The following is a 57671-nucleotide window of genomic DNA, read 5'->3' as shown; positions in this document are numbered from 1 at the left end:
TTTCTCCTTCGAGGTAAAACAACAGCTCCGGCCATTGCTCAAGCTTGAGTTGGTTGCAGGGGATACCTTCTGCCAGCATTTGCTGCACCTTGGAAAGCTCATGGATAAAGGGCTCCAGCACAGAGGCAGCGTCAGGGTGAAGACGGTAAAGGCTCTGCAGCAAGCGCTTGAACAGACTCTCGGGCAGGCAGATGAGTGAAGCGCCCGAGTCCAGAATGGCGTTACTCGACCCTCTCTGTTCCAGCTTGCTGTCGGTGGGAGGAAGAGGAATGGCATCCTCACCGTGCCAGCCGACGGCTTTGAGGTTGAGGTTATAGTAGCGGTCATGGACGACCTTGATATCGATAAATTGGCCATCGTAGAGATGGGTCTGCTCTTCGCCGCCGCCGAGTATCAGTATTCCTTGATTGAGACTGTCGTCTTTTAAGCTTGCCTGCCTTGTTTCGGCACAGGCATGGTGAATACTGGATCTATGACAGAGTAGGGCAAACCTGTTGGCGCACAGACCATGTTGTTCCATCAGGGTAAAGCAACTGGGAATATCCTGCTCTGGTGCCTGCGAGATTAAGGCCTTAAAGTGCTGCAGCTGCCTTTGATCAAGCACTTGTGCTTGATCACCAAAGGGCCAGGGAAAGGTGTATTTCTGCCGCTGATGTTGCAGAGCGAGATAATGACTCAGATCATAGCTGCGATTGAGGGGGTGATAGGCCAGTCCCCAGATACCGTCAGCCTCCAGGAATGTGTGCCGGGTTTCCTTGTGTACCAAGGCCAGTGGCGTATCTGTTAACTTCAGCTGCGCCGCCTGAACCTGAGTGTGAATGACAGAGCCCAGCCAGCCTCCCTGGCCATAGCAAATCTCCTGTGCCAAGGCCGTTGGCTTGAGTGACATATCCTGTTCAGGCTGATAGCGCCTGTGCAGCACAGCCATGGTGGAACTGCCGCTATCTATGATGAGGTTAACCTCACACTCTTCACTGCCGAGTTTGAAAGGTGCGGTATAAACGCCGTCTGCCAACAGGTTGTTGAGTGGCAGCAAAGTGCCGTTGACCAAGGTCGCTCTCTGGGTCATAAGAATAACGTTTGTTAATTTTTTGTTATATTATAAGCCCTTTGAGCGACTGACAAGTGACAGATATTATGCATGTGGTTGTTTGCCCTTATCCCGGGTCAGCCACAAGCTGCCCAATACACTGATCAGCAGGATAGCGGCGATGACCGCCAGTGCCAGCATGATAGGCAGATGATAGATATCCAGCAGAAGCATCTTGGTACCGATAAACATCAGGATCAGCGCCAGGCCATATTTGAGCAGCACAAAACGTTCGGCGGCGCCCGCCAGCAGAAAGTACATGGCCCTGAGTCCCATGATGGCAAAGATGTTGGAGGTCAGTACGATAAAGGGATCTGTCGTGACCGCGAAGATGGCCGGAATACTGTCCACCGCGAAGATGATGTCGCTGATCTCTACCAAAATCAGCGCCAGTAGCAGGGGCGTGGCAAATAACATGCCGCGGCGACGCACCACGAAGTGTTCACCCTGAAGCTTTTTCACCACCCTCAGGTGTTTTCTGAGCCAGTCGAGCAGTTTGCTGTTTGAGAGATCGGTTTCATTCTCTTCCTTGGCAAACAGCATCTTGGCACCGGTAAACAGCAAAAAGGCCCCGAATAGATACAACACCCAGTGGAACTGATTAATCAGCCAGGTGCCGCCAAATACCATGGCGGTACGCATGACTATGGCGCCCAGCACTCCGTAGAGCAGCACCCGCCTTTGCAGCTCGGCGGGGATGGCGAAATAGCTAAACAGCATCAACCAGACAAATACATTGTCCACGGCCAGGGCTTTTTCGATGAGATAGGCGGTGAGAAACTCCAGCCCCTGCTGATTGGCGACTTCGAGGCCTGCGGTCTGTTTCAGATAGAACCAGACTCCCAAGTTGAACAGCATGGCGACGCTTATCCACACCAGGGTCCAGATCCCCGCCTCTTTGACCGAGACTTTATGGCTGTGACCACCGCCGACAAACTTAAGATCTATCCAAAGGATCCCCAGTACTATTACCAGAAATCCGCTCCACAACCACCAGGTACCCATTTCGTTATCTCCAAATACAACAAAGCCTGCCACCGACGGCAGGCCAGCTGAAGGAGCACGGATCTTGCCTGTCGGCAAGGTCTCACTTACAAAGCACAGCTCAGTGGCTTTGCCCGGTTGCCGGGTGCGCAAACACCGTAATGACGACAAGCCGGCGAGAAGTTACTCCCCTTGGAATATTCCTCAATTTAACAATATGTTGCCCCGATAGCCAGCGCTGGAAGATGAAATTATCTTAATCTTGCCAACCCTCTGCCCTGGGCGCAAACGGAATGAAAAAAGGGCAGTCAATTGACTGCCCTTGATTGCCTCTACTTGTTAGCTTATGCGGATTTACTGTCAGGCTTCCAGTTTGGCCAGCTCGGCTTGCTGCTCTTTGAGCTTGTCCATATCGCGCTTGAGATCAGCCATCTTGCTGCGCTCTTTGTCGATAACGGCTGCCGGTGCCTTGGCAACAAAGCCTTCATTGAACAGCTTGCCTTCAATGCGGGCCACTTCGCCACTCAGCTTCTCCAGCTGTTTGTCGATACGAGCCATTTCGGCGGCTACGTCGATAAGCCCTGCCATAGGGATCAACAGTTCCATCTCGCCCACCAGTTGGGTGGTGGACATGGGCGCGTTGTCGCCATCGGCCAGAATCGTCATGCTTTCCAGCTTGGCCAAGCTGGTGAAGAAGGTTTGGTTGGCTTCTACACGGGCCTTGTCGCGGGCACTGACACTGCGCAGCAAGGCGTTGAGCGGCTTGGACGGAGCTATGTTCAGCTCGGCGCGGATGTTACGCACGGCAACAATCACTTGCTTGACCCATTCCAAATCGGCCATGGCCTCGGTATCGACTTTGTCGGCCTGATACTCAGGGAAGGCGGCCAGCATCAGGGTTTCCCCTTCCACACCGGCAAGTGGTTTGACACGGTGCCAGATGGTTTCAGTGATATATGGCATCAATGGGTGCATCAGGCGCAACAGCTGCTCGAGTACAGTCACCAGAGTATGACGGGTGCCACGCTGCTCGGCTTCAGAGCCGTTTTGCAGCACAGGCTTGGTCAGCTCAAGATACCAGTCACAGAACTGGTTCCAGGTGAATTCGTACAGGGTATTGGCGGCCAAGTCAAAGCGATAGGCGCCCATATGCTCTTCGAAGGTCTTGACCGTTTGGTTGAACAGACCTGTGATCCAGCGATCCGCCAGCGACAGCTGCATCTCACCGCCGGCCTTGCCGTTAGGTGAGTGGGGGCCGCAATCCTGATCTTCTGTATTCATCAGTACATAGCGCGAAGCATTCCACAGCTTGTTACAGAAACTGCGGTAACCGTCCAGGCGCTTCATGTCCCAGTTGATGTCACGGCCGGTGGATGCCATGGCGGCCAGGGTAAAGCGCAGCGCGTCGGTACCGTGGGCCTCGATGCCGTCGGCAAACTCCTTGCGGGTGCTCTTTTCAATCTTGGCGGCCAGTTGCGGCTGCATCATGTTGCCGGTGCGCTTGCCAACCAGAGATTCGAGATCTATGCCATCGATCATATCCAGAGGATCCAGCACATTGCCCTTGGACTTGGACATCTTGTTGCCTTGCTCATCACGGATAAGCCCGGTCACATAGACAGTCTTGAAAGGCACCTGAGGTGTGCCGTCTTCATCCTTGATGAAGTGCATGGTCATCATGATCATCCGGGCAACCCAGAAGAAGATGATGTCGAAACCTGTCACCAGCACGTCTGTGGGGTGGAAGGTTTTCAGCTCAGGAGTCTGCTGTGGCCAGCCCAGGGTTGAGAAGGTCCACAGGGCAGAGGAGAACCAGGTATCCAGTACGTCATCGTCCTGACGCAGAGCAATATCGCTTGCCAAGTTGTGCTTGGCGCGTACTTCGGCTTCGTTACGGCCGACATAGACTTTGCCGCTGTCGTCATACCAGGCCGGAATGCGGTGACCCCACCACAGCTGACGTGAAATACACCAGTCCTGAATGTCACGCATCCAGGAGAAGTACATGTTCTCGTATTGCTGAGGCACAAACTTGATATCGCCGTTTTCCACCGCTTCTATGGCTGTCTTGGCCAGTGGTTTGACAGACACATACCATTGGTCGGTCAGCAGCGGCTCAATCACCACGCCACTGCGGTCGCCATAAGGCACTTTCAGGCCGTGGGGCTCGATTTTTTCCAAAAGACCCAGGGTCTCAAATTCGGCGACAACTGCATCGCGGGCCTTGAATCTGTCCATACCGGCATAACGGCTTGGCAAAGAGGCATCCAATTCGGTGTTGAGGCTACCATCGACATTCACCACTTCGGCCACGCTGCGGATGGCGGCATCCTGGGTGAGTATGTTGAACATAGGCAGATTGTGACGCTTGCCGACTTCATAGTCGTTGAAGTCGTGGGCCGGGGTGATCTTCACGCAGCCGGTACCGAACTCCATATCCACATAGTCATCGGCCACCACAGGAATACGGCGGTTAACGATTGGCAGAATGATCTCTTTGCCTATCAGGGATTGATAACGTTCATCGTCAGGGTGCACGGCAACGGCGCTGTCACCCAGCATGGTTTCCGGACGTGTGGTGGCGACAATCAGATAGTCTTTACCGTCGGCGGTCAGGGCACCATCGGCGAGTGGATAGCGGAAATGCCACATGTGGCCCTGCTTTTCCTTGTTTTCCACTTCCAGATCGGAAATTGCTGTGTGCAGCTTGGGATCCCAGTTAACCAGGCGCTTACCGCGATAGATGAGGTCATCTTCATAGAGGCGAACAAACACTTCCTGTACGGCTTCCGACAGGCCTTCGTCCATGGTGAAACGCTCGCGGTCCCAGTCTACCGAGGCGCCCAGGCGACGCATCTGGCGGGTAATGGTGCCACCGGACTGGTTCTTCCATTCCCATACTTTGTCCATAAAGGCTTCACGGCCCAGGTCGTGGCGGCTCTTGCCTTCTTCGGCGGCGACTTTGCGCTCCACCAACATCTGGGTGGCGATACCGGCATGGTCGGTACCCACTTGCCAGAGGGTGTTCTTGCCTTTCATCCGTTGGTAACGGATCAGGGTGTCCATAATGGTATCCTGGAAGGCGTGTCCCATATGCAGGCTGCCGGTGACATTCGGCGGCGGGATCATGATGCAATAGTTGCCCTGGGACTCGTCACCGTGGGGCTTGAAGTAACCTTTCTCTTCCCATACACGGTAGAGCGCTTGTTCAATAGACTGCGGATTATATGTTTTTTCCATGGGAACTGTCGTTTCTCAAACAAAATTAAGTGGTTGTGTTGCCAAATCCTGGGTGCTGAGCGTGACTCCCAGATTACGATACTGGCGGTATCTGTCCCTGGCCAGGGCCTTGTGTTGCTCATCACCGGCAACAAAATCTATGATCCTGCCAAAGTTTACCGCAAACGCCGGGACTTCATTGGCCAGATTGATCAGTATCGGGCGGCGTTGATTGGGCCCCAGCCTGTCGAAGCCGATTTCAACCGGTGCACCGGCGGCAGGGCCTTCCCCTTTGAGGTTGTGGGGCACAAAAGCACTGGGCTCAAACTGCCACAGCAGCTCGTCAATCCCATGGGCCTGAGCCTGATCCTCACAGTGAATATAGAGCCATTCACCGTTTGCATAATGCTGCCCGGCCAACTGACAGGCAAGCAGTTGCAACTGCTCGGCGCTTGGTTGCTGTGCTGCATTCGGCAGCAGATAAAAAGTTGCCTTGCTCATCGCCTGCATCTCACCCCTGCACAGAACACTGGTAGCCATTTGACATAAGAGGAGGATTTTACACCTTTTGGCCAAAGGTTGAAATGGTCAGCGCCATCCCGATAAGGCCCTTGAGCTATCGGGTGACAAGCTACGCCTATATTGCCAAGGGTTGGGAAAGTGTCGATACTCGTTTGACGCTTTTGTTCCGGAGTCAATCATGGAGTTACAACTCTTTCAAGTGGATGCTTTTACCACTGAGCTGTTTGCCGGTAATCCCGCCGGTGTAGTGCTCAATGCCGATGTCTTGAATGAGCGGCAGATGCAAAATATCGCCAGAGAGCTAAATAATTCGGAAACGGCCTTTATTTTTAATACTCCAGGGGCCGATTACGATATCGAAGTCAGGTTTTTTACTCCCACTCAAGAGGTCCCTATCTGTGGTCATGCCACGGTGTCGGCCCACTATGTTTATGCCAAAAGTCGCGGTGTCACAGATGGAACCGTGATTCAAAAGACGGGAGCAGGAAAGCCACCGGTTACCATAGCACAGGAAGAGGGCGATATTTCAGTGCTGATGACTCAGCGAAAGGTAGAGTTTGGCGCCATCTTGAGTGCTACCCAGGTTGAGTCATTGTTGCTGGGTACCGGCTTGCCTGAAGGGGCCCTGGTGACGGATTTGCCGGTACAGATAGTTTCTACTGGCCACTCCAAAGTGATGGTACCACTCAAGAGTAAAGCGCTGCTTGAGCAGGTTGCCTTGGATGAGTCCAAGCTGGTGGCGTTGAGTCGGGAAATTGGTTGCAATGGTTTTTACCTGTTTACACTGGAGCCTGAAGAAGAGGGCGTGCTGGCTGCAGGGCGTATGTTTGCACCTGCCATAGGGATAACAGAGGATCCTGTGACGGGTAATGCCAATGGGCCTTTGGGCGCTTATTTGACTCACTACGGCAGCTTGCCTGCCAGCATGCAGGGCTCGGAGTTTTCCATCGCTCAGGGCGAACAGATGGGCCGCAAGGGATATATGCAGGTGCGGGTCTTTGCCGATAAAGAGACTGTCCACAAAGTTCAAATTAAAGGGCGTGCCCGGATTGTCTTTGAAACCAGGCTTAAGCTGGAGGCCTGATCCAAGGCTTTGTTAAAGACGGTGTGAATAGTCTGAATTAAGCCGTCAAAATTGGCGGCCCTCTTGGCGTTTATGCTTAAGCGGGCCGCAAGTCTTGCTTTGCTGGTTACCGAATGGCCGCAGGACTCAACTTGGTGCAGCCATCAGTTTTTATCACAGCGGCTCGGCAACCTTGATCACCAGCTTGCCGAAGTTTTTACCTTCAAGCAGGCCGATAAAGGCTTGTGGGGCCTGCTCCAGCCCTTCGACCAGTTGCTCCTTGTATTGAATTTTGCCTTGAGACAGCCAGTCACCCATATCCTTGGCAAACTCTTCATATCTGTGACCATAGTCGTCAAAAATGATAAATCCCTGCATCTTGATCCGCTTCACCAAAATGGTGCTCATCAGCAGTGACAGGCGATCTGGGCCGGCCGGCAACTCAGTGGCGTTATATTGAGACACCAAACCACATACAGGGACTCTGGCGCTGGTGTTAAGTAGGGGCAATACGGCATCAAACACCTTGCCGCCGACGTTTTCGAAATAGATGTCTATTCCCTGGTCGCAGACTCGGGCCAACTGCTCGGCGAAGTCCTCGGCCTTGTGATCCAGACACTCATCGAAACCCAGTACTTCTTTGGCGTGGCGACATTTCTCAGCGCCGCCGGCAATACCTATGACCCGGCAGCCCTTGAGTTTACCTATCTGGCCTACAGTAGCGCCAACCGGTCCGGTAGCGGCGGCAACCACCAGGGTTTCTCCCGCTTTGGGCTGGCCAATATCCAGCAGTCCCATATAGGCGGTGAAACCCGGCATGCCCATGACTCCGAGGGCGTATGAAGGGGCAGCCGGCGCTTTGCCGAGTTTCAACAACCCTTCACCGTCCGAAAGGGCATAGTTTTGCCAGCCAGTGTAAGCGAGCACCCACTCACCGACTTCAAAGTCCGGATGACGGGACTCTTCCACCTGGCAAACCGTACCGCCGACCATGATATCGTTCACGGCTACCGGCTCGGCATAGGATTCTGCATCACTCATGCGGCCGCGCATGTATGGATCCAGCGACAGATAGATGGTGCGCAGCAACACCTGGCCGTCGCCTGCCACCGGCTTGCTGCTGCTTTCCAGACGGAAGTTGTCTGCATTGGGAGCGCCGCTCGGGCGAGAGGCCAGCACAATGCGCTGATGTGGGTTTTGATTGGCAGTCATAATAGGCTCCATTGGCTTTTATTGCTTAATTAGACCGGTCGTCTAGTTTTTGGTTAAAAAAATCCCGCCACCTGTGTGGCGGGGAGTATCTGTTATTGGCCGCTGTTGTCCAGCCTGCCTGCGAGTATGCTGTCAGTGGTTTGCATTGCCAGATTAAGGGCTTTTTTATCCTGAGTCAGCTTGCTCATCAGGCTGGCCCCCAGCCAGAGGTTGTAAAGTAGCTGCGCCGTCTGGTCACTGTTGCTGACTTTGACAGAACCATCCCGGTTACCGGCTTCGATACATTCGGCAATGGTGGCAATGATCCGCTTGGCACCTTGCAGCAGCGCCATACGCATCGGCTCAGAGAGATCGGCCACTTCGGCACTCAGTTTTACTACCAAGCACTTTTGCGCGCCGCAGACATCGGCGTCGCAGTCCAGCCAGAGTTGCCAGTAGCTTTGCAGCCGTTGTAGCGCCGGAGTGCGCTCATGGCCCAGCAGTGCCTGCAGCTTATCCTGATAATCGTTGAAATAGTCCTTTATCAGGGCTTCACCGAACTGCTCCTTGGATTTGAAGTAGTGGTAGAAGGAGCCCTTGGGGACTTCTGCATGTTGCAGCAGTTGTGACAGGCCAACATTGGAAAAGCCTTTGGTTACGACGAGCTGGTAACCCGTGTCCAGTATGTGTTGGCGTGTGCTTTGTGTCTGTGTGTTCATGGCGGCCAGTATAATCACCATTAGACCAGTCGTCTAGTGGTTTATTTGAACAACGCTTGTTTGGCTTGGGGCCTAAGTGGCAGAACCAAGTGACTAAGGAAACGCGATAAGAAGTAACTGGATGAAAAAAATGAATTAAAGCGTTCAGAGTTTAAGTAAACGGAGTCATGTCGGCTGGAACTGTATTTGCAAACTCAGCTGTGCAAACTTAGTCGTAGGCCGAGTTTTATGGGGCCGTATTGAGCCACGGCCATTCAAAAGGTCGGTTTACTATGGCTTAGCTCTGTGGCTTGAGCCGTGGATGAATACCATTTTGCCCAAGCGCCGGCTCTATCGGCGATAATCAAAAGGCGGGGGCGATAATCAAAAGACGGGGGCGATAATCAAAAGACGGGGAAGGAGCAGGACAAAGGGAAGATTGGCTTTATAAAATAGCCAATAAAAAGCGAAGCCCAGTGCTTCGCTTTTTATTGGCAGGGAGTCAGGCGCTTATTCGCCTTGCTCGACCCCGGCGCGGTTCAGCAGGAACTGCGCCAGCATAGGAACCGGACGACCGGTTGAGCCCTTGTTGGCGCCGCTGTTCCAGGCTGTACCTGCTACATCCAAGTGAGCCCAGTGGTACTTCTTGGTAAAGCGCGACAGGAAACAGGCCGCCGTGATAGACCCGGCAGGGCGTCCGCCCAGGTTGGTCATATCGGCAAATGGGCTGTCCAGCATCTCCTGATACTCATCCCATATCGGCAGGCGCCAGGCGCGGTCACCGCTCTGCTCACCGGCATTGAGCAGCTCGCTCGCCAGTGGGTTATGGGCCGAGAACAGACCTGAGGCGTGTTTACCCAGCGCGATAACACAAGCACCTGTCAGAGTGGCGGTATCTACCACCAGTTCAGGGTCGAAGCGCTCCACATAGGTGAGTACATCACAAAGCACCAGACGGCCTTCGGCGTCTGTGTTGAGCACTTCCACGGTTTGGCCGCTCATGGTGGTGAGAATATCACCTGGGCGGTAGGCATTACCGGAAGGCATGTTTTCACAGCCGGCCAGTACCCCAACCACATTGATAGGCAGCTTCATTTCACAGATGGCCTTCATGGTACCCAGTACCCCGGCAGCGCCGCCCATGTCGTATTTCATTTCATCCATGGCTTCGCCCGGCTTGAGCGAGATACCACCTGAGTCAAAGGTCAGGCCCTTACCTACAAGCACTATCGGCTTGGCGGTCGTGTCGACGGCGCCTTGATATTCCATCACTGTCATGATGGACTCGTTGGCGCTGCCACGGCCCACGGCCAGGTAGGCGTTCATGCCAAGCTTGGCCATCTGCTCTTCACCGACAGTGCTGACCTTCAGGTTCTCGTGCACTTCGGCCAGTTGCCGGGCCTGGGAGGCCAGATAAGCCGGGTTACAGATGTTGGGTGGCATATTGGCCACGTCGCGGCACAACTGCATACCGGCGGAAACGCCGACACCGTGCTCGATGGCACGCTCGCCGACCGTCAGTTCACGGCGGGTAGGGACGTTGAATACCAGTTTGCGCAGCGGTCGGCGGGTCTCGCCCTTGCGGGTCTTGAGTCCATCGAAACTGTAGAGGGTAGAGCTGGTGGTTTCCACGGCCTGGCGCACTTTCCAATAAGTGTCGCGGCCTTTAACGTGCAGTTCGGTCAGGAAGCAAACGGCTTCCATTGAGCCGGTATCATTGAGGGTGTTGATCGTCTTGGTGATGATCTGCTTGTATTGGCGCTCGTCTAGTTCTCGTTCTTTTCCGCAACCTACAAGCAGAACCCGCTCACTCAGTACATTGGGTACATGATGCAGGAGCAACATTTGCCCGGGCTTACCTTCCAGATCGCCGCGACGCAATAGGTTGCTGATGTAACCTTCACTGATTTTGTCCAGTTGTTCGGCGATGCCGGACAGGCGACGGGGTTCGTAAACGCCTACAACTATGCAGGCCGAGCGCTGTTTTTCGGGGCTGCCGCTCTTTACGCTAAACTCCATGAGCTCTCCTAGATTCTTTTAAAGACAAACTTTTTTATTTATTGGATAATGTCTGCTTGTGCCGCCCAAAGGCGGAAAATTTCCTGCAGCAGGGGGCTGGTTTGGCTGACAAGAATCATACGCCTGAAACAACCAAAATGCCGCCTGTTATGGTCAGAAAACTATCAAAAGTAGACAGTCTACATGAAAGTAACACTGACACCAGCAAAAAGATAAGTTTGGATACCGGATTCAGCCTGTGATTGTATTTAGATACTTGATCCGCGAAGTTTTGAAGGCACAAATAGCGGTGCTTTCAGTCTTGTTAGCTATTTTTATCAGCCAGCAATTTGTCCGCATCCTGGCCGATGCCTCCGATGGCGAATTTCCCGCTTCCCTGGTGATGACACTGATAGGCCTCAATCTGCCCGAACTGGCGGTGCTTATCCTGCCCCTGAGTCTGTTTCTGGGGATCTTGCTCGCCCATGGCCGCATGTATGCAGAAAACGAGATGGTGGTCTTTCACGGGGTCGGCATCAGCGAATGGTATGTCACCCGGGTAACTCTGATCCTGGCGTTGCTCAACAGCCTGTTTACCGGTTATCTGGCGCTTTATGTCGCGCCTTGGGCGCAGGACAAACAGCACACGGTTTTGGAAAAGGCTCAGTCAGAGGCCGGGCTGGCCGCCCTGGTTCAGGGACGTTTTCAAACCAGTGCCAATGGCCGGGCTGTGCTCTTTGTTGAAAAAATCAGTAAAGACAACGAACTGGAAAAAGTCTTTGTGGCCCAGCTTCCCGATGCGGAAGACGAAAGTGGCGTTACCAACCTGGTAGTGGCCCATGGTGGCCGGGTGGTGGAAGACGCAACAGGTGGTCAGCGGCTCAAGCTCGATGATGGCGTGCGTTATCAGGGAGCCCCGAACCGGGTGGATTACCAGGTGATTGAGTTTGGCGGTTATCAGATGCAGCTCAAAGAGCAGGAAGTGGATGAGAGGGATCGTAAGTTGTCTGCCGTGCCTTTCAAGGAACTGCTCAATACGCCGGGGCCGGAAGCCGTGGCCGAATTCCACTGGCGACTGGCCATTCCGCTGGCGATCCCCTTGATGACGCTGATTGCTGTGCCGCTGGCGCGGGTCAATGTGCGCCAGGGCAAGTTTGCCAAGGTGTTCCCGGCGGTATTGCTCTATCTTGGTTATTTCGGCTTGATGGTCGCCGGGCGCAAGGCGCTGCAGGATGAGGTGATCCCGGCCTGGCTGGGGATGTGGTGGATCCATGCCTCGGCACTGGTGATGGGCATCTTGCTGATAGGTAAGGGCAGACCTTTGGGCACTCGCCTGACCGGCTTGTTTAAACGCCGGGGGGCCGCAGCATGAAGATACTGGATTGGTATATTGCCAGAGTACTGCTCAGCACCTCGGCCCTGTGTCTGCTGATTTTGACCGGACTTTCCGGGATCATCAAATGGGTCGATCAGCTGCGTCTGGTGGGCCGGGGCAGCTACACCATGATGGACGCCGCCGTCTATGTGCTGTTTTTGATCCCAAGAGATGTGGAGATGTTCTTTCCCATGGCCGTGTTGCTCGGGGCACTCATCGGTATGGGCATGCTGGCCTCCAACTCTGAACTGATAGTGATGCAGGCCTCCGGCATGTCGCGGCTGCAGATCACCCTGTCGGCGATGAAGACGGCGGTCCCTTTGATGCTGATGGTGATGGTACTGGGTGAATGGGGCGCGCCGGTGGCGGAGCAGAAGGCCTATGAGCTTAAGACCAACAAGATCTCCGGCGGCAACCTGATTAAGTCCCACCGCGGGATTTGGGCCAGAGACGGAAACCTGTTCGTCAACATCGGCGAGATTGAGGATGTGACCCGTCTTGGCAATATTACCCTCTATGAGTTTGACTCAGAGCAGAAGTTGGCCAGTGTGGTGCACGCCGAGCAGGCTATCTACACCAAGGAATATTGGCGTTTATTGGAGGTTCGCCGCACTGTGTTCAAAAATGAGCAAGTGGTGCTGGATAACCTCAAGGAAGACAGATGGCCCTCCAGTTTGACACCGGACAAGCTGAGCGTGGTGTCGGTTAAACCCGATGCCCTGTCTATCCGTGGTTTGGTCGGTTATCTCGATTATCTGAAGAACAACAATCAGGACGCCAGTCGCTATGAGTTGGCATTGTGGCGTAAGGTGATGCAACCCATCACAGTGGCTGTGATGATGCTGGTGGCGCTCTCTTTTGTGTTCGGGCCGCTGCGAACCGTCACCATGGGGGCCAGGGTATTACTCGGGGTGATAGCCGGCTTTACCTTCTATATCTGTAATGAGATCTTCGGCCCCATGAGCATTGTCTATGAGCTGCCGGCCTTGATGGGCGCCATGATGCCGAGTGTGCTGTTTACCGGCGCGGCTATCTACTATATCCGCCGCTGAGGATTGAGGGCTTGAGAGTAAAGCCGCTGCGAATTTAAAAGCCTCCCTTGCCGATTAACGTTATGAAAAAGCCCTATCACTGACAGGGCTTTTTGCTGTGGTTTGCGTATTAGTATCTAAAAAGCTCTATTTTAATGCTACCACTATCCGTTTATTTCAGGCCATTACCTCAGAATCCGTGTTTCAGGCTCCGTGCCAGTTACGCAGTGAGTTGGCTTCTTTACTGAGAAGCACCACTTCTGAGCGGGTCATACTGTCCTGCAGTGCCAGTTTGTCACCGCTGAACAAGATCCACAGGTTGCCTATCCCCAGCAAGGACCAAACCACCCGTGCCAGCGCGGTAATAAAACTCAGGTTTTGGCCGTTGGGATGCTGCACCTTGAGGCGCCAGGCACGCATGCCCAGAGTCTGGCCGCCCTTGGACCAGAACAGGGCGTAGAAACCGGCCACACAGCAGGCCAGCCACAACTGATAGAGGCCGTGATAGAGGCTGTTGCCATTGAGCAGATCCGAAACATGTTCATAGTTCCCCATGGGAATGAGGCCGGAGGCGGTCAAGCCGGTAAAGATCCCAAACCCTATGGCACCGGCAAACATGTAGACGGCTACCGCCAGCAGCAGATCATAAACGGCGGCACCGAGGCGCTTGAAAAAGCCGGCTCGGGGAAAATTGGCGTGCTCTGGATTTATCATGGCTTAACCCTCTTTTGGGCAGGTATTAACCCTGCTCTTCTTCTTTGACAAAGTGGATATGACGAAATCCCATACGGGCGAATTCACTGGTGCGATAGCTCTTCAGGGCGCCACCGCCTTTGGCTGTCATGGCGACTTGCTGCTCCATCGCCAGAAAACGGCTGAGATCTATTCCCTCGGCGGCGGCAACAGCCTCGTACATGTCGTGGTATTTGTCATAGGCAAAGTTGATCACTTTCGCGACCCCCTTGTATTCATAGGCGACCTGACGTGCCATCTTGTGTCCTCATTAAAGCAGTGGGCTCAAGCGAACTTACTGCGAAATATAAAATAAACGGCGCCGAGCATACACAACCCGGCCCAGAGATAGTCCAGTTTCAGTGGTTCCTTTAGGGAAGGTGCAAATAAGTCCTCGTGGCACTCTGGCTTGCACAGCAATTGGCGTTCAAGGCATCTGACTGAAGGCATGCCGGGGCATGTCAAAGTCGGATAACGCAGAGAGCCGGTTGCTGTGAAAGCCCCAAAGGGCGTGGCTTACAGGCCTGCCTGCTGTGTTGTGCTTCTTGCAAAGGACTAGGGCCATTTGCTGCGAACCACGCCTTGCATCCAGGCCTGTAAGTCGACGCAGAGCACACATGGGACTTGTTCGCACCTTCCTTAGGTAAAACACTGCAAAGGGAACAAACAGACTCAGGGTGATGACTTCCTGAAGTATCTTGAGCTGGCCCACATTCATCACACTATAACCAATACGGTTGGCCGGTACCTGCAAAAGATATTCGAACAGGGCTATGCCCCAACTGACCAAAGCGGCAATGATCCAGGGTTTACCTGAAAGGGACTTGAGGTGGCCGTACCAGGCAAAGGTCATAAAGATATTGCTCAGGCACAACAAGCCTATGGTGATGAGTGTGGGTTGCATCTGTCAGCGGGCTACCGGATAGACCATATAACTGGCGTCATCTGTATAGGTGGCCAGCGATTTTTCGATACGCTTGTGGTTAAAGCCGAGCTTTTCCCAGTAACCACAGGCGCCCTGTACTGCCACCAGTGACAAGGAACCCAGGCGCAGTTTTTCCGCCTGAAGCTTGAGGGTATCAAACAGTTTGCGTCCGGCGCCGAATCCCTGAGCCCTGTTGCTGATGGCAATATCATGCAGATAAAGGGTGTCGGCCTTGGGCAGTGTGGTAATCGCCTTGTACAGTGGCGGAGGGGTGTCTTCGGTCCAGGGATGAGCCAGACAATAGCCTACCACCTGTTCACTCTTTTCAAGGACATAGCAGGTTTGCGGTGATGCCTGCCACTTGCTCTTGAGTACATGTAAAGGTTCGGGGGCCAGAGCGTGGTAGCACTCTGCTTGAATTTCGCCTATGGCTTGCCAGTCATCCTGGCTAATGGCGCGTATCAACATCTGAATTCACTTTCTCTTTGCAGTTACTTCGTAGAAACGCGCCATTATACCATTTTTGCAGATAAATTAATCCAGATAGCGCTGCTGCAGATGGCGCTGCAGGAAGCCGGGATCCAGACTCTGCCCTGTGGCGCTGCGGATCAGTTCATCGGTTTCCAGCAGGCACCCCTTGGACCAGATTTTTTCATCCAGCCAGTCGCAAATCTGCCCCAGCTTATCCTGGCTCAGCAGGGCTTCAATGGGGCCCAACTCGGCTTCCATGGCAAATCTCAGCTGGGCGGCATACATGGCCCCCAAGGTGTAGCTGGGGAAATATCCCAGTTCGCCCAAGGTCCAGTGAATATCCTGCATGCAGCCATCTTTATAATTGCCGGCAGTACTCAGCCCCAGATATTGCTGCATCTTTTGATCCCAGAAATCGGGTAGGTCTTTCACTTCCAGGCTGCCGTCGATAAAGGCCTGCTCGGCTTCAAATCGCAGCAGTATGTGCGCCGGATAGGTGACTTCATCGGCATCGACCCGGATAAGACCCGGCTTGACCCGGGTGATATTGTCGATCAGTTCATGGGCCGATACCGGGCAGTCGAGATGTCGACGAATTCTCGGATAGAGCTTGCTGATAAAGGCGCGGCTGCCGCCGAGTTGCATCTCAAAAAACAGGCTTTGACTCTCGTGGATCCCCATGGAGCGAGACATTCCGGCGGGTTGTCCTCGCCAATCCTTTGGCAGCGCCTGCTCGTAACGGGCATGACCCGTTTCGTGAATAGTGGAGGTGAGGGCAGCGATAAAGTCATCTTCCGTGTAGCGACTGGTGAGGCGGATATCACCGGGCACGCCACCGCAAAATGGGTGCGAGCTGACATCCAAACGCCCTTGGTTGAAATCAAATCCCAGGTATTGCATCACCTCCCGTCCCAGCAGCTTTTGGTCTGCTATCGGGTAGTCGCCGGCGCTGCTCTTGTAACTCTGGTGCAGCTGTTTGTGCTTCACTTTTTGGATAAGCTCGGGCAACCAGTCCCGCACCGCTCCGAGAGTGGTCTCCAGCCGTTTACAGGTCATGCCGGGTTCAAATCTGTCCAGCAGGGCATCGTAACCTGCCTTGCCTGTGTGCGCCGAGCGAGCCTGGGCTTCTTCTCGCACCAAGGCGATTACCGCCTCGAGATTGGGGCGAAACCCTTGCCAATCGTTGTTATGCCGCTGTTCGCGCCATTGGTTCTCACAGCGATAACCCGCCAGCGTCTTGGCCAGCACCAAGTCCCCCGGCACGGCGATGGCTTGGGTGTAGTGCCAGCGCATCTCCCTGAGATTGGCCCTCTGTTCGATACTGAGTTCAGCGGCCTTGGCTTCGGCGCCACCCAGCCATTCGGCAAGCCGGGGCGAGGTTTTTAAACTGTGAATGTGTAATGCCAACTCGGCCATCGCCTCGGAGCGGGCCTCGCTGCCGCCCATGGGCATCATGGTGGCTTGATCCCAGTTCCCCAGGGCACTGAAATGCTCAAAGTGGCTGATGGTACGAAAGTGCTGGCAAAGTTGCTGATATTCGGTTTTGGCTGTCATGGTGTGCTCTGGAATGTCTGGCATTCATCAAAGAATAACTGCCCCTATGCTAACCAAGCCAAGGGACGATACTCAAGCAGTTTTCAGCAGGCTTTACTCATGCATAGATTTATTAAGATAATGTTTTGTAACAAAAAATAAAGGTGTGGCACTAATTGGGGTATTCCCTGTTGCCGATATTAAGCCAGCAGTTTGCGACTTAAGGTTAACTGAGCCTGGTTAAGCCTTAAGCGTTGCGATGGCAGCATAAAGCCTTCTGGATTGAGGTATAACCTGAGCCTTAGGGAAGGTGCGAATAAGTCCTCGTGGCCTTCTCTTTTGTAGAGAGTGGCTTGCACAGCAATTGGCCGTTCAAGGCATCCGACTGAAGGCATGCCGGGGCCTGTCGAAGTCGGATAACGCAGAGAGCCGGTTGCTGTGAAAGCCCCGATTACAGGCCTGCCTGCTGTGTTGTGCTTCTTGCAAAGGACTAGGGCCATTTGCGGCGAACCACGCCTTGCATCCAGGCCCGTAAGCCGACGCAGAGCACACATGGGACTTGTTCGCACCTTCCTTAGTGTGAACTGCTTCCGATTTCTGACGTCAAATGCAGATAAAAGCTATTGGAGTCCAAGCTTGCCTGGAGGTAAACTCAGGAATTACCTGAATTTAACAGGCATATATGGAATGTTGGCGACCGGGAGCGGTCGTCGCCCACAAGGAGGAATCCTGTGCTGGACTTTTTTCTGGCCCAGTCCAATCTGCCCTATGCTGTAGCCTTGGCAATAGTGGCACTGCTTGGAGTGATAGAGGGACTCACATTAATCGCGGGTATCAGCCTGATGGCCGCCATGGATGACTGGCTTCCCGATGCCGATCTTGATACTGACCTGCCTCAGGGCGGACTGACAGCGCTGGCCGGTTGGCTCTGCCTGGATAGGCTGCCTGTGCTTATCTGGTTTGTGCTGGCGCTGGGATGTTTCAGTATTACGGGCTACCTGCTTAACTATTTTTCCTGGCTGCTGACCTCGGCCCTGTTGCCACAAGTGTTTTCTTTGCTGCTGGCCTTGCCGTTGGCGGCGGTTGCCTGCCATTTCGTCGGTAGGCAGTTGGCTCGAATTCTTCCCAAAAATGAATCCAGTGCCGTCTCAATCGAAGATCTCAGCGGCAGCGTCGGCACTGTGACACTCGGCTGTGCCATCAAGGGAAATCCCAGCGAGGCTGTGGTTCAGGATCAGTACCGTCAGAAACACTATGTCCTGGTCGAGCCCGAAGACGAAGACACCGAATTCCCGGCAGGGGTGCAAGTGGTGCTGCTCAGACGCAGCGGCCGCGTGTGGTCTGCCACCCGTTTTGAACAATAATCTAACCAAAGAAGGAAACAACAGGAATGGAAACCATCCCGGGTTTAAATACCAGCGGCACCAGTATGTTGCTGTTTACCGCAGGCGCAGTAGTGCTCTGCCTGTTGGTGATAGGGTTTATTTTTGCCAAGCTCTATTGCCGCGCCACCAAAGAGATGGCCTTTGTGCGCACGGGTTTCGGTGGTGAAAAGGTAGTCAAAGATGGCGGCGCCATTGTCCTGCCGGTACTGCATGAAATTATTCACGTCAATATGAACACCCTGCGCATCGAAGTGGGCAAGACCCAAAAAGATGCCCTGATCACCAAAGACAGAATGCGGGTGGACGTCAAGGCCGACTTTTACTTGAGGGTGGCTCCCAATGCCGAAGGTATCTCCATGGCGGCCCAGACATTGGGCGGTCGCACCAATAGGGTGGAAGAGCTCAAGAAGCTGATGGAGTCCAAGTTTGTTGACGTGCTGCGCGCAGTGGCTGCCGAAATGAACATGACAGAGATGCACGAACAGCGGGCCGACTTTGTACAGCGGGTGCAGAACAACGTTGCCAACGATCTCGAGAAAAACGGTCTGGAACTGGAGTCGGTTTCTCTGACAGGTTTTGACCAGACAGAGCTGGAGTTCTTCAATGAGAACAACGCCTTTGACGCCGAAGGTCGTGCCAGACTCGCCAAGATCATCGAAGAAAAACGTAAAGAAACCAACGATATTCAGCAGGACAACCGGATCCAGATTGAGCTGCGTAACCTGGAAGCCGAAAAAGAGTCGCTGAATATTGAAAAGGCTGAAGAGGAAGCACGTCTAATCCAGCAGCAGGCGCTGGAGTTCAAGCGCGCCGAGCAAAAGGCCGAGATCATCAAGCAGAAAGAGCAAAAGCAGCGTGAGGAGCGGGAGGCGGAAATCGCCAAGGAACGCGCCATCGAGTCGGCGGAAATTGAAAAGACCAAAGACATAGAAACCCGCGAGATTGAAAAGCGTAAGCAAATTGAGCAGGCCAGAATTCAACAGCTGCGAGATATCGAAGTCTCCGAACAGGAGAAACAGATTGCGGTTGCCGCCAAGTCGGAAGAAGAATCTGCCGCCAGGGCCCGCGCCGCCGAGGCCGAAAAGCTCAAGGTTGAAAAAGAGGAAGCGGTAATCACAGTGCGTCAGGTGGCTGAGGCTAATCGTCGCAAAGAGATTGAAGTTATTGACGCCCGTAAAGAGGCAGAGCGGGAAGCCGTTGGGGTTACAGTTCAGGCTGAAGCCGAGAAACGCGCCGCCGAAGACAGATCCATAGCGATACTGACCGAAGCCCGCGCCAGTGCCGATGCCAAGATGCTCAAGGCCGAGGCCGATGAGAAGGTGTATGCGGTGGAAGCGGCCGGTAAACAGGCACTGCACGAAGCCGAGAACGTGTTGCGTGACGAGCAAGTTGCCCTGCAGCGCTCACTGGCTATCCTCAAAGTTCTGCCGGAAATCGTCGCCAATGCGGTTAAACCGCTGGAAAACATCGAAGGCATCAAGATCCTTCAAGGCTATGGCAGCGGTGTAACCGGTCAATTTGGGGCAGCTTCCGATGGCGCCGGTGTCAAGGGCGGCATTGCCGAGCAAGTGACCAGTGCAGCGCTCAACTACCGCGCCAACGCACCTGTGGTCGATGCCATGCTCAGAGAGTTGGGGCTGGTAGATGCCGAAAAGGGCGGGCTGAATGATCTGCTGAGCGGCAACAATATGCTCACCCATGAAGCGCTGCAAATCGCCCGGGATACCAAGGCCAGTGTCGAGCCCAAAGTGGAGACGGTAAAGCCTGTCAGCCAAAACAATGTGGCCTATGAAGTGACTTTGGATATAGACAAACCTGAGCAACCGAGAAACGCTTAAGCCAGGTTGTACTCATCAATGAATGCCCTCCATCGGAGGGCATTTTCTTATCAGGCATAGCTTGTTCTTATCAGGTATAGCCTCGGAAAATTCGTTTTCAATTCGCCAAACTAGTTTCGGCTACGCCAATATGCAAATAACGCCTAATGGCGGCTTTGAAGGGGAATCGGTGTAATTCTGTGGGAATGGGGTAGCTTGAAATTGCTTATATACCCACAGACATCCCCCTCATTTCCAGGCACAGGCGGAACTGTGACCGTCGAAAACAGGGCCGAATTTTGTTCCCGACAAATTCGGCATTTCCTACGTCCTTGTAGGTCAGACGTTTTCGTCGAGGCTACATGGACGTATTCACAACAACGTCCCTGTTTAACGGCCAGCTCACCATCCCTGGTTCGCGCTCGAAAGCATGTTGCTGTGCAACTCTCGCCGAGTCACAGGATTGCCTGTGCGAAAGGACCGCTCTCGGACGTCCTGTCCTTCACGGCATTCGGGCTTCCTGCCCATCCGCACCGCAGGTGATGGGTTACAACTTAGCTAGCCGCTAGGATCAAGTTCATTAGTGAGTTTTGGCTTAAAGCCATGATAGCCGCTGTGCCAGCGGCCTGAGGTCGTGGAGCTTCGCCCCACACCCGACCAAGAAGGGATCAACAGCAATCCCCTCTTGGATCTCCCTTGCCGCCCCCACACGGTGTCGAAAGCCCCTCGGCCTAATGGCGCAAATAACTATCGCTTCAGACGCTCATCCCTGATTCGACTGTCGCTGCTTCGGCATCCATGCCTCAGCCACGTTATTTGCGCCAACGGCTTTCGGCGACACCGAGAGGGAATTGGTACAATTCTATTAGCACTGAGTAGTTGGAAGCATTTCAGAGTTCTGCAGACATACACCTATTTTCCAGGCATAGGCGGAACTGTGACCTTCCGAGCCAGGGAAGTACTCGTAGCGAGTCACAGGATCGCCTGTGCGAAAGGACCGTTCTCGGACGTCCTGTCCTTCACTGCATTCGGGCCTCCTGCCCATTCGCACCGCAGGTGATGGGCTACACTGTGGCCGGAAGCTTGGCCAGTACTAACTTAGGAACTTTTAGCTGGAAGCTATGATAGCCGCTGTTCCAGCGGCGTAAAGTTGTGGAGCTTCAGGTTTCAAACCCAGTCAATTCTGCTTCAAAAACAAACCAAATCAGGGTTTTGTTGCCTTTGTCAAAACTTGACCTTTGGCTAATTGTTTTCACATTCAATGCTGGCTATTGTATAACTAATTCAACCGCTTAGTTTTATTACTTCATTAAGCTTAAGGCGAAAGCTGCAACACTTTTCCGATTTTAGCGGAATGCAGGGACGAACAGAGTTTGGACCCGTGCGGTAGCCATGGCTTTACTCAAAGTTTTTTGTAAGGCCTGGGTTTTAGGGCGCTTGGTTTTAAGGCCCTTAGTTGCAGGGCTTGAAGCGCTCATGACAAGCACCTCAGAACTGATTTTTTATACAGTATTATTGACCTTCTCGACAAAATGCCGGGAATTTGCAGCTAAGCTTGCGCGTTATTTCTGTAACATTTTAGAAAATAACATTAATAAAAAATACAGCTGGTAGATAATAGGTTTGGAAACCGCGCATGCGCGTTTAGCTGCAAGGGATATTAGGACTAAATGGTATTATATCTAGCGAATACAAACAGATAGCGATGCGCGTTTACACTCCTCCGAGGACTAAAACGTGCATGCGCACTATACAGCTGTTAGGCAATAGAGGTTAAAATGAGTATTGGCGACGTAAAAGACTTGTTTCAGATGTTTGGAGTTTTTGGTATCGGAGCAATCATAGGCGCTGGTTTTCTCTTTTTTATATTGAAGTCATACTTGCCTTCCTATTTTTCAGAAAAAGCAAAAAATCTAGCGACCAAAGAAGATATTGGTGAAATTACTAGCGAGGTTGAACAAGTAAAATCTGGTTATGCAGAGATGCTTGAAGAAGTTAGAAGTAATCACCAACTGAGGTTAGCTTCAATTGAGAGAGAAAAGCTTCTTAAGAAAGAAGTATACCTCAACAGCGTAGAGGCTTTGACTAAATATCAGGGATCTTTGGCTGTTATGGCTAACCTGGATATACCAAATCAAATAATAGCGGATTCCTTTTCTGAGAATGCTGCTCAGATTACCAAGATCACTTTGGTTGGCACGGAGGAAACGGTAAAGAACTTAACTAACTTTACTGGAGAAGTCGGGGCTGCATTTATGAGTCTTTTTCTTGAGCGAGGTGTGTTAATGAACCGAAAGGTTCACATAGAGTTCTTAGAAACTTGCAGGAAAAAACACAACGATGAAATCGAACGCTGTCTAACGATTATGAAAAACATGAATCTAGATGGCATTGTAGAAGAAGGTGCATGGGAACGCATAAATCGAGCTTTCGAGAATGAAAGTAAGTATCGAGATCAAGTCACATCCGAAATTGACGCCAACTGGGCTGTCCAAAATGAAGAGCATTTTAAGTTTACTAAGCGTTGTATGTCAGAGTTCTTTCGGGTTAATGATTTAACTCCACATATACTGCTTTCTGTGCGCAAAGAACTCGACCTTGAGTTAGACGAAAGTGAGTATCTTAAAATCCATGCAGATAGTTTAGAAAAAGGTCGTATAGTTTTTGAAACGTTTATGAGTAATTTGCAATCTATTGCCTAACAAACGAGTATGGCGTCAATAGTTAATTTTTCCCCATATTCGCATCCCACATAGTGCCATCTCTTAGCATCGAATTCAGGATCACGACCATCTTTCTAACACGACCGAATACCAAAGACACCCATTATTAGCTGAGTGAAGACTCTAGTTGCCTGGATCACAGAAACACTGATGTTTTCACTGGGAGAAAATCATCTTTCAAGCCTTTTGAGGGCCATTCAGTTATTGAAATGAGCGCAAAAGTCGAATTTCAGACACGATGGAGGTCGAATAAAGTTCGATTGGAGAGAAATATCTTGGAGCCTCGGGGATTCAGCTAAACAACTTCTGACAATTAGCGGCCCCTTGCCTTCGTCGTCGTTGTAGGTGAGTACAGTAGTCGGTAAGTGACTCCAGTGTACCAACCGGCCCTTTGAATAGACGGCTAAAATCAGTCGTCAACTTGAGCCAGTTGTCGATGGGGATGTTTAAACGATTCAAAATGGTTGTTGTGGCGGCAGTGATGTGGCCGCGCTTGTTGTGGCGGATAATACGTCCGGTATCATCGACCAGTTGCAGATAATCCTTGGCATCAAAGTGCAGTCCTTGTGGCATGTTCAGCCGTTCATTGCCGACAAAGGGCAACAGTTCTGGTGTGTTTTCACCCTGCATCGCAGCCTGTATCCGCCGTTGAATACTGGTATAGTCTGAGTCTTCCGGGGTTTTGGCTATTCCCGCGCGGATAGGGTTCAAGTCAACATAAGCCATGCAGGCCAATACGGCTGCATCATCCAATAGTGCCTGGGATTTGAAGCGGCCTTCCCAGAAGCGACCGCTGCATCCGTCTTCCCAATTGGCTTGTCTGGCAATAGGTTCATTGAGCGCGCGCATAAACCAACTGATATCCATCAAACGTTGGCGATAGACTTCAGCGGTTTGTTGCAGGGTGAGATATTCAATATCAGAAAGTGTTTCACCGCGCAGAAAACGCTGGGATAACAGGGTTCCACTGTAAAGCAGGTGCCAACGCTGTAAAACCTGCTCCAATGTCCATTCTGTGGCGGTTTTCAAGTCAACTCTGAGCACCAAATGCAGATGATTGGACATGACTGCATAAGCACACAAGTCAATGGAAAAGACGGCCACCAGTTCCAATAGACGGGATTCAACCCAATCACGACGATGTTCATAACTCTTGCCGGAATAATCATCAACGCCACATAGAAAGGCGCGGCGTACACAGCGGGAGATGCAGTGATAGAAGGGGGTGTCCTCAAGACTGACTTGAGCATATCTTGGCCTCGGCATGGCATCCTTTCCTTTTCAAAGGCTCCATTCAAGCCTAGACAAGGTGAGAGAAACCTGCCAAGAATTATGGGTGTCCTTATTTCCAGAATTATGGGTGTCCTTATTTCCCTGTCCTTATTTCCCTGAGGCCATGCACAATCGCCCCTTCGGGACTGGACCTCCGCACTGCGTGCTCCGGCCTGTGCTGGCGGCGTTATAACTTATTGGGTTTGGCGTGAAGTATCTATTAATTACGATAGCATTGGTGGCTCCTTGGGTTGGATTCTATTTAGGTGAGAATGTGTATGCTTCTACGTATATGTGGTCGCATCACCCATGTGAATCTACACTGTACGGGTGCTTGAAAATTGATTTAGCCAGTTTTTTTGTCAAAGGGGTGTTTGCTGGTTTGTTGGCAGGGTGGATTCCTATTAGGAAGTATATTGTCGCCGCATTTATCGCCTCAGTATCTATTCTTGTGGTGTGCTTGCATTGGAGGCTGGGTTCACTTCAAGACTGGCAAATTCTTGGCTACTTGAGCTATCACATGGGGACTACAATTCCCTTATTGTTAGGTTGCTTTCTAGCCTCCTGCAGTATGGCAGCGATAAAAGCAAAAGTTATAACAAGAGCCTGCAAGCCGACCTTCGGCGACTGAGGCGGGCGTTGATGCGAAATAGGACAATTATGCACTTTAGCGAAGAGGCATTAATCAAGTGTGGCGTTGAAATGGCAGATATCTTGCAGCTTCCACCTCCATCTGATGAGTTGTTTCAAATAAAAATACAAGAAATACTCGTAGATCGAGAGAATTACAAAGGAGTGTTGACTGGGATCATTACTAAAGAGGAAGCCGCGTCGTTGATTTTACAGCACTTCCAAACACTAATTTGTCATAGTGCAGGAAGAGATGAAGCCTCTTTAACCACCGATTGGAGTAGCCTTCTCCAAAAAACTACACTGGCACTTTTCATAAAATGAGGCCACACAAAACAAGGCAATGCAGATGACCTTCGGCACTTGTCTCGCGCTTGTATTCGCAATCCGCGCGCCAATTACCTCGGCCCGTGATGGCTGCTTTATAATTCAGGCGGTAGAATGGAAAATTTCCCGATAGAAAAACTTAAATATACAAGTGCAACGATTTCTGGTATCGATGGAGATGTTTCACTTGAGATAGGAATAGAACCGTTTGAGCTAAGTCTAGATGGCTATTCTGAGAAAATAGAAACTGTAATTAGTATTGACGGTGTTAATCTGCCTGCCAAGCTTAGTGAACTTGCTGGTAGAACATTTACTTTCCCTGTAAACCCAGAAGACGGATATATTGATGGGTCAGTTTATTTCTTTGCTGCTCATAGTCCTGTTGATATAACGGAAATCAAATTTGGTGAATCGAAAAATGGAAAGTTACCTATGACACTTGAGTCATCTTGGGTACTGGAGTTTGAAATCACAGGGTTTAAAAACTTCAATACAACAATTAAAACGTATCTGAAGTTATAACGAGAAACACAAGACAGCCACATATTTTTGATGTTTCGCACAGCTTTGACTAAAAACAACAAAAAAACAACAAAGACCCCCATTATTAGCTGTGGGCGTTGTTGATCAAATCATTAGCTGAAATGCAACGGCCCCAAGGCTTTCCGCTGTTTTATGAGATTGTCTGGCGAACAGGCATCCCAAGTCTTATGACTTTGTTTAATGCCTTAACCCCAGCCAATGCTTCACCCACCTGTCCGTTATAATCACGCAGGCTTAATTTGGCACTGATAAGTTGTTTGTAGCGATACATGGCGGTCTCGGACAAGGAACGCTGATGGTAGTTATTCATCAACTTCCATCGCTTCAATTCTCCTACCTTGAGTGCATCCACAGCTTCATTTCGAGGATGCCCTGGTTCCCAGTATCCGGCATTTGAGCGAGGTGGAATCGTCGGCTTCGCGTGCTTCTGTTGCAATAGTTTGTGACAAGCTTTGGTATCATAAGCGCCATCAGCGGAGACTTGTCTAAACTTGCGTCTGAGAGGATTCAGCAACGCTGGCAGTACCTCATTATCTGCCACAGTTTCGAGGCTTACTTGAGCACCTATGATTTCGTGTGTAGCGGCATCGATTGCCAAATGAAGCTTGCGCCAAATCCGACGTTTTTCTTTGCCGTGTTTACGCATTTTCCATTCACCTTCGCCATATACTTTGAGGCCTGTGGCATCGACGACAACATGCGCCACAGTACCTCTAGAGGGATTGCGGTACTTGACGTTCACCGTCTTGGCGCGTTTACTGATACAGCTGTAGTCTGGGGCAATTAGCGGTATTTTCATCAGCTGAAACAGGGAGTTGATGAACCCTTCGGTCGCACGCAATGACAGCTTAAAAATCCCTTTGAGCATCAAGGCGGTTTCGATGGCGGTGTCGCTGAATTGAAAACCACGGCCACGACCGCCATGATGCTGCGTGCAATGCCAAGCATTAATCGCCGCCTCGTCTAACCAGAAGGTGACGGAGCCACGGTTGACTAATGCCTGATTATATTGCTTCCAATTGGTGATATTGCGCTTTGACTTACCCATAAAATTGACCGACAACTTACTATGCAAGCTCAGATCAAGGAGAGTCAAAAAGGTTCCTCTGATTTGGGCAACAACGCCTTAGCTGTGTGATAGCCGCTGTTGCCGCGGCCGAAAGCCGCAACCCTCATTCTGTTGGCTAACAACTCCATGATTGAACACAAGGTGGATTCAGTGAACTTGGGCAAGGTTCTGATAAACCGGGAAATGGCTCAGGCGGTGATAGTGTTCGCCAGTGCCATTTCCAAGGTCATTTCCGATGCGGAAAGTTAAGCCTTGAGCAATGCCAATGCGGGCTGTTGGTTATCAGGATAGAGTCGATAAGCCTTATGGTGCTTGATGCAACTGGCTTTCTTATCCCCCTGGCTGAATAGAAGCGCATGTTTGACAGCAAACTGGGCAATCAACTGCTCGTCGGCGCGGATGTAAAGGGTGATGGGTTTGATCAATTTGCCATCGAGCAGATGCTGCTGATACTGCTCGGCGGAGATCACCAAGCTGTTTTGCCCCTGGCTGTCTAATTTGAGTTTACCGCTCACTTCACAGTCGAGGATGACGAGCCAGCCTTCGGCCTGGAGCTCGGCAATCAGGTTCTGGAGCGATTGCCCCACTGCGGCATTATTAATGGCAGGCAGATACTGCGCCTGGATACGTTGAAGCACCTCGGGTAACTTGGCACCGGCCCCCAGGCTTCGACCCTCTCTTATCCAGCGAGTGAGATCTTCTGCCAGCAACTTTGAGAAACGTTTCTCTTTTAGTGATTGCACCATCCAGTTGCAGAGGAAATGACTTTCCGCTGCCGGGGTTTTGATGCTGCCGGCGGCATGGTTACGTTCCGCCAAAGCAACGAGGCCGGCCTGGGTTAATGCCAGCAAGGCCTTATTGTAGCTTTGTTCTGTCATTGTTTTTCCGCGTATAAGAGATATGGATGGGGCGCTGAGTATACCCTAAGCTGCAGTTTTCTATATCAGGCAGACAAAGAAAACCCTAAAACTCATTATTTGTAAGGCGTAAGTCACTTAACAGCGATTTTACCGTAATGCTTTTAATCTCAAGGATATCTCTTGTCTGCCGGGCAACCGGGTTGTTTAATGAACAGAGTGAGGTAGTAGCCGGTTGTTACCTCTGCCTCTATGGGCTTGGTTAAGATGAGTCTGATGGTGAGTCGATGGAATAACAGGAGAAGACAATGGCTAACGTATTGATCCTTGCCGGTGATTATGTGGAAGACTATGAAATCATGGTGCCGTTTCAGGCGCTGCAGATGGTGGGCCACAAGGTTACTGCTGTGTGCCCTGAAAAAGAGGCCGGTGATACTGTCAGGACGGCTATTCATGATTTTGAAGGCGATCAAACCTACAGTGAAAAACCTGGGCACAACTTCGTCCTCAACGGTGACTTTGAACAGATAAGTGCCGATGATTTTGATGCGCTGTTGATCCCCGGCGGCCGAGCACCCGAGTATCTGCGTCTCTATGATGAAGTGCTTGAGCTGGTTCGAGCCTTTGCCAAGGCGGATAAGCCGATTGCCGCAGTCTGTCATGGGGCGCAACTGCTGACCGCCGCCGGAGTGGTGCAGGGCAAGAAGGTGTCGGCTTATCCTGCCTGTGCCCCCGAAGTGCGCCAAGCCGGTGGTGAATATGCCGATATCGAGGTGACAGAAGCGATTACTGACGGCAAGTTGGTTACAGCGCCGGCTTGGCCTGCCCATCCTCAGTGGTTGGCGCAGTTCCATGCCTTGCTCTGAATTCCACTGCCCAGGGCCTTGTCCGCTCTGACGGAAAAGGTCATCTAAACGGGTCTTTCACTTGGCCGGAGATGCTATGTGTGAAATCTATTCCGGGGCGGCTCCCGCCTTGTTTGAGTTGAAAACCCGCTCGGTGCGTATATACCGTTCCTTATAGGCATTTAATCTGCTCAGAGCTGTGTCAGCCAACTGAGTACAAGTCGGATTGTCGATGGCATAGTGGTGCTATGGCGAGACAAGTTGGCGCAGTAATCGGGTGGCTGACAAGCTCCCAAAGGGGCGAGTTGAAAAGGTACGTATACATCGCAGAACAAAGTCGACTTATCCCGATAAATCTTCCATTGTCCCGCTTGTCTCCGCACCTTTTCATTCTCGCTGAGCGAGCCAACGCCTATGTGGAACGGTATTAGGCGTCGTCACCAGTATTCGCCTGGAAGCGATTTTTTGGCAGTTGCTGGAGGATATCGCTGCCGAGGCGGGGTTGAGTCTCGGTGAGTGCCTCAGCCGTATCTATCAAGAGGCCTGCTGCAAGGAAGGGCGAGTCAGCAATTTTGCATCCTTGCTGCGGGTGGCTTGCACCACCTATCTCAATCGCGGTGAGCGCTTGTCCCTTAGGGGAGCAAGCTTTGCCGCCGAGAATGCAAGTGTTTCCAGCCGGTAGAAAAACCAGCTAAAACCCAACTAGCCAAAAGCCGCGCAGTGCGCGGCTTTTTAATGATTCAACATCGAAGCTAAAGCCCGTCATGCGGGGCGGCTCACTTGAGCTTCTTGGGCTTGATGCCACCGGAGCCGACTTTAACCTTAACTCTGCGGCCGGACATGCTCTTTTCCGCTGCGACCTGCTCCGATGCGCTGCTGGCGCCCGGCTTTTTCTTGGCGAAGCTGCGGCGCTTTTGCAGTTGCTTGAGCAGGAGATCGCGATTACTCACTTCATAGCCTGGCATCATGATGCGCTTGAGTTTTTGGCCGATCAGTTTTTCGATGTCGGCCAGAGTGCGCTCTTCTTCGCGGCTGACAAAAGAGATGGCGACCCCCGTCTTGCCGGCGCGGCCGGTGCGACCAATACGGTGCACATAGTCCTCAGCCAGGAAGGGCAGATCGTAATTGACCACATACTCGAGATCCGGAATATCCAGGCCGCGGGCGGCCACTTCGGTGGATACCAACACTCGTACCTTGCCTTCCTTGAATTCTCTGAGCGCCCGGCGACGGCTGCCCTGGGCTTTTTCACTGTGCACCACGGCACTGGCGATACCGTCGAGATTCAGTTCCTTGACCAGATGATCCGCATCTTCACGGGTGGCGGTAAACACCAGCACCTGCTGCCAGTTCTTGCGCCCGATAAGCTCAGACAGGAGTTCACGCTTGCGGCGCTGCTCTACCGGGTAGACCACCTGGCTGACGGTCACCGCTGTGGTGTTTTGGCGGTCGGCCGTGATGACCTTGGGCTTGTTCATTATCTCATCGGCCAGGCGCCTTACCGCGCCAGAGAAGGTGGCCGAGAACATCAGATTTTGCCGTTGCTTGGCGGCGCTCTGAAGTATTTTGTTGATATCGTTGATAAAGCCCATATCCAGCATACGGTCGGCTTCATCCAGCACCAGCACTTCCAGCGAGCCCAGACTCAGGTTACCGGCCAGCAGTTGTTCCAGTAAACGCCCCGGAGTGGCCACCACTATGTCGGCGCCTTGCTTGAGCTTGTTGACCTGAGATGCCGACTTGACGCCGCCAAACAGAGTGGCCACCGACAGTTGCAGGTATTTGCCGTATTGGCGGGCATTGTCGGCAACCTGGGACACCAACTCACGGGTCGGTGCCAGGATCAGGGCCCGGATATTGCCGGGTTTGAGTTCGAGCGGGTTATCCTGCAGGCGCTGCAAAATAGGCAGCACAAAGGCGGCTGTCTTGCCTGTGCCCGTCTGGGCGCTGGCCAGCACGTCCTGACCGCGGCGAACCGCAGGGATGGCCTGTCTCTGAATCGGTGTCATGCTCTCATAACCGCACTCTTTGAGCGCGCGGAGTATTTCGGGGGCAAAACTGTAAGATTCAAACTTCATCTCGATATTCCTGTATTCAACCGCTTGGCGTGTGTCTTAGCTGTTTCGGGTGTCGGCGGCCCAAATGCCGGAAGCTCAGGCCTGAGTAAACGCCAAGTGCCGGGATAACCCGGGCGGGCGCGGAGTATAGCAAAAAAATCCATCAAGGCCTGCTCATTTCTGCTTTATTCTTGCGCTGCAAGGATAAATGCCCTGAGGCGCTGCGGATATCACTGTCTCTTGCAGATACAAGAATGCCGCCCGCAGGCGGCATTCTCTCACGATTTATTGGCTTAGCTGAACCAGCCGGCAAACATCTGCTTGAAGTAGTCCATCAGCTTACTGAACCAGCTGCCTTCGTTGACTTCTTCCAATGTCACCAGTGGGAACTGGGCAATGTCTTTACCATCAAGCTGGAAGTATACCCGGCCGACGACTTCACCCTTGGCCAGCGGTGCGGTCAGCTCTTTGGTCAGTTCGAAGTTGGCCTGCAGGTTTTTAGCCTGACCCCGGTTAATGGTGACAGGAGTGTCAGTGGTTACACCCAAGTCCACTGTGTCACGGTCGCCGTACCAGATCTTCTGGGTGACAAAGCTGTCACCGGCCTTGTAAGGGGTGATGGTTTCAAAGAAACGGAAGCCATAGTTGAGCAGTTTCTTGCTCTCGGCCTTACGGGCGGCTTCACTCTTGGTGCCCATGACCACGGCAATCAGGCGCATGCCGTCTTTGGTGGCTGAGGATACCAGGTTATAGCCGGCACCCGAGGTGTGGCCTGTCTTGATGCCGTCGACATTGAGACTGTTATCCCACAAGAGGCCGTTACGGTTGTACTGCTTGATACCGTTGTAGGTAAAAGATTTTTCCTTGTAGATATCGTACTCGTTGGGCACATCACGGATGAGGGCCGCGCCCAGCAGTGCCATATCATAGGCGGTGGATTTGTGGTTGTCCGAATCCAGGCCGTGGGAGTTTTCAAAGTAGCTGTCACGCATGCCCAGCTGTTTGGCCCAGGAGTTCATCAGATCGACGAAGGCGCCTTCGGTTCCGGCAATGTGCTCGGCCATGGCAACACAGGCATCGTTACCGGATTGGATAATGATACCCCGGTTCAGATCCGAGACTTTAACCGTCTTGCCGACTTCGATAAACATCTTGGATGAGTCGGGGAAGTTCTTCGACCAAGCGTTCTTGCTGATGGTCACATCGTCATCGGGAGAGACATTACCCGCCTTGATCTCCTGACCTATGACATAGCTGGTCATCATTTTGGTCAGGCTGGCAGGGTTGAGGCTTTCGTAGGCGTTATTTTCCGCCAGTAAGCGCCCTGAGTTGTAATCCATCAAGACATAGGCCTTGGCGGCAACATCCGGTGCATCTGGGACGACTATCGGGGCATTGTTGGCCTGTGCGGCGGAAACTGAGGCACAGGCGAACAACAGAAAGGCTTTCGCGGGACTTTTTACAAAATTCATCATTACCTGAATACGTCTTCTGGTTGGAGTCGGAAAATATGCTGAAATTCGCAGCGAGTATAACATTAGTCGACCGGAGATTTCAGTTAAGGTTCCTTAATTAGTTAAAAATATGGTGGAATTTTGAACGCTTATGATTTTGGTTCAGTCACCATATAGCTGCTCGGGAAGCCTTCCTGCTTCAGCTTTTCCAGCAATTTGGCGGCAATACCTTCATGGCTGACCGGGCCGAGTTGCAGCCTGTATACCGGCTTGGCATCGGTAATCCGGCTCTTGACCTGGTACTTGCTTTCAAGCTCTGAAGCCAACTCAAGCAGACGCTCGCGCGAGCCGGATGCCATCACCTGCACATAGTGCAAATTGTCGCTGCGAAGCTCGGCCATGGTCTGGCTCTCTTCGCTGTCCTCAAACAGGACTTCCAGCCTCACCCTGGCGGTGCCTGTCTTCAGCATGTCCAGCCGGTAAGCCGCGGCGTAGGACAGATCTATCACCCTGTCGGGGTGAAAGGGGCCACGGTCATTGACCCTGACCACCACGCTCTTGTTGTTGGCCAGGTTGGTGACCCTGACATAACTGGGCAGTGGCAATGTCTTGTGCGCCGCCGACATGGAGTACATGTCATAGGTTTCACCGTTGGAGGTCAGATGGCCGTGAAACTTGGCGCCATACCAGGATGCCAGCCCCTCAACCTTGTACCCCTTGCCGGACGGCATCACCTGATAGGATTTGCCTCTGACCTGGTAATCCTTATTGCCCTGTTTGCTGTAGGGTTCGAACCTGGGATGGGCATCTTCCACCTTGGAGACATCCGGGGCATCGGCCGGAGGCCTATCATCTTTCATGGCGTAACGGCCCGAGTTGCCGGCACAGGCGGCCAGCAGAATCGAGGCGGTCAGTGGCAGCAATAGTTTAAGTCTTGTCATGGTGGGCTTTGAGTTGTTCACTGAATTGATAAACCGCCATGGCATACAGCGGGCTGCGATTGTAACGGGTGATCACATAGAAGTTGTTCAGCCCCAGCCAATAGTCTTTGGCATCGGCTTGTTCCAGCTCGATAAGCAGCGCTTTTTGGCTGGCATCCAGATCCCGGTTTTCCTTCAGTGCCACCTCGGGAGAGAGGATATCGGCCACTTGGTAATTGAGCTTTTCTCCCTTCCAGACCTTGGCCTTGGGTGTGGCCGTGGTGCTCAGTTCCAGTGCCACCGGCTCACCGGCTTTCCAGCCGTGACGGTGAAAATAGTTGGCTACTGAGCCTATGGCATCGTCGACACTGCCCAGCAGATCCCGCTTGCCGTCACCGTCAAAGTCGACGGCGTAGGCCAGATAGCTTGAAGGAATAAACTGGCCATAGCCCATGGCGCCGGCGTAGGAGCCCAGGAGGGTTTCCTTATTGAGTTGCTCCTCTTTAAGCAGCGTCATCAGCTTGGCAAATTCGCCGCGAAAGAAAGTCGCCCGTGGCGGGTAGTAGAACCCCAGGGTATAGAGGGCATCGATCACCGGGTACTTGCCCATGTAACCGCCGTAGAAGGTTTCAATACCGATAATGGCCACTATGATTTGCGGATCCACGCCATAGGTCTTGGCAGCGCGCGCTATGGTCTGTTCGTGCTGCTGCCAGAAACTCAGCCCGGCTTCGAGGCGCTTCTCGGTCAGAAAAATGGGGTAGTACTGATGCCAGGGTTTGGCCTCCCAAGGGCTGGAGATGGCATCCAATACCGCCTGGTTTTTCTGGGCCGAGGCGAGGAAGCTTTCGACTTCTTGCTGGCTAAAGCCCTGGCTCTGTTGCTGTTTGATAAAATCCTGCTTGAGCTGCTCGGGAGAGGGCACCTCGGCGGTGGCGCAGGCGCTGAGGTTGAGACTCAACAGCAGGCCCAGAGGTGCGAGCAGCTTTTTGAATGTCGGCATGTAAGGCGTTCCTATCTGTCGATGAAGCGTCTATGGGTGTGAATACTCATTAGAATGCCAAAACCGGCCATCAATGTCAGCATAGAGGTGCCGCCATAACTTATCAGCGGCAGTGGGACTCCCACTACGGGCAAAATACCGGACACCATGCCGATATTCACAAACACATAAACGAAGAAGGTGAGGGTCAGCGAGCCGGCCAGCAAGCGGGCAAAGCTGGTTTGAGCCCTGGAGGCGATCACCAGGCCGCGGCCGATTACGTAGAGATAGAGTGCCAGCAGCAGCAGGCTGCCTATGAGGCCAAACTCCTCGCCGATCACGGCGAAGATAAAGTCGGTGTGGCGCTCCGGCAAAAACTCCAGCTGCGACTGAGTACCATCGAGCCAGCCCTTGCCCCAGAGTCCGCCTGAACCTATGGCAATCTTGGACTGAATGATGTGGTAGCCGGTACCGAGCGGATCGGCCTCGGGATCCAGCAAGGTCATCACCCGATTGCGCTGGTAGTCGTGCATCAAAAAGAACCACAGAATCGGCAGCAGCGCCAGCACGGCGGCGATAAAACCGCCGACAATGGCCCAGCTCATGCCGGAGAGAAATAGTACAAAAATCCCCGAGGCAGCCACCAGAATTGAGGTGCCGAGATCCGGCTGTTTGGCGATAAGCAGAGTGGGGATCAGCAAAATCACCCCGGCACCGGCCAGATAACGCTTCTTCGGCGGCAAAGGAAACTTGGAGATAAACCAGGCCATGGTGATAGGGAAGGCCAGTTTCATCAGCTCAGACGGCTGAAACTCCATAAAGCCCAGGTTGAGCCAGCGTTGGGCGCCCTTGTTGATCTCACCGAAGAAATGCACCCCCAGCAGCAGGGCGACCCCGGCAATATAAATGGGCAGAGCCCAACGGCGAAACACTTCGGGGTTAATCTGGGCGATAAACAGCATCAGCCCAAGAGATAGCCCCATACGGAATAGCTGCCGCTCCATCATGGCCAGGTCTTCACCGCTGGCAGAATAGATGACGAACAGGCCAAAGCCCATCAGGCCCAGGATGCCGAGCAGCAGCGGCAGATCGATATGCATCTTCTGCCAGATATTGGGTTTACGGCTGTGGCTCATGTTTCAACTCCCAGGTATCCCGTAGCAGATATTCATCCAGCATGGCCCGGGCAACCGGCCCGGCGTTGGCGCCGCCCCAACCGGCGTTTTCCAGTACCACCGCCAGCACTATTTTCGGATTTTCGTAGGGGGCATAGGCGATGATCAGCGCGTTGTCGCGCAGATGCTCGTCAATGGTGTCCGCATCATACTTCTCATCTTCGGCAACGCTGAAGACCTGGGCGGTACCTGTCTTCATCGCTGCAGTATAACTGGCATCAGTGAAGCGACTCTTCTGCGCGGTGCGGCGCATGGCCTCGTTGATAATCTCCCAGTTGTTTTTGTTTTTCAGCACTATAGGCGGCCTTTCATCCACTGGCGTCTCGATGCGGGCTGTGTTGTCCTTGATGGCCTTGAGTAGGTGCGGAGTAAAGCGTTTACCGCGGTTGGCCAAAATGGCAGTGGCATTGGCCAGCTGCAACGGCGTGGTGGTCCAGTAACCCTGGCCAATCCCGACTGAGATGGTGTCGCCTATGTACCAGGGTTGGTTGTACTTGAGGCGTTTCCAGTCCCTCGATGGCATTACCCCGGCAGACTCTTCGAAGATATCCACCCCGGTATTCTGACCGAAGCCGAACTGATCCATAAAGCCGGAAATCTTGTCGATGCCCACCTTGTAGGCCATGTCGTAGTAGAAGGTATCGCAGGAGTGGACTATAGAGTCATAGACATCCACCCAGCCGTGGCCCCAGCGTTTCCAGTCGCGATATTTACGGTCGACCCCAGGGATCTGCCAAAAGCCCGGATCCCAGATGCGGGTCTTCTCGCTAATGGTTTGATCTTCCAGTCCCAAGAGCGCCAGATGCGGCTTGACCGTGGAGGCCGGGGCATATTGCCCTTGGGTTGCGCGGTTAATCAGGGGACGCGAGCGGCTGTTGAGCAGCTCGCTGTAGGCCTTGGAACTGATCCCGTGCACAAACTGGTTCGGGTCATAGCTGGGGCTGGAGACCATGGCCAGAATACCGCCGTCTCTTGGGTCTATCGCCACAATTGAGCCGCGGCGGCCATCCAGCAGCTCGGTGGCCTTTTGCTGCAGCTGCAGATCCAGTGTCAGGTAGATATCCTGTCCAGGCTCGGGCTGGGTCACCTTGAGGGTGCGAACACTGCGTCCCAGATTGTTGACCTCTTCCTCCAGATGCCCGGGCAGGCCGTGGAGCAGGCTCTCATAGAACTTTTCTATCCCCTGTTTGCCAATGTCTTTGGTGGCGGCATAGTTTTTCCAACTGCCGGAGCGTTCCAGCGCGTCTCTGTCCCTGGAGTTGATTTTGCCGACATAGCCCAGCACATGGGTCAGCAGGCTGCTGTAGGGATAGTGGCGTTTAAGACCGGCATCGACATAGAAACCATCGAACCTGTGTTGGTTAACACTGAACAGGGCCACCTCGTCTTCCGTCAGCCGGGTCTTGAGCGGCAACGGCTTGAAGCGGCGGTGATATTTCAGTGACTCGGTGAAGCTGTCGCGCTCATCCTGACTGAGGTCGATAACGGTCGAAAGCTCATCCAGCGTCTGCTGCATGTTCTTCACCTTCTCAGGGATCACCTCCAGGGTGTAGAAGGGCAGGTTCTCTGCCAGCAGCTTGCCGTTGCGGTCATAGATCAGGCCGCGGCTGGGCGCCAGCGGTACCACTCGGATACGGTTATCATTGGAGCGGGTTTCGTAGTCTTTGAAAGACACCACCTGCAGATAGTAGAGGTTGCCGAGCAACAGGCTGAGCAAAGCGACCACGCAGACAAAGGTAAACAGCGCCCGGCGTTTGAACAGTGCCGCCTCGGCGGCGTGATCATGCATGGTTATTCGCTTTCTACGCGGCAATGGATTCTCTCCGGCTCAAACAGTTAATGCAAAGTCAGCTAATGCAAGTGGCTCTTGGGCGCCTTATTCCCTGTGGTAGGGATGGTTATTGTTGATGCTCCAGGCCCGGTAAAGACTCTCGGCCACCACGACTCTCACCAAAGGGTGGGGCAGGGTGAGGGCCGACAGACACCAGCTTTGGCTGGCGGCTTGTTTACAGGCGGGAGCCAAGCCTTCCGGGCCGCCTATCAGCAGGCTGACATCCCGGCCATCGAGCTGCCATTTTTCCATGGCAGAGGCGAGTTCCGGAGTAGTCCAGTTCCTGCCCGGCAGATCCAGAGTGACGATATGGTTGCCCTTGGGAATCGCGGCCAACATGGCTTCACCCTCTTTTTGCAGAATACGGGCGATATCGGCATTCTTGCCCCGCTTGCCGGCAGGAATTTCAACCAGCTCCAGCGCCATGTCCCTGGGGAAGCGGCGCTGGTACTCGGCGAAGCCCTTGCAGACCCAGTCCGGCATTTTGGTGCCTACGGCAACGAGTTGCAGTTTCATCAGGCGTTGGCGTCAGACCAGAGTTTTTCCAACTGGTAATGTTCGCGGGTTTGCTCCTGCATCACATGCAGAATCACATCACCCAGATCCACCAGAACCCAGTCGCTGCTGTCGCGGCCTTCTACGCCCTGAGGTTGCATGCCGGCTTGCTTGGCTTCGGCAACCACATTTTCAGCAATGGCGCGAACATGGGTCTTGGATGTGCCTGAGCAGATAACCATAAAGTCGGTCACGTTGGACTTTTTGCTGACATCCAGCACGACCATGTCCCGAGCCTTGAGATCATCGACCTTGTCGACAACAAATTGTTTCAGTTCTGTGCCTTGCACGCTGAAGATCCTCTCATGTTTTTGATCAAGCGCAGTAGTATATCAGCGCTGGCGGGCAAGTCCCATAGCATTTATCGCCCATCCACCGCAGTTAACCGCCAAGATAGAGGCGGTTTGCAACTATATACTCGAGCACGGCTTTGGGCATGGCGGCGCGGCAGGCATTAATGTCACCGGCGGCGATGGCGCGGCGAATAACCGTGGAGGAGAAGGGCTGCGGCTCGACCGAAAGGCTGATGATTTTGCCGCTTTGATGTTGGCCCTTGTCCCTCGCTGCCAAGGCCTGGGTGACCGAGCAGCCTCTTTGGGCCAGTTCGGTTTGGATTTCGGCGTCCTTTGGCAGGTGCCAGTCCGGGCGCTGGCAAACCACCAGGTTACACAGGGAAAACAGCCGCTGCCATTGATGCCAGCTCGGCAGCGACAGCAAGGAATCTGTACCCATGATGAATTGAAATTCGGCGCTTGGGAAAGCTTGCTGCAGCGCTTCCAGCGTCGCGACGCTATAGGAGGGGGCATTGCGCTTGAGTTCGATATCGCAAATGTCCATATCGGGGAACTCGCCGCAGGCCAGTTTAAGCATGGCCAGGCGCTGCTTGCTGCTGGCGGTGGCCTTGGCCTTGTGCGGCGGAATATGGTTCGGCAGCAACCAGAGCTTATCCAGCTCTAGCCGGGCTTTGACTTCGGCTGCGGGTTTGAGGTGACCATAGTGAACTGGGTCGAAAGTACCGCCCATCAGCCCGATACGCATCCTGTCTCCTCAGTCGAACTCAATATGGCCAAGGTGGCGTGCCGCCTTGGGATCGAACAGCAAACACAGATGGGAAAGGCCGGTCCAGTTTTCCTGGCCTTGCTGTTTCAGTGCCAGCTCCAGCTTGGAGGCGATAGCCAGCATGGACTCTATGGCTTCCAGGCTCAGCCGGGTGAGGGCGCCCTGATAGAGCGGCTTGCGCTTGTCCCAAATTCTATGCTTGCCGAACAGGCCATTGAGGCTCTCGCCCTGACTGCGGGCCGATTGCAGCGTCAACAGCAAGGTCAGCTCCTTTTGCAGCGCCCAATGGATAATGGGCATGGCGGTTTCTTCGGCCTTGAGCTGGGCGAGGATATGTTGAGCCTTATCCTGTTGGTTGGCCAGCAGGGCATCGGTCAATTGGAACACGCTGAAGCGGGATTGATCTTCGAAGTAGCGGCTCAGCTCTTCGCTGCCCACAGGACGGGCACCGGCCAGCAGTTGCAGCAGTTGCATCGCCTGATCGGCCGCCAGCAGATTGCCTTCGTAGAGGGCATACAGCATGGCTCTGGCATCGTTTTTGAGATTGAGCCGATAGTATTGAATACGGCCGTCGAGCCAGCGCTGGAACTGGGCCCCTTCGGGTGTGGCGCAAGGAACATAAAGACCTTGACTGTCCAGGGCTTTGAACCACTTGCTGTTTTGCTGATCGCGGCCAAGCTTGGGGCCGTCGATGATCAACACTATATCCGGGTTTTGTTCAGCAATAAGGCTTTGCAGCATGGCTCCGCCATCTGCACCCGGCTTGGCCTGGGGCAGGTTGAGCTCTATGATTCTGCGACTGGCGAACAGGCTCATGGCGTGCCATTCGTTGGCGAGATCCTGCCAGTTGAAGTTGGCTTCCTGAGTCAGTTGCAACCTTTCTTCAAAGCCTTGGCTGCGGGCGGCAGCCAGGATTTGCCGCTTGCTGCTGTCCAGCAGATAGGGATCGTCGCCCAGCAGCAGATAGCAGGATTTCAGCGGCGACAACTGCCGGTGTAACTGATCCGGATAGACCCGCATCAGTTCACCTCGATGGCGGCCAGAGTCTGGATTATGTTATCGGCGGCCTGAATGCGCATCTCTTTGACCAGCAACTCCATCTCCCGGCTCTTGGCCAAGGCGGTGCGGGGGTCGTCGAGATAATCGCGGCGGATTTCCACATCGAAAGGCTGTGCTTCCTTACCCGGCAGAGACACGGCAAAACGCACATGGTAGATGAGTTCATATTCGGCGACGTTGCCTGTGGGGTAGAGCGACAAGGTTGAGCGCTCCAGAGTGTCGCTCAGCAGCACCAGCCGGGGAATACCCTTGGCGGGTTCCTCTATACCGACATTGTTGAGACGCAGGCGTTCACGCACCAGGCGGCTCAGCTCACTGTATTTGTCGCTGCTCTCCAGGCTCAGCTTGCTGAGCTCGGGCGGAATGGAATAACTTCCCTGAAGTTGAAAGCCGCAACCGGCACTGGTCATAACGACCAGTGCCAGCAGGGCGAACATCAACTGCTTCACGCTTAAAGATAGTTTCAGCATGGATGTCCTGTTTTTTCTCAGTTGGCGACTATGTTCAGCAGTTTACCGGGAACATAGATCACCTTGCGGATGGTCTTGCCTTCGGTGTGCTTGATCACCTGTTCATCGGCCAGACCCAGGGCTTCGACCTCTTCCTTGGCGGCATCGGCCGCCACAGTGATCTTGGCTCTGAGCTTACCGTTGACCTGCACCACGATAAGCTTGCTGTCTTCGACCAGTGCAGATTCGTCGGTTTCGGGCCAGCTGGCTGACTCGATATCGCCTTCCATGCCCAGCTCCTGCCACAGGTTGAAGCTCAGGTGTGGGGTGATGGGGTACAAGAGACGCACCACGGCAGACAGGGCTTCGGCCATCAGGGCTCTGTCCTGCTCGGTTTCCTGCGGAGCCTTCTGCAGCGCGTTCATCAGCTCCATAACGGCGGCAATGGCGGTGTTGAACATCTGGCGGCGGCCGATATCGTCAGTCACCTTGGCGATGGTCTTGTGCAGCTCGCGGCGCAGTGCTTTCTGCTCGCCTGTCAGTGCCGCGATATCCAGCGCTGGAGCCGCGCCTTTGGCGATATGGTCATGGGCCAGTTTCCACAGACGCTTGATAAAGCGGTGGGCGCCTTCTACGCCTGATTCCTGCCATTCCAGTGTCAGCTCCGGTGGTGAGGCAAACATCATGAACAGTCGCACAGTATCGGCGCCGTACTTCTCCACCATCACTTGCGGATCGATGCCGTTGTTCTTCGACTTGGACATCTTGCTCATGCCGGTGTAAGTCAGCTCATGGCCTTCATTGTCCACGGCCTTGAGGATCCGACCCTTGTCGTCTTTCTCAACCACGGTCACTTCCAATGGCGATACCCAAACGCGGGCACCTTTCTCGTTGCTGTAGTAGAAGGCATCGGCCAGTACCATGCCTTGAGTCAACAGACGCTTGGCAGGTTCATTGGAGTTAACCAAACCGGCATCACGCAACAGTTTGTGGAAGAAACGGAAGTACAACAGGTGCATACAGGCGTGTTCGATACCGCCTATGTATTGATCTACCGGCAGCCAGTAGTCGGCCTTGGCTGGATCCAGCATCTGATCTGCCTTGGGCGAGCAGTAGCGGGCATAGTACCAGCTGGACTCCATAAAGGTGTCGAAGGTGTCGGTTTCGCGCAGGGCATTTTGGCCGTTGACTGTGGTTTTGGCCCACTCTTTGTCGGCCTTGATTGGGCTTTGGACCCCATCCATGACCACGTCTTCCGGCAGAATGACCGGCAGTTGTTCTTCAGGCGTAGGCATCACAGTGCCGTCTTCCAGAGTCACCATAGGGATAGGTGCGCCCCAGTAGCGCTGGCGGCTGACGCCCCAGTCGCGCAGACGGAAATTAACCTGGCGCTTGCCTTTGCCTTCGGCACTCAGCTTGTCGGCGATGGCGTTGAAGGCGGCTTCAAAGTCCAGACCATCGAACTCGGCTGAGTTGAACAGTATGCCTTTTTCAGTGTAAGCGGATTCAGAGATATCCAGCTCGCCGTCGGCAGGCTTAATCACGCCCTTGATGGCAAGGCCATACTTGGTGGCAAACTCATAGTCACGCTGGTCGTGGCCGGGAACCGACATCACGGCGCCGGTACCATAGTTCATCAGGACAAAGTTGGCGGCCCAAACCGGGACTTCTTCGCCTGTCAGCGGGTGGATTGCCTTGAGGCCGGTATCGACACCTTTTTTCTCCATGGTGGCCAACTCGGCCTCGGAGGCGGTGCTCTGTTTGCACTCTTCAACAAAGGCTGCCAGCGCCGGGTTGTTGGCGGCGGCTTTCTCGGCCAGCGGGTGAGCGGCGGCAATGGCCACATAGGTCACGCCCATCACTGTATCCGGACGTGTGGTGTAGATGTCGAAGCTATCGTCGGAACCGGCCACCTTGAAGGTCATCTCGACCCCTTCGGAGCGACCAATCCAGTTACGCTGCATGGTCTTGACCTGCTCAGGCCAACCTTCGAGGGTATCGATATCGTTCAGCAGCTCTTCGGCGTACTGAGTGATCTTGATAAACCACTGAGGGATCTCTTTTTGCTCAACCACAGTGTCGCAGCGCCAGCAGCAACCATCGATAACTTGCTCGTTGGCCAGTACAGTTTGGTCATTGGGGCACCAGTTGACCGAAGCTGTTTTCTTGTACACCAAGCCTTTTTCATACAGTTTGGTGAAGAACCACTGTTCCCAGCGATAGTATTCCGGGGTACAGGTGGCAATCTCACGGCTCCAGTCGTAGCCGAAACCCAGCATTTTCAGCTGGTTCTTCATGTAATCTATGTTTTCATAGGTCCAAGGCGCCGGCGCAGTGGCGTTCTTGATCGCGGCATTTTCAGCCGGCAGACCGAAGGCATCCCAGCCGATGGGCTGAAGCACATTTTTACCCTGCAGACGCTGGAAACGGGAAACTACGTCACCTATGGTGTAGTTACGCACGTGTCCCATATGCAGCCGACCTGAAGGATAGGGGAACATAGAGAGGCAGTAGAACTTCTCTTTACTCGGATCTTCGGTGACTTCAAAAGTTTTCTTTTCTGCCCAGTGCGTTTGCACTTTGGCTTCGATTTCTGAGGGATTATATTGCTCTTGCATCAGGTTTTTCGGCAATGCCGCCCATTATTTTGACATGCGCGCTATACTGCGCCGTTTAGATCTGCATAGAATAAACCAGAAGTGAGTCATTAAGAAAGGTTCGTCTTAAAGGAGTATTGGCCATGAGTGAGAGAAGTACGGAGTTACTGGCGCTGTATCAGGCCTTGATTGACAGAGTCAAACAACAGTATAACCAAGATAACTCATTGACAGTTAAGAGCTTATTTAACTCTATCAAGGAAGGGAAAGAGTATTTGGCCATCAAGCAGCAGGCCGGTGAGGCCGAGCTGTCTCTGGTCGAGGAGTTCCTCAAGCGGGATATCGCCAGTTATATCCAGAGCCAAACGGAAGATGACATCAGTTACAGCCCCACTATGCTGACACTGGAAAATACCCTCTGGCATTGGCTGGGCGAAATCAGTGACCGTAGCCAGGTGGAGTGGCACGAACTGGCCCATGAGTTTAAACACCATGGTTATTATCAGAGCGGCGATATCGTCAGTCAGGGCAAAATGGTCTGCAGTAACTGCGGTCATGAGATGGACTTCGAGTTCCCAGGCATCATTCCCGATTGCCCCGAGTGTGACCACTCGGAATTTACCCGTGAAGCGCTGGCGCCCTGAATCATAGATATTCAGGCTTTCAATGGCTTGGAGCTCAAGGGAAAACCCTCAAACCCACAGACATAAAAACGCAGGCTCCGGCCTGCGTTTTCTATGCTGTTTATACCGTTTGAGACTGGCAGGCTTTGGCTGCAGATGTGCCGCTTCTCAACACAGGTTGTGATCAACTGTTATCGCGATAGGCGGCGATTTTGGCAAGTGCTGCCTTGATTTCCTGCTTGCGACCCGCATCTGCCAGCTCGCGCCCTGGCCTTGGGGCGGCTTCGAGCGCCTTTTGCAGGAAAGGCAGGGCTTCGTCATACCTGTCCTCTTCCAGCAGGAAGTCGCCGTAGAAGTAGTTGCTGTCTATGCCATCGGGGTTGAGTTCCAACGCCTGCTTCAACAACTCCTCGGCCTTGTCATCGTCCCCAAAGCCCAGCGGCCAGCCGGGCACCTTGTAGTAAAGCACCCCGAGACTGGTATAGGCCGAGCCCTTGAGTGCGGTGGGATCTTGCTTAAGCGCCTGCTCAAAGTCACTGCGAGCCCGCTTGGCATATTTGAGGGCACCGAGGCCGCCGCTGACCCCGGCATAGGTAGAGTTGATAATCCCGTGCCAGATGCGCACGCCCGTACTTTGAGGGTGGGACTGCACCGACTCATCCGCCAGCTTCAGCAGTTTGACAAAGGCTTTTTCCTGCTCGTCGCCGCTGAGTTGATAGTTGTTGATGGCCCAGTCGTGTTGCAACTGTTTAACGGCCAGATCGCTGGCATCATCGGCCCAGAGCGAAGGACTCACCAGCAGCGCTGCGCTCAGGCACAAGAGTTTAAATGGCTTCATGTTTCTCTCCTTCGGTGATGGGGTTGGCCGTGTCTTGTATTGGCATGGCCCTTTGGCAAAACTGGCGGATAAGTGGCAGTTTCTTGCGGGTATCATTGTTAACCAGGCCGGGCAGCAGGGCGTTTATCCGCACAAACAGCTTTTCCGGCCAACCGATAAAACGGCGGCCCCGGCGATTATCGGCCAGATCCCGGCAGAGGATGTCGGCCACCCATTCAGGGCTGTCCTGACGGTTGCCGAGCGCCGAATTGAGCCGGCGCATCGATTCTGTGTTGAGTTCGGTATCCGTGGCTCTGGGGGCGAAATAGAGCACCTTAATCTTGCTGTCGGCCAACTCCCGCTCCAGTGCTTCGGTAAAGCCTCTGAGGCCAAACTTGCTGGCGCAGTAAAGACTGGAACCCGGGTAGCCTATGCTGCCGAGAATGGAGCCAACATTGATGATGGCGGCCTCGGACTGGCGTTTGAGCAAGGGCAGCAGGGTGCGGCAACAGTTGATGGGCGCCTCCAGGTTCACCGCCATCATGGCGCGGGTATCACAGGTGTCGCTGGCTTCCAACATGCTGAGTTGATTGACCCCGAGGCAGTTGATTAACACCTTGGGGCTGAACACTCCGGCGGCTTGGCGCAGCTGACACTGACCGCCACTGCTGGTCAGATCGGCACTTAAGGTGTGATGCTCCCCGGCAAGGCTCTGTTTCAGGGCATCGAGCTTGGCTTGATCCCGGCCGCAGAGCAGCAGTCTGGCGCCTTTGGCGGCCAGCGCCCTGGCGATGGCGCTGCCGATGCCGCCACTGGCGCCTGTGATGATGACATTCAGATGTTTGAGTTCCATATTGGTCACCGTTTTCAGGAGGCCAGCGCCAAGGCCTGGGCCGGCGCCAACTCGCGGAAGATGTTGCCGTAGAGGCGGTAGAAGTTGTTGGCGGCGTGAATGATCAAGGCCTGTTCATCGCGATCCTCAATCCGGTTCATCAGCCCCTCAAAGAAATGGATATGTTGCTTGTCCAGCTCGCCGTGAGACTTGAGATAACTGAAGGCTGAATCCGGCAGCCCCAGGCGCGATTGCACTTTCTCGGCTGCCAGCAGCGCCAGATTAATGCTGGTGCCTTCCAGTACATTGACCATGCCGAAAAAGCCCAGCGGACTTACCCGATTCACCATGTCGTAGGCGTAAGCCACCATGACCTCGGTGGCAAACAGCGGCGTGCTGCGTCTGGCCTTTTCCTTGTCAAAACCGCAGGCGGCTATGTCATTGAGGATCCACTCCTGGTGGCCTTGCTCCTCTTCGATATACTCGGCTACCGCCACCCTGAGCCATTCCTTGCTTTCCGGCAGTCTGGCGCCTGTGGCCATGAGCAGCGGCGAAGTGTGCTTCACATGGTGATAAGCCTGGTGCAGGAAGGCGACATATTCCTCCAGGCTTATCTCTCCTTGCAGGCATTTGCCTATGATGGGACTGGCCAGCAGATACTCGCGTCCGCTCTGGGTTGCTTGTTGTAATTGGTTGTAGAAATTCATTATAGGGCTCCCTCAAGATATGGGGTTTCAGATAGATAGAGCTGTTCTATTTGAGCGGCCAGGGCGCTCAGCAGTGAGGCGCGCTTGACCCTGCCATTGGCGGTGGTGTGAGGCTTGAGCTCGGTTTCATTCAGTCTTATCCAGCGTTTGATCCTGGCGTAGTCGGGCAGTGTGGCATTGACCGCATCCAGCCAGGCCTGGAGCTTCTCATTGCTGACTTGGAGCGGAGCGCACAGTAGCGCGCTGAGCCAGGGTTTGGCGTCGCCAAAGACCATACACTGACTCAGCAGCGGTTTGGCCATCAGCGCCGACTCCACCCACTCAGGGCTGATATTGCGGCCAAAGGAGCTGATAAGCAGATGCTTGCGGCGCCCGTTAATGGCGAGCACACCTTTATCGAGTTGGCCAAGGTCGCCGGTGGCGATTTCTCCCTGGCCCCAAGTCTCGGGTTGGCCGAGATACCCTAGGTGACTGGCGCCGCCGACATGGATTTCGCCGCCGCGAATGGTGACTTTGCAGTGAGGCAACACAGTGCCGGCAAAGCCAGGAGTGTCTTTATCCGGGGTGTTGAGCGCCACGACAGAGCCACATTCCGACAGGCCGTAACCCTCATAAACCGGCAATCCAAGCTCCCTGGCCCGCAGCAGCAACTCGGGGGCCACCTTGCCGCCACCGACGGCGACAAAGCGCAGTGAGTCCGGCGCTTGCCAACCTTGTTCACAGGCACCGACCAGCAGTGTCAGCAACTGAGGAATGAGGATCATGCTGCTCGGCTGCGCTTGGCTTATGGTCTGCAGCAGCGCCCGGCTGTCGAGTCTCGAGCTGCCGTGCATGCCGCGTGCTTTATCCGAGGGCAGCAGCACAGTGCCGCCGCACAGCAAGGGGCTGTAGATACCGGCGATGTTTTCCAGCAAGGTGCTCAAGGGCAACAGACAAAGATGCCTGGGGCTGGGCAGGGCCGTGACTGTGGCAAGCGATTCGGCCACCCGCCATTGATGCTCGCTGCTGAGACACACCCCCTTGGGGTTACCGGTAGAGCCTGAGGTAAAGGTAATTTTGGCTGTGCCCTGTGGGACTTTTGGAAAAGCCGCCGTTTTCTCGGCGCAAGTGCTCTGTTGACCCGGATGCCCGTCGCAGAGTTGTCCGTCAGATAGCTGCTCGTCGTATAACTGCCTGCCGTATAAATGCCAGCCGTATAGATTGCAGCCCAGTTCACTGAGTCCTTGGTAAGGCGCGAAGCCCTTTGGCAAACAAGGCTGAATTTGTGGGCTTTTGCTCAGCACCAGCTCAATCGAGGTTTGTTCAAGGCAGTTTGCCAACTGCTCTTGGGAGAAAAATAGCGGCAAGGGCAGGCAAAGAACTCCCGCCTGCTGGCAGGCAAGATCCAGTATCGCCCACTGCACACTGTTGCCGGCATGCAGTGCCAGGCTGCGGATATTCAGGCGTTTAAGGAAATCACTATAGCGGCGGATTTCTGTTTTCAGTTCAAGGTAGCTGAGTTGCCGCTCAGCATCGCTAACGGCAATGGCCTGATCTTCGCCGTTGAGTTTGCCTAGAACATCCCAATCAAGGTTTGTTCCGGCGCCTGACTCAGAGGTATTGACTTGGTTTAACTGAGGCGATGGAGTCATAGGTTTGGCTCCCGGGTTCTTGCATAAGCCAATTCGGCCGCCATGGTGCTGATATCCAATTCGTGCCTTTGTGCCAGTCGTCTCAAGCGGGGGCTGGTGTCTATCACCTCTTGGGCGAGGCGCAGATCGCCAATCATGACTCTGGGGTTGTTGCGGTAGTAATTGCCCCAGATGGCGCTGTCACCTTCCAGTCGCTTTGGATCGGCGCTACAGAGCAGCATGGGCGAAAAGCCCAGTAGTCTCATCAGCGCCTCCACCTGCTCTGTGACGGTAAAGACCATATACTCAAAACCGGCTCTGGCCAGAGTAGCTGCAAGCAGTACCAGCAGCAGTGGCCCTGAACTCTTGTTGGTGAGTGCCAGATTGCCCACCTCTACCAAGGAAGCCCTGTCCACCGGGCGTTTGGTCAGCAGCGCCACTTGCTGCTCTATGGGATCCTTGAGATATTGCTCCAGAAACAAGGGGTAGTAACAACCGGCTCTGAGGCCGAAGGCACCCTGAGGCTGCCCCTTCATGCTCAGCTGCAGTAAGAAAGGCAAAAATTCCTTGAGCTTGGCACCATGCACCTGAAAGTACTTGGCGGCGATATAGTCTTCGACCTCAGTGCGGCCCTCTGCCTGTTCATGGAACAGGCGACACTCGGGAAGCGAATGAGGTGGGTTGGCAGAGCTTGGGACGTCCTTTTCCAGGGCAGACAGGGGAAACTGCTTGACCATAGAGATACTCCGGATCTGTTAACCAGTATCCAGAGCCTAGAAAAGCAGTCTTAAGAATTACTTATGTGTTCATTAATTTTTTGTCAATTAGATAAAAATCAATTGGTTGCTCTTAGCTTTTATCGCTCTTTCGCCGTTTGGGGTAATACAACAGCCCCAAAAGCAGCAGCAAGCCACTCAGCCCGAGTACCGGCCATTGACCGACCCGGCTGAACAGGGTCCGGCCCTCGACCAGCGGCACTTCAGCCGTGAGTACGCCCTCGACGAACTGCGGTAGTTTGGCACTGATATTGCCAAATTCATCCACCACGGCGGTGACGCCATTGTTGGTGGCCCGCAGCAGAGGCCGGCCCAACTCGGCCGAGCGCATCTGGGCTATCTCCATGTGTTGCAGTGGGCCATTAGACTCACCGAACCAGGCATCGTTGGAGACGGTTAGCAACACCTGGGTATCCTCGGCGACGTTGGCCCTGAGTTGCTCGGGGAAAGCGATTTCATAACAGATAGCCGGTGCCAGGGTATGACCCAGCGCCGTCAGGTTGTTTTGCTGATAACTGCCTCTGGCAAACGAGGACATGGGCAGGTTGAAAAAGGGCGCCAGCGGCCGCAGCAGCGACTCCATGGGCACAAACTCGCCTATGGGCAGCAGGTGATGTTTGCGGAACTGGTTGTTGCCAGCTGCGCTATAGTCGGCGTTCTCCTGCTGTTTCTGATGATGATTCCCCAGCACAATCAGCGAGTTGTAGAAGTCGCCATTTCGCTGGCTGATGATACCTGTGATGATGGCGGCATCCCGCAGATTGGCAACTTTGTTGGCGTTGTCGAGGAACTCGGCCACCATGCTTTCGGGGGCCGGTATCGCGGCCTCGGGCCAGATCACCAAGTCTCTGTCCAGATGCGGGCGGGAGAGATCCATATATTTGAGCATAGTCGGCCAGAGTGCGTCCGGATCCCACTTCATGCTTTGGGGGATATTGCCTTGCACCAGCGCCACGCTGAGGGTCTCACCGGTACGCTCAACCGTTGAAAATCGCGGCGCCTGCCATACAAACAGGGCCAGTAGCGCCGAGCTCACCACCAGGCTGAGCCAGCGGCGTTTGAGTAGCAGCACCAGGCTTGCTGCCAGCAGCGCCACCACAAAACTGAGCCCCAAAGTGCCTATCATTGAGGCCAGTGGCTTCAAGGGGCCCGAGGTTTGGCTATAGCCGCCCCAGAGCCAGGGGAAGCCGGTGAGCACCCAGCCCCGTAACCATTCACACAGAGTCCAGAGCGCCGGAAACAGCCCCAGCAGTTGCCAGTTATGACGCTTGGGCGCCAGTCGGGCCAGCAGGGCGCCTGCCAGCGCCGGATACAAGGCCAGATAGAGGGCCAACAGGGCCATCAGGCCTATGGAAGCAATCAGCGGCAAGCCACCGAATCTGTCCATGCTGACATGCACCCAGCTGATCCCGAAGGCGAAGGCGCCAAAACCAAAGCTGAGCCAATAGCCAAAACTGGCCTTGGGGGAAAGCTTGTTACTGTGCCAAAGGCCAAAGGCCAGCGCCAGCGGGTAGATGGGCCAAAGATCGTAGGGGGCAAAGGAAAGTGCCGTACTGGCACCGGCCAAAAAGGCCAGTACCAGACGCAGCTTGGGGTGGCGTTGTAGCGCCGCTAATGTGGACTTCACTGGTCGTTACTGTCTTCAGTATCGTTGGGATCGGGCAGTTTCACCCTGAGTTGCAATAAACGGCGGGTATCGGCACTGATGACTTTAAATTCAATGCCGTCGATGACGATCTTCTCGTTGCGCTCCGGCAGGTGGCCGAAGGCGTGGGACACCAGGCCGCCGACTGTGTCGAACTCTTCATCACTGAAATGGGTGTTGAAGGTTTCGTTGAAATCTTCAATCTCGGTCAGTGCCTTGACCATGTAAACCCGGTTACCGGCTTTACGGATCTCTGACTCGTCGCTGTTGTCGTGATCGAACTCATCTTCGATATCGCCGACAATCTCTTCGAGAATATCTTCAATGGTGACCAGGCCGGAAACACCACCGTATTCATCGACCACTATCGCCATATGGTAGCGTTGGGAACGGAACTCTTTGAGCAGCACATCCACTCTCTTGCTCTCGGGCACCACAACGGCCGGGCGGATCACTTTTTCCAGTGAGAAGGGTTCTTCACTGTTGTTGAAGCCGTACTTCAGCAGATCTTTGGCCAGCAGTATGCCTTCGATATGGTCTTTGTCTTCATTGACCACAGGAAAGCGGGAATGAGCAGAGTTGATGACAGTGTTGAGCAGTTCCTCAACAGAGTCATTGAATTGGATGGCGACAATTTGCGCTCTGGGGATCATTATGTCCCTTACACGCAAATCAGATACCTCTAAAACACCTTTTATCATCTCGCGGGTATCTTCTGTGATGAGCTCACGCTGTTCGGCATCGTGGATCACCTCAACCAGATCTTCGCGATTTTGAGGTTCGCCCTGGAATAACTGGCTTACTCGGTCAAACCAGCCTTTCTTATGGGCGCTGGTACTCGGGGGGATATCGTCACTCATAGTGTTCTTCATGACAGGGCGAACCCTGGCAATTATTGCTCCTTGTATGGGTCAGTAAAACCTAAGCTTTCAATAAGTTGGGTCTCTAGCGACTCCATTTCTTCGGCTTCGGCATCTTCGATGTGATCATAACCTAGCAGATGCAGGCAACCGTGCACAACCATATGTGCCCAGTGCGCCTGTAGCGGTTTATGCTGTTCACGGGCTTCATTTTCAACGACTGAAACGCAAATGACAAGATCCCCGAGTAATGGCAGGGTTATTCCCGGTGGCGCTTCAAACGGAAATGACAGCACATTGGTGGGCTTGTCTTTGCCGCGATAGTCCCGGTTCAACTGCTGGCTCTCTTCACTGTCCACCAGGCGTATGGTCAGCTCGGCCTGCTCCATACTATTGCCTATGGCAGTACGGGCCCAGAGCTCGAAATCGCTCTGGGATGGCAGGTTTTGCGCTTCTGTTGCCAGTTGCAGGTCCAGTTGCAGATCAAGACTCATGGGCGCCGGCCTCTGTCAGTTGATATTGGCTGTCGCGTTGGGCCTTGGCCGCCTGCTGGCGCTGATCGTGTGCCTCATAGGCTTCCACTATGCGGGCTACTACCGGGTGGCGCACCACATCCTGGGCCTGGAAGAAGTTGAAGCTGATCTCTTCCACTTCGCTCAGTACTTCGATGGCGTGGCGCAGGCCGGACTTGGCGTTGCGCGGCAGATCTATCTGGGTAATGTCACCTGTGATCACCGCCTTGGAGTTGAAGCCGATACGGGTGAGGAACATCTTCATCTGTTCCACCGTGGTATTTTGGCTCTCATCGAGAATGATAAAGGCATCGTTGAGGGTGCGGCCACGCATATAGGCCAGCGGTGCGACCTCGATAACATTGCGTTCTATCAGTCGCTCGACCTTCTCAAAGCCGAGCATCTCAAACAGGGCGTCATACAGAGGCCTGAGGTAAGGGTCTACCTTCTGGCTCAGATCGCCGGGCAGGAACCCCAGTTTCTCACCGGCTTCCACCGCAGGGCGGGTCAGCAGAATGCGGCGGATCTCCTGACGCTCCAGCGCATCCACGGCGGCGGCAACGGCCAGATAGGTCTTGCCGGTACCGGCGGGGCCTATGCCGAAGGTGATGTCATGGCGCACTATGTTGGCCACATATTGGGTCTGGTTGGGATTGCGTGGCTTAATCACCCCTTTGCGGGTCTTGATATAGTGCTCTTTGGGTTCTGCACCGCTGTCGTCGGCTTCCAGGGCAATGGCTTCCTGAATGGCGATATGCACCTGCTCGGGCTCCAGATCCGGGGTCGAGCCTTTTACCGGCGCGGTTTCGACATAGAGCTGTTTCAGCAGGTTGTTGGCCGTGAGGCAGTTACGTGGCTGGCCGACAATCTGAAAATGGTTGTTGCGGTAGCTTATCTCGACGCCCACCCGGCGCTCGAGTTGCTTGATATTGTCATCGAACGGACCACACAGAGACGCCAGACGGCGGCTGTCGGCCGGTTCGAGATACAGATTCATGGTGGTTAATTTGTGAGACAAACAAAAACTCCTGTTGATGTCATCTTTGATCAGTTTACGAGCGTGAAGGCATAAATGCTAACGGAAAATCGAGCCTAAAATAAAACGGCCCGGGTCCGAAGAGCCGGGCCGCCGTGGAAGTCTCGGCGCTTACGGGGTGAACTGAGTCACACCCAGGGTATCTTCCTGATTATGCTTGGCCAGAATATCACTGGGGCGCAGGCTCTTGCGCAAGTCCATCTCATCTTCACCGCGAACAAACTTGCCGCGCAGCGAGTTGGTGTAGACATCGACGATTTCCACGTCCACGAAGCTGCCTATGTGCTTGGGCTGGCCTTCGAAGTTGACCACCCGGTTGTTTTCGGTGCGGCCGCGCAGTTCCATGGGGTTCTTGACCGATGGGCCTTCCACCAGAATACGCTGCACTGTGCCCAGCATCTGGCGGCTGTAGCGCTGCGCCTGTTGGGTAATCCTGTCCTGCAGGATTGCCAGACGCTGCTTTTTCTCTTCCATATCCACATCATCCGGCAAGTCGGCCGCCGGGGTGCCGGGACGGGCACTGTAGATAAAGCTGAAGCTGTGGTCGAAGCCCACTTCTTCAATCAGCTTCATGGTGTCGGCAAAATCTTCTTTGCTTTCGCCGGGGAAGCCGATGATAAAGTCGGAGCTTATCTGAATATCCGGCCGCGCCTTGCGCAGACGGCGAATGATCGACTTGTACTCGATTGCCATATGGCCGCGCTTCATCTGGGTCAGTATGCGGTCTGAACCCGATTGCACCGGCAGGTGCAGGAAGCTGACCAGCTCAGGAGTGTCTTCATAGACATCGATAATGTCCTGGGTGAACTCTATCGGATGGCTGGTGGTAAAGCGGATGCGGTCGATTCCGTCGATGGCGGCCACATAACGCAGCAGCTCGGCAAAGCTGCAAATTTCGTCATCATGGGTCAGGCCGCGATAGGCGTTAACGTTTTGCCCCAGCAGGTTGACTTCACGCACCCCTTGCTCGGCCAGTTGAGCGATTTCCAGGATGATGTCATCCAGTGGCCGGCTGACTTCTTCGCCGCGGGTATAGGGCACCACGCAGAAAGAGCAGTACTTGCTGCAGCCTTCCATGATGGAGACAAAGGCGGTGGGGCCTTCGGCGCGGGGCTCGGGCAGACGGTCGAACTTCTCGATTTCCGGGAAGCTGACGTCAATCACCGCCTGGTCGCCGCTGCGAACCTGGTTGATCATCTCTGGCAGACGGTGCAGGGTTTGAGGGCCGAAGATAATATCCACGCACTGGGCGCGTTCTTTTATCGCCTTGCCTTCCTGCGAAGCCACACAACCACCCACGCCAATGATCAGCTCAGGATTCTTGTCTTTGAGTGTTTTCCAGCGGCCCAGCTGATGGAATACCTTTTCCTGCGCCTTTTCACGAATAGAACAGGTATTGAGCAGCAGAATATCTGCCTCATCAGCCTCTTCGGTCAGGGTATAGCCCTGAAATTCGTTTAACAGATCGGCCATCTTGGATGAGTCGTACTCATTCATCTGACAGCCCCAGGTTTTAATATGGAGTTTTTTACTCATCAGTTTTGCGTCGCTCTTCGGAACCACTTAAAAAATAGCGCGCCATTTTACCTGCTGTTAAGTCCGCTGACCAGCTTTTGAACGCCAGGGCTGAGAATTACTCTGGTTGCTGCAATACCCTTTCAAGCTGTGCGGGTAAACGGTTGGCGGCCACCTGAATATTTTGCTGCTGGTAGAATTGCTCGGCCATCTCCAGATTGCTGCCGCGGGCCTGGGCATAGATGTCCTCCAACACATCCAAATGCAAGCCGGCCATGGTTTCCGTGATTTGTTGATATAGGGCATAATTCAGCGACGAGCGATAGGTTACAGTTATCACTTCCATCTGGTCTGCCGTGGTGGCGGCCAGAACATGACCAGAAGTAAAGGCAGCCGGGACGATAAGGGCTGCGGCTATCAGGCTGCTGGTAAGTTTGCGCATGGTATCCTCACTTGTTGATGTCGATAACCGCATATGCGGTGTTTGCCATGACAGATACTGCTTGGACACTCAGAGGCTAGCCTAAGGTTGCCAAGGCTCGTGTGTCGGCTTGTAAGCAGGTGTTTCAGGAGGGCCGGCAGCAACATTTGCTCATGATTGAAGCCAAAACAGTTACCATTGAACACAACTCTGTGGCCGAGGCGGCAGAGAAGAGAGACAGCAGGAAAGGCATAGTGACAGAACAACATGAGACCAAGGATATCGTCATCATAGGTGGCGGTATGGTGGGCGCGGCGACGGCGCTGGGGTTGGCCAAGCTCGGGCTGGAAGTGGCGCTGGTGGAGGCCTTTGAACCCGAGGTCTTTGATGCCTCGCAACCTCTGGATGTCAGGGTCTCGGCCATCAGTGTGGCATCGGAGGCACTACTCGAGCGCCTGGGAGCATTCGATACTCTGCTCGGAATGCGCCATGTGGCTTATCGTGGCCTGGAAACCTGGGAAATGGAAGGCTGCATTACCCGTTTCCATGCCAGTCAGATCAAGGCCGAGCGTCTCGGCCACATAGTGGAAAACCGTTTGGTGCAGCTGGCACTGTGGCAGGAATTCGACAACTACCCCAATCTGACCCTCTGCTGCCCGGCCCGGGTCGGGCGCATGGTGCGCTCCAGCGTGGGTATAGAGGTGAGTCTGGACGATGGCCGGGTGTTCGATGCCCGCTTGCTGGTGGGGGCCGATGGTGCCAACTCCAGAGTGCGTCAATGGGCCGGAATTGGCATTAGCGGTTGGGATTATTCCCAGTCCTGTATGTTGATCAATATCGCCACCGAGTGTGATGAGCAGGATGTGACCTGGCAACAGTTTACCCCGCAAGGGCCACGCTCCTTACTGCCATTACCGGGCAAAAATGCTTCCTTGGTCTGGTATGACGATGCCAAACAAATTCGCAGTTTGATGCAGCTAAGCGACAGCCAACTGAAGCAGGCGATCATCAATCACTTCCCCGATAGGCTGGATCCCCATTTCGAAGTGTTGGCCAAGGGCAGTTTCCCGCTGACCCGGCGCCATGCGCAGCAATACTACCGCGACAATCTGGTGATCCTGGGGGATGCGGCTCACACCATTAACCCGCTGGCGGGACAGGGGGTTAACCTGGGCTTTAAAGACGTCGAAGCCTTGATAGCGACAATCACCCAGGCGCTGGAGAAGGGCGAAGACTGGTCAAAGGCCACAGTGCTTGAAGGGTTCCAAAAGCAACGCTGGTTTGACAATCAGTTGATGATGACAGGCATGGATCTCTTCTATGCCGGTTTCAGTAACGATCTGCTGCCACTTAAACTGTTGCGTAACGCCGGGCTCAAGCTGGCGGATATCAATACCCCGGTCAAGCAGCAAGTGCTCAAGTATGCGCTGGGGCTGAGATAACCCCGGTCGATTTGTTGATTGTCGCAAGAGAGTGCTAAAATGCCGCGTTTTTACAAGAATGCGGCATTTTTCATTGGCTTTCACGCAGTGTTTGGGCCTGTAACGGCCAAGCTTCAAGAGCGGTGAATATGTGCCTGGCCTTGTCCGGCCTTCGCAGAACTTCTCGTTGAATAAACAGACTGATAGAGACTGATGACAGAGATTAAACTTATCGTCGGGCTGGCCAATCCCGGCGCCGAGTATGCCCAGACCCGCCATAATGCCGGCGCCTGGTATGTGCAGGAGCTGGCCAGAGGTTGCGGTGCCCAGCTCAGTGCCGACAGCAAGTATTTTGGCCTGACTGCCAGAGTCACGCTCAAGGGCCGCGATGTGCGCCTGCTGATCCCTTCCACTTATATGAACCTGAGTGGCAAGTCGGTGGCGGCATTGGCGAACTTCTTCCGTATTCAACCGGAGGAGATTTTGGTGGCCCACGATGAGCTGGACATGCCTCCGGGGGTGGCCAAGTTCAAGCTTGGCGGTGGTCATGGCGGCCATAATGGCCTTAAGGATATTATTGCCAAGCTGGGCAACAACAAGAATTTTTATCGTCTGCGGATTGGCATAGGTCACCCCGGGGACAAGAACAAAGTCAGCGGCTATGTGCTTGGCAAGGCGCCGAGTACTGAGCAGTCGCTGATCGATGCCGCAGTAGATGAAGCGGTGCGCGCCACTGATATCCTCTTTGCCGAGGATATGACCAAGGCGATGCACAGGCTGCACTCCTTTAAAGCGGTCTAAGATTATCCAGGCGTCTGACGCCTGTTTCATTATCCTGTCCGGGGCCGAGTGCGCTGGACTCAAATTAGAGAGAAAGGTAAACATCATGGGTTTTAAATGCGGCATCGTTGGTCTGCCAAACGTCGGTAAGTCAACTCTGTTCAATGCGTTAACCAAGGCTGGCATCGAAGCGGCAAACTTTCCCTTCTGTACCATAGAACCCAACACAGGTGTGGTGCCAGTGCCGGATGCTCGTCTGGACGCCCTGGCTGAAATCGTTAAGCCTGAGCGGGTACTGCCGACCACCATGGAGTTTGTGGACATTGCCGGTCTGGTTGCCGGGGCATCCAAGGGCGAAGGCCTGGGTAACAAGTTCCTGGCCAACATCCGTGAAACCGATGCTATCGGCCATGTGGTACGTTGCTTCGAGAACGACAATATTGTTCACGTGGCCAACAAGGTTGACCCGGCCGGTGATATTGAAGTGATCAATACCGAACTGGCACTGGCGGATCTCGACAGTGTTGAGCGTGCCATACTGCGTCAGCAAAAGCGCGCCAAGGGTGGTGATAAAGACGCCAAATTTGAAGTCGGAGTACTGGAAAAACTCAAGCCGGTACTGGACGAAGGCCATATGCTGCGCACCCTGGATTTGAGCAAAGAGGAGCTGGAATCCGTGGCTTACCTGAACCTGCTGACGCTCAAGCCAACCATGTATATTGCCAACGTTTCTGAAGATGGCTTCGACAATAACCCGCATCTGGATACAGTGCGTGCCATTGCCGAAAAAGAAAATGCCGTTGTGGTGCCTGTGTGCGCCGCTATCGAGTCAGATCTGGCGGAAATGGATGAGGAAGAGCGTAGCGAGTTCCTCGAAGAGCTGGGCCTGGAAGAGCCAGGGCTTGATCGGGTGATTCGCGCCGGTTACGAATTGCTGACACTGCAAACCTACTTTACTGCCGGGGTGAAAGAAGTCCGTGCCTGGACTGTGACTGTCGGTTCTACCGCACCGCAGGCGGCCGGTAAAATTCACACCGACTTTGAGCGCGGCTTTATTCGGGCTCAGGTTATGGCCTATGATGACTTTGTTCAGTTCAAGGGCGAAGCCGGTTGTAAGGAAGCGGGTAAGCTGCGGGTGGAAGGGAAAACCTATATCGTCAAAGACGGCGACGTGATGCACTTCCTGTTTAACGTATAAAGCGACTCTAAATGGGCGATAGAACACGGATTTGCGTATCTGTTGCCCAGTTTGATGGGTTTATAGGCAAACAGCTGGGGCGGCGGGATTTAGCCTAAAAAAGCTGTTGACCTGAATAACCTGAATAAGCATAATACGCCCCGTTCCTCGGCACGGGGAACAACAAAGTTATCGTGGCTATGTAGCTCAGCTGGTTAGAGCACAGCACTCATAATGCTGGGGTCGCAGGTTCAAGTCCCGCCATAGCTACCATCCTTCTTGGGATGTCAAAAACAAGAGACACTGCGGGAGTGGTGAAATTGGTAGACACGCCAGATTTAGGTTCTGGTGCCGCAAGGTGTGAGAGTTCAAGTCTCTCCTCCCGTACCATATTTGTCTCTTATTGAACTAACTTTGATTATTGGTGGGGTATCGCCAAGCGGTAAGGCACCGGGTTTTGATCCCGGCATTCCCAGGTTCGAATCCTGGTACCCCAGCCAT

The 57671-nt window shown here is 53.8% G+C and carries 50 protein-coding genes, 3 tRNA genes and 2 pseudogenes (1 of these 55 cut by a window edge); 17 read left to right on the top strand and 38 right to left on the bottom strand.

The genetic code is table 11. The features are described 5' to 3' along the window. The 4 genes from N512_RS23595 to N512_RS0121215 form a co-directional block, all read right to left on the bottom strand. On the bottom strand, positions 1 to 1069 hold the 5' portion of the coding sequence (locus N512_RS23595; protein WP_051472914.1) for a pepsin-like aspartic protease. It extends 236 nt beyond the left edge of the window; the window shows 1069 of its 1305 coding nt (coding positions 1-1069); the start codon lies at positions 1067 to 1069; its stop codon lies off the left edge, out of view. Between the two features lie 66 nt (positions 1070 to 1135). Further along, on the bottom strand, positions 1136 to 2095 hold the full coding sequence (locus N512_RS0121225) for a TerC family protein (RefSeq protein ID WP_028781610.1): 960 nt from the start codon (positions 2093 to 2095) through the stop codon (positions 1136 to 1138). Between the two features lie 339 nt (positions 2096 to 2434). After that, entirely contained in the window at positions 2435 to 5314 is a 2880-nt protein-coding gene (locus tag N512_RS0121220) for a valine--tRNA ligase (protein WP_028781609.1), read from the bottom strand. 15 nt (positions 5315 to 5329) lie between these two features. After that, positions 5330 to 5794, bottom strand: a complete 465-nt coding sequence (locus N512_RS0121215; protein ID WP_028781608.1) for a DNA polymerase III subunit chi — start codon at positions 5792 to 5794, stop codon at positions 5330 to 5332. 199 nt (positions 5795 to 5993) lie between these two features. Between N512_RS0121215 and N512_RS0121210 the strand changes: the two genes are divergently transcribed. Beyond that, positions 5994 to 6899 carry a PhzF family isomerase gene (locus N512_RS0121210; protein WP_156029303.1) on the top strand — a complete coding sequence of 302 codons (906 nt, stop codon included), beginning with the start codon at positions 5994 to 5996 and terminating at the stop codon, positions 6897 to 6899. A 153-nt stretch (positions 6900 to 7052) separates the two neighbouring features. On the opposite strand, the gene N512_RS0121205 is transcribed toward N512_RS0121210, so the two are convergent. From N512_RS0121205 to pepA, 3 genes are all read right to left on the bottom strand, one after another. Further along, complete coding sequence (locus N512_RS0121205) at positions 7053 to 8090, bottom strand: NADP-dependent oxidoreductase (RefSeq protein WP_028781606.1); 1038 nt, start codon at positions 8088 to 8090, stop codon at positions 7053 to 7055. Between the two features lie 92 nt (positions 8091 to 8182). Further along, positions 8183 to 8788, bottom strand: a complete 606-nt coding sequence (locus N512_RS0121200; protein ID WP_028781605.1) for a TetR/AcrR family transcriptional regulator — start codon at positions 8786 to 8788, stop codon at positions 8183 to 8185. A gap of 489 nt (positions 8789 to 9277) precedes the next feature. After that, positions 9278 to 10786: a leucyl aminopeptidase gene (pepA, locus tag N512_RS0121195; RefSeq protein ID WP_028781604.1), complete on the bottom strand. Its 1509-nt coding sequence runs from the start codon at positions 10784 to 10786 to the stop codon at positions 9278 to 9280. 238 nt (positions 10787 to 11024) lie between these two features. Between pepA and lptF the strand changes: the two genes are divergently transcribed. Beyond that, positions 11025 to 12137 carry an LPS export ABC transporter permease LptF gene (gene lptF, locus N512_RS0121185; protein WP_025011394.1) on the top strand — a complete coding sequence of 371 codons (1113 nt, stop codon included), beginning with the start codon at positions 11025 to 11027 and terminating at the stop codon, positions 12135 to 12137. After that, complete coding sequence (gene lptG, locus N512_RS0121180; RefSeq protein ID WP_028781603.1) at positions 12134 to 13192, top strand: LPS export ABC transporter permease LptG; 1059 nt, start codon at positions 12134 to 12136, stop codon at positions 13190 to 13192. The genes lptF and lptG overlap by 4 nt, the downstream gene beginning before the upstream one ends. 183 nt (positions 13193 to 13375) lie before the next feature. Here the strand turns inward: lptG and N512_RS0121175 are convergent, their stop codons facing one another. The 5 genes and pseudogenes from N512_RS0121175 to N512_RS0121155 all read right to left on the bottom strand — a co-directional run bounded on the left by N512_RS0121175 (position 13376) and on the right by N512_RS0121155 (position 16853). Then, positions 13376 to 13885 carry an RDD family protein gene (locus N512_RS0121175; protein ID WP_028781602.1) on the bottom strand — a complete coding sequence of 170 codons (510 nt, stop codon included), beginning with the start codon at positions 13883 to 13885 and terminating at the stop codon, positions 13376 to 13378. Between the two features lie 25 nt (positions 13886 to 13910). Next, positions 13911 to 14162 (bottom strand): DUF2960 domain-containing protein, encoded by a 252-nt coding sequence (locus N512_RS0121170; protein ID WP_025011397.1) that lies wholly within the window; start codon positions 14160 to 14162, stop codon positions 13911 to 13913. Between the two features lie 375 nt (positions 14163 to 14537). Then, positions 14538 to 14807, bottom strand: a pseudogene (locus N512_RS23590) (DMT family protein); the annotation flags it as partial. A 3-nt stretch (positions 14808 to 14810) separates the two neighbouring features. Continuing rightward, entirely contained in the window at positions 14811 to 15296 is a 486-nt protein-coding gene (locus N512_RS0121160; RefSeq protein ID WP_025889284.1) for a GNAT family N-acetyltransferase, read from the bottom strand. A gap of 66 nt (positions 15297 to 15362) precedes the next feature. After that, complete coding sequence (locus N512_RS0121155; RefSeq protein ID WP_028781601.1) at positions 15363 to 16853, bottom strand: carboxypeptidase M32; 1491 nt, start codon at positions 16851 to 16853, stop codon at positions 15363 to 15365. Between the two features lie 710 nt (positions 16854 to 17563). On the opposite strand from N512_RS0121155, the gene N512_RS0121150 reads away from it, so the two are divergent. The 3 genes from N512_RS0121150 (at position 17564) to N512_RS0121140 (ending at position 22736) form a co-directional block, all read left to right on the top strand. Then, entirely contained in the window at positions 17564 to 18196 is a 633-nt protein-coding gene (locus N512_RS0121150; protein WP_028781600.1) for a YqiJ family protein, read from the top strand. 26 nt (positions 18197 to 18222) lie between these two features. After that, positions 18223 to 20055: a flotillin family protein gene (locus N512_RS23585; protein ID WP_051472913.1), complete on the top strand. Its 1833-nt coding sequence runs from the start codon at positions 18223 to 18225 to the stop codon at positions 20053 to 20055. A 1757-nt stretch (positions 20056 to 21812) separates the two neighbouring features. Beyond that, complete coding sequence (locus N512_RS0121140) at positions 21813 to 22736, top strand: hypothetical protein (RefSeq protein ID WP_028781599.1); 924 nt, start codon at positions 21813 to 21815, stop codon at positions 22734 to 22736. Positions 22737 to 23048: 312 nt separating this feature from the next. Here the strand turns inward: N512_RS0121140 and N512_RS0121135 are convergent, their stop codons facing one another. Further along, positions 23049 to 24023 carry a hypothetical protein gene (locus N512_RS0121135; protein ID WP_028781598.1) on the bottom strand — a complete coding sequence of 325 codons (975 nt, stop codon included), beginning with the start codon at positions 24021 to 24023 and terminating at the stop codon, positions 23049 to 23051. A 666-nt stretch (positions 24024 to 24689) separates the two neighbouring features. On the opposite strand from N512_RS0121135, the gene N512_RS0121130 reads away from it, so the two are divergent. Both N512_RS0121130 and N512_RS0121125 read left to right on the top strand, forming a co-directional pair. Continuing rightward, entirely contained in the window at positions 24690 to 24983 is a 294-nt protein-coding gene (locus N512_RS0121130) for a hypothetical protein (RefSeq protein WP_156029299.1), read from the top strand. A 117-nt stretch (positions 24984 to 25100) separates the two neighbouring features. After that, the gene (locus tag N512_RS0121125; protein WP_028781596.1) at positions 25101 to 25508 is read left to right on the top strand and encodes a hypothetical protein; all 408 of its coding nucleotides are present in this window, start codon (positions 25101 to 25103) and stop codon (positions 25506 to 25508) included. A gap of 151 nt (positions 25509 to 25659) precedes the next feature. Here the strand turns inward: N512_RS0121125 and N512_RS0121120 are convergent, their stop codons facing one another. Then, positions 25660 to 26577, bottom strand: a complete 918-nt coding sequence (locus N512_RS0121120) for an IS5 family transposase (protein WP_028781595.1) — start codon at positions 26575 to 26577, stop codon at positions 25660 to 25662. Between the two features lie 266 nt (positions 26578 to 26843). Next, on the bottom strand, positions 26844 to 27476 hold the full coding sequence (locus N512_RS0121110; protein WP_028781594.1) for a DUF2913 family protein: 633 nt from the start codon (positions 27474 to 27476) through the stop codon (positions 26844 to 26846). 287 nt (positions 27477 to 27763) lie between these two features. Here N512_RS0121110 and N512_RS0121105 point away from each other — a divergent pair, with 287 nt between their 5' ends. Together N512_RS0121105 and N512_RS23580 are read left to right on the top strand one after the other, a co-directional pair. Next, positions 27764 to 28321 (top strand): DJ-1/PfpI family protein, encoded by a 558-nt coding sequence (locus N512_RS0121105; protein ID WP_028781593.1) that lies wholly within the window; start codon positions 27764 to 27766, stop codon positions 28319 to 28321. A 412-nt stretch (positions 28322 to 28733) separates the two neighbouring features. Continuing rightward, positions 28734 to 28982 (top strand): annotated as a pseudogene (locus N512_RS23580) (ribbon-helix-helix domain-containing protein); the annotation flags it as partial. A 94-nt stretch (positions 28983 to 29076) separates the two neighbouring features. Here N512_RS23580 and N512_RS0121095 read toward each other — a convergent pair. The 12 genes from N512_RS0121095 to leuS form a co-directional block, all read right to left on the bottom strand. After that, entirely contained in the window at positions 29077 to 30378 is a 1302-nt protein-coding gene (locus tag N512_RS0121095; RefSeq protein ID WP_028781592.1) for a DEAD/DEAH box helicase, read from the bottom strand. 272 nt (positions 30379 to 30650) lie between these two features. Then, on the bottom strand, positions 30651 to 31832 hold the full coding sequence (locus tag N512_RS0121090) for a serine hydrolase (protein ID WP_025011671.1): 1182 nt from the start codon (positions 31830 to 31832) through the stop codon (positions 30651 to 30653). 128 nt (positions 31833 to 31960) lie between these two features. Then, positions 31961 to 32752, bottom strand: a complete 792-nt coding sequence (locus N512_RS0121085) for a septal ring lytic transglycosylase RlpA family protein (RefSeq protein ID WP_028781591.1) — start codon at positions 32750 to 32752, stop codon at positions 31961 to 31963. Further along, positions 32739 to 33734 (bottom strand): lytic murein transglycosylase B, encoded by a 996-nt coding sequence (mltB, locus tag N512_RS0121080; RefSeq protein ID WP_028781590.1) that lies wholly within the window; start codon positions 33732 to 33734, stop codon positions 32739 to 32741. The genes N512_RS0121085 and mltB overlap by 14 nt, the downstream gene beginning before the upstream one ends. A gap of 11 nt (positions 33735 to 33745) precedes the next feature. After that, positions 33746 to 34849, bottom strand: a complete 1104-nt coding sequence (gene rodA, locus N512_RS0121075; RefSeq protein ID WP_028781589.1) for a rod shape-determining protein RodA — start codon at positions 34847 to 34849, stop codon at positions 33746 to 33748. Continuing rightward, entirely contained in the window at positions 34833 to 36677 is a 1845-nt protein-coding gene (gene mrdA, locus N512_RS0121070; protein ID WP_028781588.1) for a penicillin-binding protein 2, read from the bottom strand. The genes rodA and mrdA overlap by 17 nt, the downstream gene beginning before the upstream one ends. 87 nt (positions 36678 to 36764) lie before the next feature. Beyond that, a complete protein-coding gene (rlmH, locus tag N512_RS0121065; protein WP_028781587.1) occupies positions 36765 to 37235 on the bottom strand; it encodes a 23S rRNA (pseudouridine(1915)-N(3))-methyltransferase RlmH in 471 nt (156 codons plus the stop codon). Continuing rightward, a complete protein-coding gene (gene rsfS, locus N512_RS0121060; RefSeq protein ID WP_028781586.1) occupies positions 37235 to 37564 on the bottom strand; it encodes a ribosome silencing factor in 330 nt (109 codons plus the stop codon). The genes rlmH and rsfS overlap by 1 nt, the downstream gene beginning before the upstream one ends. Before the next feature lie 91 nt (positions 37565 to 37655). After that, complete coding sequence (gene nadD, locus N512_RS0121055) at positions 37656 to 38312, bottom strand: nicotinate-nucleotide adenylyltransferase (RefSeq protein ID WP_028781585.1); 657 nt, start codon at positions 38310 to 38312, stop codon at positions 37656 to 37658. A 9-nt stretch (positions 38313 to 38321) separates the two neighbouring features. Continuing rightward, positions 38322 to 39353, bottom strand: a complete 1032-nt coding sequence (gene holA, locus N512_RS0121050) for a DNA polymerase III subunit delta (RefSeq protein WP_028781584.1) — start codon at positions 39351 to 39353, stop codon at positions 38322 to 38324. Continuing rightward, positions 39353 to 39862, bottom strand: coding sequence for an LPS-assembly lipoprotein LptE (locus tag N512_RS0121045; RefSeq protein ID WP_025011678.1), 510 nt, complete (start codon positions 39860 to 39862; stop codon positions 39353 to 39355). The genes holA and N512_RS0121045 overlap by 1 nt, the downstream gene beginning before the upstream one ends. Before the next feature lie 17 nt (positions 39863 to 39879). Continuing rightward, on the bottom strand, positions 39880 to 42459 hold the full coding sequence (leuS, locus tag N512_RS0121040; RefSeq protein WP_028781582.1) for a leucine--tRNA ligase: 2580 nt from the start codon (positions 42457 to 42459) through the stop codon (positions 39880 to 39882). Positions 42460 to 42581: 122 nt separating this feature from the next. On the opposite strand from leuS, the gene N512_RS0121035 reads away from it, so the two are divergent. After that, the gene (locus tag N512_RS0121035; protein ID WP_025011679.1) at positions 42582 to 43082 is read left to right on the top strand and encodes a zinc ribbon-containing protein; all 501 of its coding nucleotides are present in this window, start codon (positions 42582 to 42584) and stop codon (positions 43080 to 43082) included. A 163-nt stretch (positions 43083 to 43245) separates the two neighbouring features. Here the strand turns inward: N512_RS0121035 and N512_RS0121030 are convergent, their stop codons facing one another. From N512_RS0121030 to N512_RS23560, 11 genes are all read right to left on the bottom strand, one after another. Continuing rightward, entirely contained in the window at positions 43246 to 43899 is a 654-nt protein-coding gene (locus N512_RS0121030; RefSeq protein ID WP_025011680.1) for a tetratricopeptide repeat protein, read from the bottom strand. Beyond that, positions 43886 to 44731, bottom strand: a complete 846-nt coding sequence (locus N512_RS23575) for an SDR family oxidoreductase (RefSeq protein ID WP_081737231.1) — start codon at positions 44729 to 44731, stop codon at positions 43886 to 43888. The genes N512_RS0121030 and N512_RS23575 overlap by 14 nt, the downstream gene beginning before the upstream one ends. 14 nt (positions 44732 to 44745) lie before the next feature. After that, positions 44746 to 45417 carry a TenA family transcriptional regulator gene (locus N512_RS0121020; protein WP_028781581.1) on the bottom strand — a complete coding sequence of 224 codons (672 nt, stop codon included), beginning with the start codon at positions 45415 to 45417 and terminating at the stop codon, positions 44746 to 44748. Further along, positions 45417 to 47048 (bottom strand): AMP-binding protein, encoded by a 1632-nt coding sequence (locus N512_RS23570; protein WP_051472912.1) that lies wholly within the window; start codon positions 47046 to 47048, stop codon positions 45417 to 45419. The genes N512_RS0121020 and N512_RS23570 overlap by 1 nt, the downstream gene beginning before the upstream one ends. Next, the gene (locus tag N512_RS23565) at positions 47045 to 47764 is read right to left on the bottom strand and encodes a thermostable hemolysin (RefSeq protein ID WP_051472911.1); all 720 of its coding nucleotides are present in this window, start codon (positions 47762 to 47764) and stop codon (positions 47045 to 47047) included. The genes N512_RS23570 and N512_RS23565 overlap by 4 nt, the downstream gene beginning before the upstream one ends. A gap of 112 nt (positions 47765 to 47876) precedes the next feature. Beyond that, the gene (lnt, locus tag N512_RS0121005; RefSeq protein ID WP_028781580.1) at positions 47877 to 49430 is read right to left on the bottom strand and encodes an apolipoprotein N-acyltransferase; all 1554 of its coding nucleotides are present in this window, start codon (positions 49428 to 49430) and stop codon (positions 47877 to 47879) included. Then, the gene (gene corC, locus N512_RS0121000; RefSeq protein WP_025011682.1) at positions 49427 to 50308 is read right to left on the bottom strand and encodes a CNNM family magnesium/cobalt transport protein CorC; all 882 of its coding nucleotides are present in this window, start codon (positions 50306 to 50308) and stop codon (positions 49427 to 49429) included. The genes lnt and corC overlap by 4 nt, the downstream gene beginning before the upstream one ends. A 32-nt stretch (positions 50309 to 50340) precedes the next feature. Next, on the bottom strand, positions 50341 to 50802 hold the full coding sequence (gene ybeY, locus N512_RS0120995) for an rRNA maturation RNase YbeY (RefSeq protein WP_028781579.1): 462 nt from the start codon (positions 50800 to 50802) through the stop codon (positions 50341 to 50343). Continuing rightward, positions 50792 to 51838: a PhoH family protein gene (locus N512_RS0120990; RefSeq protein WP_025011683.1), complete on the bottom strand. Its 1047-nt coding sequence runs from the start codon at positions 51836 to 51838 to the stop codon at positions 50792 to 50794. Before N512_RS0120990 ends, ybeY begins: the two co-directional genes overlap by 11 nt. Positions 51839 to 51967: 129 nt before the next feature. Beyond that, on the bottom strand, positions 51968 to 53392 hold the full coding sequence (gene miaB / locus N512_RS0120985; RefSeq protein WP_025011684.1) for a tRNA (N6-isopentenyl adenosine(37)-C2)-methylthiotransferase MiaB: 1425 nt from the start codon (positions 53390 to 53392) through the stop codon (positions 51968 to 51970). A 97-nt stretch (positions 53393 to 53489) separates the two neighbouring features. Continuing rightward, complete coding sequence (locus tag N512_RS23560; protein ID WP_051472910.1) at positions 53490 to 53813, bottom strand: hypothetical protein; 324 nt, start codon at positions 53811 to 53813, stop codon at positions 53490 to 53492. 152 nt (positions 53814 to 53965) lie between these two features. Between N512_RS23560 and N512_RS0120975 the strand changes: the two genes are divergently transcribed. The 6 genes from N512_RS0120975 (at position 53966) to N512_RS0120950 (ending at position 57670) form a co-directional block, all read left to right on the top strand. After that, entirely contained in the window at positions 53966 to 55234 is a 1269-nt protein-coding gene (locus N512_RS0120975; protein ID WP_081737233.1) for an FAD-dependent oxidoreductase, read from the top strand. A 192-nt stretch (positions 55235 to 55426) separates the two neighbouring features. Next, positions 55427 to 56014 (top strand): aminoacyl-tRNA hydrolase, encoded by a 588-nt coding sequence (gene pth / locus N512_RS0120970; protein ID WP_025011686.1) that lies wholly within the window; start codon positions 55427 to 55429, stop codon positions 56012 to 56014. 85 nt (positions 56015 to 56099) lie between these two features. After that, complete coding sequence (gene ychF, locus N512_RS0120965) at positions 56100 to 57191, top strand: redox-regulated ATPase YchF (RefSeq protein ID WP_028781577.1); 1092 nt, start codon at positions 56100 to 56102, stop codon at positions 57189 to 57191. Between the two features lie 175 nt (positions 57192 to 57366). Next, positions 57367 to 57443, top strand: a tRNA-Met gene (locus tag N512_RS0120960). A 32-nt stretch (positions 57444 to 57475) separates the two neighbouring features. Continuing rightward, positions 57476 to 57560, top strand: a tRNA-Leu gene (locus N512_RS0120955). Between the two features lie 35 nt (positions 57561 to 57595). Further along, positions 57596 to 57670 (top strand) — tRNA-Gln (locus N512_RS0120950). Position 57671 lies beyond the last annotated feature (1 nt).

The organism is Shewanella sp. 38A_GOM-205m (assembly GCF_000518445.1).
Lineage (GTDB): Bacteria > Pseudomonadota > Gammaproteobacteria > Enterobacterales > Shewanellaceae > Shewanella > Shewanella algae.
The sequence above is the reverse complement of the archived record's forward strand: the minus strand, read 5'-3'. Positions and strand labels throughout refer to the sequence as shown.

What these genes read in the sequence shown, in the direction of transcription:
- N512_RS0121130 (WP_156029299.1), top strand. Translation starts at nt 24,690, where the DNA reads ATGCACTTTAGCGAAGAGGCATTAATCAAGTGTGGCGTTGAAATGGCA.
- N512_RS0121125 (WP_028781596.1), top strand. Translation starts at nt 25,101, where the DNA reads ATGGAAAATTTCCCGATAGAAAAACTTAAATATACAAGTGCAACGATT.
- leuS (WP_028781582.1), bottom strand. Translation starts at nt 42,459, where the DNA reads ATGCAAGAGCAATATAATCCCTCAGAAATCGAAGCCAAAGTGCAAACG.
- N512_RS23570 (WP_051472912.1), bottom strand. Translation starts at nt 47,048, where the DNA reads ATGACTCCATCGCCTCAGTTAAACCAAGTCAATACCTCTGAGTCAGGC.
- N512_RS0121105 (WP_028781593.1), top strand. Translation starts at nt 27,764, where the DNA reads ATGGCTAACGTATTGATCCTTGCCGGTGATTATGTGGAAGACTATGAA.
- mltB (WP_028781590.1), bottom strand. Translation starts at nt 33,734, where the DNA reads ATGCCGACATTCAAAAAGCTGCTCGCACCTCTGGGCCTGCTGTTGAGT.
- N512_RS0121030 (WP_025011680.1), bottom strand. Translation starts at nt 43,899, where the DNA reads ATGAAGCCATTTAAACTCTTGTGCCTGAGCGCAGCGCTGCTGGTGAGT.
- N512_RS23575 (WP_081737231.1), bottom strand. Translation starts at nt 44,731, where the DNA reads ATGGAACTCAAACATCTGAATGTCATCATCACAGGCGCCAGTGGCGGC.
- N512_RS0121085 (WP_028781591.1), bottom strand. Translation starts at nt 32,752, where the DNA reads ATGACAAGACTTAAACTATTGCTGCCACTGACCGCCTCGATTCTGCTG.
- N512_RS0121160 (WP_025889284.1), bottom strand. Translation starts at nt 15,296, where the DNA reads ATGTTGATACGCGCCATTAGCCAGGATGACTGGCAAGCCATAGGCGAA.
- N512_RS23560 (WP_051472910.1), bottom strand. Translation starts at nt 53,813, where the DNA reads ATGCGCAAACTTACCAGCAGCCTGATAGCCGCAGCCCTTATCGTCCCG.
- N512_RS0121035 (WP_025011679.1), top strand. Translation starts at nt 42,582, where the DNA reads ATGAGTGAGAGAAGTACGGAGTTACTGGCGCTGTATCAGGCCTTGATT.
- N512_RS0121140 (WP_028781599.1), top strand. Translation starts at nt 21,813, where the DNA reads ATGAGTATTGGCGACGTAAAAGACTTGTTTCAGATGTTTGGAGTTTTT.
- N512_RS0121095 (WP_028781592.1), bottom strand. Translation starts at nt 30,378, where the DNA reads ATGAAGTTTGAATCTTACAGTTTTGCCCCCGAAATACTCCGCGCGCTC.
- mrdA (WP_028781588.1), bottom strand. Translation starts at nt 36,677, where the DNA reads ATGCATGATCACGCCGCCGAGGCGGCACTGTTCAAACGCCGGGCGCTG.
- N512_RS0121120 (WP_028781595.1), bottom strand. Translation starts at nt 26,577, where the DNA reads ATGGGTAAGTCAAAGCGCAATATCACCAATTGGAAGCAATATAATCAG.
- ychF (WP_028781577.1), top strand. Translation starts at nt 56,100, where the DNA reads ATGGGTTTTAAATGCGGCATCGTTGGTCTGCCAAACGTCGGTAAGTCA.
- corC (WP_025011682.1), bottom strand. Translation starts at nt 50,308, where the DNA reads ATGAGTGACGATATCCCCCCGAGTACCAGCGCCCATAAGAAAGGCTGG.
- N512_RS0121155 (WP_028781601.1), bottom strand. Translation starts at nt 16,853, where the DNA reads ATGACAGCCAAAACCGAATATCAGCAACTTTGCCAGCACTTTCGTACC.
- N512_RS0121225 (WP_028781610.1), bottom strand. Translation starts at nt 2,095, where the DNA reads ATGGGTACCTGGTGGTTGTGGAGCGGATTTCTGGTAATAGTACTGGGG.
- N512_RS0121110 (WP_028781594.1), bottom strand. Translation starts at nt 27,476, where the DNA reads ATGACAGAACAAAGCTACAATAAGGCCTTGCTGGCATTAACCCAGGCC.
- N512_RS0121090 (WP_025011671.1), bottom strand. Translation starts at nt 31,832, where the DNA reads ATGATGAATTTTGTAAAAAGTCCCGCGAAAGCCTTTCTGTTGTTCGCC.
- N512_RS0121020 (WP_028781581.1), bottom strand. Translation starts at nt 45,417, where the DNA reads ATGAATTTCTACAACCAATTACAACAAGCAACCCAGAGCGGACGCGAG.
- N512_RS0121210 (WP_156029303.1), top strand. Translation starts at nt 5,994, where the DNA reads ATGGAGTTACAACTCTTTCAAGTGGATGCTTTTACCACTGAGCTGTTT.
- pth (WP_025011686.1), top strand. Translation starts at nt 55,427, where the DNA reads ATGACAGAGATTAAACTTATCGTCGGGCTGGCCAATCCCGGCGCCGAG.
- N512_RS23565 (WP_051472911.1), bottom strand. Translation starts at nt 47,764, where the DNA reads ATGGTCAAGCAGTTTCCCCTGTCTGCCCTGGAAAAGGACGTCCCAAGC.
- rlmH (WP_028781587.1), bottom strand. Translation starts at nt 37,235, where the DNA reads ATGAAACTGCAACTCGTTGCCGTAGGCACCAAAATGCCGGACTGGGTC.
- ybeY (WP_028781579.1), bottom strand. Translation starts at nt 50,802, where the DNA reads ATGAGTCTTGATCTGCAACTGGACCTGCAACTGGCAACAGAAGCGCAA.
- N512_RS0121175 (WP_028781602.1), bottom strand. Translation starts at nt 13,885, where the DNA reads ATGATAAATCCAGAGCACGCCAATTTTCCCCGAGCCGGCTTTTTCAAG.
- rodA (WP_028781589.1), bottom strand. Translation starts at nt 34,849, where the DNA reads ATGAGCCACAGCCGTAAACCCAATATCTGGCAGAAGATGCATATCGAT.
- N512_RS0121135 (WP_028781598.1), bottom strand. Translation starts at nt 24,023, where the DNA reads ATGCCGAGGCCAAGATATGCTCAAGTCAGTCTTGAGGACACCCCCTTC.
- N512_RS0121220 (WP_028781609.1), bottom strand. Translation starts at nt 5,314, where the DNA reads ATGGAAAAAACATATAATCCGCAGTCTATTGAACAAGCGCTCTACCGT.
- pepA (WP_028781604.1), bottom strand. Translation starts at nt 10,786, where the DNA reads ATGGAGTTTAGCGTAAAGAGCGGCAGCCCCGAAAAACAGCGCTCGGCC.
- miaB (WP_025011684.1), bottom strand. Translation starts at nt 53,392, where the DNA reads ATGAGTAAAAAACTCCATATTAAAACCTGGGGCTGTCAGATGAATGAG.
- N512_RS0121200 (WP_028781605.1), bottom strand. Translation starts at nt 8,788, where the DNA reads ATGAACACACAGACACAAAGCACACGCCAACACATACTGGACACGGGT.
- N512_RS0120975 (WP_081737233.1), top strand. Translation starts at nt 53,966, where the DNA reads ATGATTGAAGCCAAAACAGTTACCATTGAACACAACTCTGTGGCCGAG.
- N512_RS0121205 (WP_028781606.1), bottom strand. Translation starts at nt 8,090, where the DNA reads ATGACTGCCAATCAAAACCCACATCAGCGCATTGTGCTGGCCTCTCGC.
- lptG (WP_028781603.1), top strand. Translation starts at nt 12,134, where the DNA reads ATGAAGATACTGGATTGGTATATTGCCAGAGTACTGCTCAGCACCTCG.
- nadD (WP_028781585.1), bottom strand. Translation starts at nt 38,312, where the DNA reads ATGCGTATCGGGCTGATGGGCGGTACTTTCGACCCAGTTCACTATGGT.
- N512_RS0121045 (WP_025011678.1), bottom strand. Translation starts at nt 39,862, where the DNA reads ATGCTGAAACTATCTTTAAGCGTGAAGCAGTTGATGTTCGCCCTGCTG.
- holA (WP_028781584.1), bottom strand. Translation starts at nt 39,353, where the DNA reads ATGCGGGTCTATCCGGATCAGTTACACCGGCAGTTGTCGCCGCTGAAA.
- N512_RS0121170 (WP_025011397.1), bottom strand. Translation starts at nt 14,162, where the DNA reads ATGGCACGTCAGGTCGCCTATGAATACAAGGGGGTCGCGAAAGTGATC.
- N512_RS0121215 (WP_028781608.1), bottom strand. Translation starts at nt 5,794, where the DNA reads ATGAGCAAGGCAACTTTTTATCTGCTGCCGAATGCAGCACAGCAACCA.
- N512_RS23585 (WP_051472913.1), top strand. Translation starts at nt 18,223, where the DNA reads ATGGAAACCATCCCGGGTTTAAATACCAGCGGCACCAGTATGTTGCTG.